The organism is Streptomyces sp. NPDC093600 (assembly GCF_044764755.1).
In the GTDB taxonomy this organism is placed as follows: Bacteria; Actinomycetota; Actinomycetes; order Streptomycetales; family Streptomycetaceae; genus Streptomyces.
The window spans coordinates 1-57671 of the sequence record NZ_JBIWIU010000019.1; the positions used below are offsets into that span (position 1 = coordinate 1).

The following is a 57671-nucleotide window of genomic DNA, read 5'->3' on the forward strand; positions in this document are numbered from 1 at the left end:
GACCCCGGTCAGGCCCTCGTCGGTGTGGACCTGGACGTAGGTCAGGTTCCGCCAGGGTGTTCCGACGACGTGTGTGGTGATTCCCGTGATCCGCACGGCGGTTGCTCCCGGTGTCGCTCGTATCGATCGGTTCGTGGAGGGTTGTTCGGAGTTGCGGGCGTTCGATATTTCGTCATGCGTTCGAAATGTTGGCGTGACCGTAATCAGCCACCCGGTGGGTGTCAATGGTCCGAGCGGGAGCATTGCCCGGCGAACGAGGTGACGGCTAGCCTGTGTTCGTCATACCGGCCAGTGGCCGGAATATCGAACAGTGAGGGTGGGTGGACGGCCATGGGGCGCCTCGTACCGGCGGTGACCAGAGCATTCGACATTCTGGAGCTCTTCCTCCACGGCGACGGAACGCTCTCCGCCCCCGAGATCACCCGCAAGCTCCAACTGCCCCGGACCACCACCCACGAGCTGCTCACCACCCTGACGGCCCGCGCCTACCTGGCGACGGTCCCGGACCAGCCCGGCCGCTACCGCCTCGGTGTCCGCACGTACCAGCTCGGCAGCCGCTACGCCGAACAGCTCGACCTCGCCGCCGAGGGGCAGGCGGTGGCCCGCGAGGTCGCCGAGACCTGCGACGAGACCGTCCATGTCGCGATCCTGGAGGACATGGACGTCATCTACATCGCCAAGGTCGACTCCACCCACGCCGTGCGCATGGTCTCGGCCGCCGGCCGCCGCCTCCCCGCGCACTGCACCTCCGTCGGCAAGATGCTGCTCGCCGCTCTCCCCGAGGCCGAGCTCGACGCCCGCCTCGCCGGCCGCGAGCTGGTCTCCATGACGCCCAACAGCATCACCGATCCCGACGCCCTGCGCACCGCCCTCGCGGAGATCCGGGCCCGGGGCACCGCCACCGAGCACCGCGAGTCCAACCCGGACGTCAGCTGTGTCGCCGCGCCCGTACGGGACACCTCCGGCCGGGTCGTGGCGGCCCTGTCCGTCTCGGTCCCGGTGATCCGCTGGAGCGAGGAGCGCGAAGCCGAACTGGCCGAACTCGCCGCCAAGGGCGCCGCCGACCTCTCCCTCCGCCTCGGCCACCGCGGCGCGCGATGAGTTCCGGCGAGAGCGCGTCCGCGTCCGGGCCGGACCGGGGGCCCGCGATCGAGGTGGCGGTGCGCGAGTACGCCGAACTCGGCGAAGGGCCCACCTGGGACCCGGCCGGCGCCCGGCTGATCTGGGTCGACATCCTCGGCGCGCGCCTGCACACGTACGAGCCGGACAGTGGTCGCCGCTCCGTCACCGCCGTCGGCGAGCACATCGGCGCCGCCAAGCCCCGGGCCGGCGGCGGACTCGTGGCCAACCTCCGGGACGGCATCGGTCTCTACGACGCCGACGGCGCCTTCTCCTGGCTGCACCACGACCCCGTCCCCGACCGGCGCGGCAACGACGCGGCCGTCGCACCCGACGGAAGCCTGTGGGCCGGCACCATGCGCTACGACGAGGCCCCCGGCGGCGGCCACCTGATCCGGATCGGGCCCGACGGCACCGTCACCCCGCTGATCGACGAGGTGGCCGTCAGCAACGGCATCGGCTGGAGCCCGGACGGCGAGGTCGCGTACTACATCGACAGCCTCACCCGGCGGGTGGACATCCTCCGCGTCGAGGACGGACACCTCGTCGAACGCCGGGAGTTCGTCACCGTCGAACCGGACGCGGGCTTCCCCGACGGGCTGACCGTGGACGCGGAGGGCTGCGTCTGGGTCGCGCTGTGGGACGGCGGACAGCTCCGCCGCTACACCCCGCGAGGCGCACTCGACCGGACCGTCAGCCTCCCCGTGCGCCGGCCGACCGCCTGCGCCTTCGGCGGCCCGCGACTGCGCGACCTGTACGTCACCACCGCCCGCACCGGTCTCGCGGACCCCGATCCGCTCGCCGGCGCCCTGCTCGTCCTGCCGGACATCGGCCAGGGCCTGCCCGGCACCGCCTTCGCGGGCTGAACCGCCCGCGGCGCCTCCCGGCGTCGCGGGCCGGCCGACCGCCTGGACAGCTCACTGAGCCGCCGCTTAGGGTCGGGCCCCAAGGAACGGGCATCCGCCCGGGAGCCGGGACCTGCCGCGGAGAACTGAGTGGTCACCCTCGCCGATGTCGCCCGTCACGCCGGAGTGTCGGCCAGCACGGTCAGCTACGTCCTGAGCGGCAAGCGGTCCATCTCCGCCTCCACCCGCGAACGGGTCCAGCGCAGCATCGACGAACTCGGCTACCGCCCGCACGCCGGCGCCCGGGCCCTCGCCAGCAGCCGGACCGGCATCCTGGCGCTGATGATGCCCCTGCGCACCGACCTCTATCTCCCGGTGATGCTGGAGATCGCCATGGCCGTCACCACCACGGCCCGCGCCCACGGCCACGACGTCCTCCTCCTCACCGGGGAGGAGGGCCCCGAAGCCGTACGCCGTGTCGAGGGCAGCGCCATCGCGGACGCGATGATCGTCATGGACGTCGGCCTCGACGATCCGAGGCTGCCCCAGCTGAAGCGGGCCGAGCGGCCGGCCGTGCTCATCGGGATGCCGGGCGACACCACCGGACTCGACTGTGTCGACCTGGACTTCGAAGCCGCCGGCGCACGGTGCGTCGACCACCTCGCGGACCTCGGCCACACCCAGATCGCGGTGCTCGGCGAGCCGCCCGCCGTCTACGCACGGGGCACCGGCTTCGCCGAGCGCACCCTCGCCGGACTGCGCGCCGCCGCGACCGAGCGGGACACGGGCCTGCTGCACCGCCCCGTCGAGGGCACCTACGCCGCCGTCTCCGCCACCCTCGGCCGGATCTTCGAGGAACGCCCCGCCACCAGCGCCCTCGTCGTCCAGAACGAGGCCGCCGTCGAACCCCTGCTCGCCGTACTGCGCCAGCAGGGACGCGCCGTGCCCGAGGACGTCTCCGTCGTCGCCGTCTGCCCCGACCAGGTGGCCCGCCACGCCTCCGTCCCGCTCACCGCCGTCGGCGTCCCCGCCCAGGACATGGGGCGACTCGCGGTCGAACGGATCGTCGCCCGCCTCGGCGGACAGGCGCCCTCCGGGCCGCTGCTGATCGCCCCCGAACTGACCGTCCGTGAGAGCTCGGGGAGCAGGCGTGGCCACGGCCGCCGATGATCCCGCGACCGAGTTCCAGGCCTTCTTCGAGCGCCACTACGCCGAACTCGCCCGCCTCGCCCATCTGCTGACCGGCGAGCGCGAGGGCGCCGACGACCTTGCCGCGGACGCCATGGTCGCCCTCTGGCACCGCTGGGACCGGGTCCGCGACGCCGACCACCCGGCCGCCTACGCCCGCGGCGTCGTCGCCAACCTCGTCCGCAGCCGGATCCGCGGCACCGTACGGGAACGCCGCCGCGTCGCCCTCTTCTGGGACCGGCGTTCCGAGTGGACGCGCGAGCCCGACGTCACCGTCGTCGTCGACGTCCAGTCCGCCCTGCGGGCGCTGCCGTTCCGCAAACGCGCCTGCGTGGTCCTGCGCCACGCCTTCGACCTCTCCGAGCGCGACACCGCCCTCGCCCTGGGCATCTCGGTCGGCACGGTCAAGAGCCAGACCTCCAAGGGCATGGCGGAGCTCCAACGTCTGCTCGGCACCGGCGCCGCCACCGAACTCGTCGGAGGAAAGAGCTGATGGACGAAGCTCAGGTGCGCCGACGGCTGCGAGAAGCGGCCGACTCCCACCAGCCCGACCACGCCCGCATCCTCGCCCGCGTGGAGCGCGGCCTCACGACGCCGCCCCCGCGACGGACGGTACGCGGACCACGGCGCCCGCGGACCCTGTGGATGTCGGCGGTCGCCGTCGCGGCGGCCGTCGCCGGCGTCGTCTCCCTCGGCGGCCTGGCCGCGACCACCCTGCACCCGGACCCCGCCCGGGTCGCCACGGCGCCCGCCCCGCACCCGCCCCTGCGAGCCGAAGGTTCGATCGACCCCGGCAGCAACCGCTGGTGGGCGCAGAACAACGTCACCCTGACCACGCACACCCCGCTGACCGCGCTCACCGTCGAGCTGCGGATCGCCCGCACCCCCGGCGTCGCGAGCACCGGCCACTGGCGCACCCGGCCCGCCGAGGACTTCACCGTCACCGTCCAGGAGGAGGCGGCGCACCTCGTGTACCGATGGGTGCTCAAGCCGGGCCGCACCGTCCCGCCGGGCCGCCATGTCTTCGCCGGCCAGTACAACCACGCGGAAGGCGCCCGCGACACCGGAACCGACGCCTACACCCTCACCACTGTCGACACCTTCGGCGAACAGCGGATTGCACGGGGCGACTTCAGGCCGGTCTTGACCGACGGGACCGGGGCAACGTAATTTCGAACGCACCGACTCGTGAACTGCTGGAAGGAGGCGAAGTCGGATGTCCACCTTCTCCGATCTGCATCGCCTCGCCCACCAGGCCGCCTGGGTTCCGGGTCGTGTAGCACACGGCTGCTGAGCAGCCCCCTTTTTCCGGCGTGCCCTTTTTCTGCGGCCCCGGCCTCTTTTGATTTCCGTCACCGTCTGCGGCACGTCCTCGCGTGCTGGTTCACGCAGTCGGTTTCTCGAGCTGCGCCAACGAAAACAGAAGGCTTCTGACATGGCGATGAAGGCAATCAGATCGACCACGCACCGGCATGGGGATGTGTCATGGTAGCGGCGCGGATCACGGTCAACGGAGAAGAGACACCGATCTCACCGGCCGCGCCCCACACCACGGCGCTGGATTTCCTGCGCGAGCGCGGCCTCACTGGCACCAAGGAGGGCTGCGCCGAAGGTGAATGCGGCGCCTGTTCCGTCCTGGTGGCACGCCCCGGCACGGACAAGCCCACCGACTGGGTGGCGGTCAACGCCTGCCTGGTCCCCGTCGCGGCGCTCGACGGTCAGGAGATCGTCACCTCCGAGGGACTCGCCACCGCCGGCGCACCCGGCACACCGCCCACCCTGCACCCGGTGCAGGAGGAGATGGCCGTCCGCGGCGGCTCCCAATGCGGGTACTGCACACCGGGGTTCGTGTGCAGCATGGCCGCCGAGTACTACCGGCCCGACCGCTGCGCCCACGCGGGGGAGGCCGACGGTGCCGACCCCGAGCACGGACCCAACGGTTTCGATCTGCACGCGCTGAGCGGAAACCTCTGCCGCTGCACCGGCTACCGCCCCATCCGCGACGCCGCGTTCGCCGTCGGGGCGCCCGCGGAGGACGACCCCCTGGCGCGGCGTCGCGAGCAGGCCCCGCCCGAACCGGTCGCGACCGCCTACACCCAGGGCGACAGCGCGTTCCTGCGGCCCGGCACCCTGGCCGAAGCGCTGCGGCTGCTGCGCGAGCGACCCGACGCGGTGGTGGTCGCCGGCAGCACCGACTGGGGCGTGGAGGTCAACATCCACTCCCGACGGGCGGGTTGCGTGGTCGCCGTCGACCGGCTGCCCGAACTGAGGGGGCTGCGTGTCGCATCCGACCACATCGAGATCGGCGCGGCGCTGACGCTCACCGAGATCGAACGCCGCCTCGACGGCGGCGTCCCGCTCCTCGCCGAACTGTTCCCGCAGTTCGCCTCCCGGCTCATCCGCAACAGCGCCACCCTCGGCGGCAACCTGGGGACCGGATCCCCCATCGGCGACAGTGCGCCGGTACTGCTCGCCCTTGAGGCGTCGGTGGTGCTCGCCGACGCCGACGGCGAGCGCGAGGTCCCGCTGGCGGACTACTTCACCGGCTACCGGCGGAGCGTGCGCCGTCCCGGCGAGCTGATCCGCTCCGTGCGCGTCCCGCTGCCGCTGTCACCGGTCGCGGCCTTCCACAAGATCGCCAAGCGGCGCTTCGACGACATCTCCAGCGTCGCGGTCGCCTTCGCGCTCGACATCGAGGACGGGATCGTCCGCAAGGCCCGCATCGGCCTGGGCGGCGTGGCCGCCACCCCCCTCCGCGCCCTCGCCGTCGAGGCGGCCCTGGAGGGCGGGCCGTGGACGGCGGAGACCGTCGAGGCCGCGGCCCGGCTGCTGCGAGCCCAGGGCACACCGATGAACGACCACCGCGCCAGCGCCGGCTATCGCTCCGCGATGCTCGGCCAGAGCCTGCGGAAGCTGTACGCGCGAACCACCGAGGCGGTGCCGTCATGAGCCAGTTGTCCGAACGTCCCGAGAAGCCCGTCGTCGGCCTCTCCATGCCGCACGAGAGCGCCCACCTGCACGTCACAGGCGCCGCGCTCTACACCGACGACCTGGTCCAGCGCACCAAGGACGTCCTGCACGCCTACCCGGTCCAGGTCATGAAGGCCCACGGAAGGATCACCGCGCTGCGCACCGAGCCCGCGCTCGCCGTGCCCGGTGTGGTCCGCGTGCTGACCGGTGCCGACGTGCCCGGCGTCAACGACGCCGGTATGAAGCACGACGAACCGCTCTTCCCCGACGAGGTCATGTTCCACGGCCACGCGGTGGCCTGGGTCCTCGGCGAGACCCTGGAGGCGGCCCGGCTCGGCGCGGCCGCCGTCGAGGTCGAACTCGACGAACTGCCCTCCGTCATCACGCTGCGCGACGCGATCGCCGCCGGAAGCTTCCACGGCGCCCGGCCCATGCTGCTGACCGGCGACGTCGACGCCGGCTTCGCCGACTCCGCGCACGTGTTCACCGGCGAGTTCCACTTCTCGGACCAGGAACACTTCTACCTCGAGACGCACGCGGCGCTCGCCCATGTCGACGAGGCCGAGCAGGTGTTCGTCCAGAGCAGCACCCAGCACCCTTCGGAGACCCAGGAGATCGTCGCGCACGTCCTCGGCCTGCACAGCCACGAGGTGACCGTGCAGTGCCTGAGGATGGGCGGCGGCTTCGGCGGCAAGGAGATGCAGCCGCACGGCTTCGCGGCCGTCGCCGCCCTCGGCGCCAAGCTGACCGGCCGGCCGGTGCGGCTGCGCCTCAACCGGACCCAGGATCTGACGATGTCCGGCAAGCGGCACGGGTTCCACGCCGCCTGGAAGATCGGCTTCGACACCGACGGCCGCATCCAGGTGCTGGACGCCACCCTGACCGCGGACGGCGGCTGGAGCCTGGACCTGTCCGAGCCGGTGGTCGCACGCGCCCTGTGTCACATCGACAACACCTACTGGATCCCCAACGCCCGCGTCGCCGGTCGCATCGCCAAGACCAACAAGGTCTCCAACACCGCCTTCCGCGGCTTCGGAGGACCTCAGGGCATGCTGGTGATCGAGGACATCATGGGCCGGTGCGCGCCGCTGCTCGGCCTCGACCCGATGGAGCTGCGGGAGCGCAACTTCTACCGGCGGGGCCAGTCGACGCCGTACGGCCAGCCGGTCCGCCAGCCCGAACGGATCTCCGCCGTCTGGCAGCGGGTGAAGGAGAACGCCGGCCTCGCCGACCGCCGGCGCGAGATCGCGGCCTTCAACGCCGCGCACCCGCACAGCAAGCGGGCGCTCGCGCTCACCGGCGTCAAGTTCGGCATCTCGTTCAACCTCACCGCCTTCAACCAGGGCGGCGCGCTGGTGTTGATCTACAAGGACGGTTCGGTCCTGATCAACCACGGCGGCACCGAGATGGGCCAGGGCCTGCACACCAAGATGCTCCAGGTGGCCGCGACCACGCTCGGCATCCCGCCGCACAAGGTACGCCTCGCCCCGACCCGTACCGACAAAGTGCCCAACACCTCGGCCACCGCCGCCAGCGCCGGGGCGGATCTCAACGGCGCGGCGGTGAAGAACGCCTGCGAGCAGCTGCGCGAGCGCCTCCTCCAGGTGGCGGCCACACAGCTGGGCGCGAACGCCGCGGACGTACGCATCGTCGAGGGCGTCGCGCGCGTGCTCGGCGCCGACGGGGAGCTGGCCTGGGACGACCTGGTGCGCACCGCGTACTTCCAGCGGGTGCAGCTGTCGGCGGCCGGTTTCTACCGCACCGAGGGGCTGCACTGGGACGCCAAGGCGTTCCGGGGCTCGCCGTTCAAGTACTTCTCCCACGGCGCCGCCGCGGCCGAGGTGGAGGTGGACGGCTTCACCGGCGCCTACCGCATCCGGCGGGTGGACATCGTGCACGACGTGGGCGACAGCCTCTCCCCGATGATCGACATCGGTCAGGTCGAGGGCGGTTTCGTGCAGGGCGCGGGCTGGCTGACGCTGGAGGACATGCGCTGGGACAGTAGTGACGGCCCGAACCGCGGCCGGCTGCTGACCCAGGCGGCCAGCACCTACAAGCTGCCGAGCTTCTCGGAGATGCCCGAGGAGTTCCACGTCACCCTGCTGGAGAACGCCACCGAAGAGGGCGCGGTCTACGGATCGAAGGCGGTGGGCGAGCCTCCGCTGATGCTGGCGTTCTCGGTACGGGAGGCGCTGCGGCAGGCCGCCGCCGCGTTCGGACCCGCCGGGGTCAGCGTCGAACTCGCCTCCCCCGCGACACCCGAGGCGGTGTACTGGGCGATCGAAGCGGCCCGCGGCGGCGACGGCGGCGCGGTCCCCACCCCCGCGAGCGCGCTGAGCCATGCCTGACATGACCTGGGTGGCCGCGGTCGCGCGGTTGCGGGCCCGCCGGGAGACCGGCGTGCTCGTGACCGTCGCGACCGTGCGCGGCCACGCACCCCGCAAGGCCGGCGCCAAACTCGTCGTCGGGCGGACCGGGACCTGGGGCTCCATCGGCGGCGGCAACATCGAGGCCGTCGCGATCGACCGGGCCCGTGAGCTGATCGGCACAGCGGAGCCGGAGCCGGAGCTCATGGAGTTCGCCCTCAACGACAAGGTCGCCGGCCGGCACGGCGTGCAGTGCTGCGGCGGAGCCGTCACCGTCCTGCTCGAACCGCTGCCCGTGGTCCCGGCGGTGGCGGTCTTCGGCGTCGGGCACGTCGGGCTGGAGCTGGCACGGATCCTGGCCCGCCACGACCTCGATCTGCACTTGGTCGACTCCCGCCCCGACATGCTCACCGACGAACGGCTCGCCGTGCTCGCGGACGCGGTGGCGCGGATCCACGTGCACCACACACCGCTGCTTCCGGAGGAGGTGCTCGCGCAGCTGGCGCCAGGCACCCACGTCCTGATCATGACTCATGACCACGCCGAGGACGCCGCGCTGTGCGACGCGGCCCTGCGCACCCCGGGTCTCGGCTCCATCGGACTGATCGGCTCGGCCGCGAAATGGACGCGCTTCCGCAAGCGCCTCGCCACCGAGGGCGGCCACGACGACGCCACGATCGACCGGATCAAGACCCCGATCGGCACCACCGGGATCAGCGGCAAGGAACCCGCCGTGATCGCGGTGAGCGTCGCGGCGGACCTCCTGAGGACCTTCCAGGAGGACCGCCCCTGAGCAGCAGCGAAGGCGGGCACCCCGGTCCCGTTACACGCCCGTTCAGCGGCGCGGGCTCCAGTCGCCGAGGTAGGTGGCCCTCGTCACCGTCCTCGCCTCGGCGGCGGTCAGCTGCGGCCGGTTCGCCGGGACGGTGATCTCCGCTCCGGGACCGGTGTTGCGGTACTCCGCGAAGCGCTGGGCCTGCCACGGGTGGGCGTCGCGCATGTTCGCGTACGGTGCCACGGCGTCGATCCCGGGGCCGAGCACACTGTCCCGTACCACCAGGGACGGCCACGCCGTCGTGTCCGAGCTGGGCACCCAGGGCCTGGCCAGCTTGTAGTAGCCGTCCGGCGCCTCGCTCGTCACCCGGCAGCGCGACGCCAGGAAACCGTACGGCTGCGCGCCCGCGGTCGACGGGGCGAAGACGAAGCCGTGCGGCGCGGACGCGAGGTCGGTGCGCAGCAGCGTACGGAAGTGGCAGTGCTCGAAGACCGCGCGCGCACGGCCGAAGACGAAGTCGACGTCACCCTCGACGTGGCAGTGCGCGAAGTACTGGCGGGCGACGGAGCCGAGGGACCGGGAGTCGGCGTACAGCGTGTCCTGGTGGCCGAGGAACCGGCAGTGGAGGAAGGCGGACCGGTCGCCCTGGACCTTGAGCGCGACGGCCTGGGTGTCCTTGATCCCCGGGTGTTCGGCTCGCAGGAAGTCATTGGCGAAGGTGATCCATCGCGCCGTGAAACCGTCCGCCTGGACGGTGGTGGTCGCCGAACCGCTGGTGCCGTACGTGCCGCCGCCGGGCCTGGGCGTGCCGCTGGCGTTGTCGTACACGACGACGACGTCACGCGGGTTCTCACTCGCCCCGATCCAGGTCATGCCGGTCCGCGCCACGCTGACGGCGACGGTCTCGCGGTACGTCCCGGGGGCGATGACCAGCGTCCCGCCGGGGCCGCTCGCGGCGGTCACCGCGGCCTGGACGGTGGTGTGGTCGCCGAGGCCGCCGGGGTGGACGTACAGGGTGCGGTCGGTGAGCCGTGCGGCGGGCGAACCGAACCTGCCGAACGGGCCGCGCGACCCGGAGGCGGCCGCGGGGAAGGCGAGCGGGCCGACGGCGAGCGCCGCACCGGCGCCCGCGCCGGCGGTGAGCAGGCCACGGCGACTGAGCGGGGTCATGTCACAGCTCCTTCGTTGGGGGGAGTGGGGCAGGCGGCCGGGGGCGGTGGGCCGCCCCCGGCCGCCGGGTACGGGGAGGGTCAGCGCAGCCGGCCCGCCCCCGCCCCGCGGCCGACCAGAGCCGGCACGGCCTGCGGGACGTCGACCCGGTCGCGGAGCACCGGCGTCCAGCCGGCGCCGCCGCGCAGGACCTCGCCGGGGAACTCCGCGTTGTGGACCGCGAGCAGGTCGACCGGCCTGCCGTTGACGTGGTTGCCCGCCGTGGTGACCGGGGCGTCCTTCCACTTCTTCAGGATCTTCCCGGCGCCGACGCCCGCCGGAAGCGCGAACGTGTTCTTCTCGGCGACGAGCTGGGACTCCAGCCCGATGCCGAAGCTGTACGCGTAGCCGGAAGCCGGCACCACGAAATGGTTGTTGTACGCGTCGACCTTGCCGAAGCGCACCCGCGGCGCGCGCTCCACCACGTTCTTGAAGAGGTTGTGGTGCAGGGTGACCCGCAGCCTGCCGCGGTCGGTCGCCCCCGCGCTGTCGCTGTTGCCGATCATCAGGGTCTTGTCGTGGTCGGCGAAGACGTTCCAGGACGCGGTCACCAGGTCCGCGCCGCGCACGATGTCCAGTTCGCCGTCGTGCTGCTGGTAGAGCTCGCCGTAGTACCTCGGCAGCGAACTGTCCGGGTGCCTGCCGTCCGTGAACGTGTTGTGGTCGATCCAGACATGTGTGGAGCCGTACACGACCATGCTGTCGTACTCGGAGTTCCAGGCGCCGGTCGCACCGTCCGTCGGGTCCCACTGCGGGAAGCAGTCGAGCGGGCTCTCCAGGGTCAGGTTGCGGACCACGACGTTGTCGACGCCCTTGATCTGCAGACTGCCGCCGGTGATCCCGGCGTTCCCGCCGACGCCGATGATCGTCGTGTTGGCGGGCACGTACGCCTTGATGGCCTTGCCCTGCGCCGACGCGGAGGCCGCCCGCAGCTCCTCCTGAGGGCCGCTCACCTCCCTGTCGAGCCCCCAGACGGCGGGGTCGTAGTCCGCGAGGTACCGCTCGAAGTCGTAACCGGCGGCCTCGAAGGCCGAGCAGCCCGCGGCGGTCGCGTTCAGCGTCCCCTTGACCTTGACGATCCGCGGCCCGGCGCCCGGGACGGCGAGCGCCGCCCGGAACTCCTCCCAGGTGGTGACGGTGAAGACCCGGGAGGGGACCGCCGCCGCGCCGCCCGTCGTCCCGGTGCCCTCCGACGCCCAGCCGTCCCCGGCGGGCAGCGTCCGGCGTGCGGGATCGGGCGCGGCCCCGGCCGTGGCGGCCGGACCGATGACGGTCAGGACCAGGGCGGTGGCGGTGGTGGCGCCCACCGCCCACAGGTGGGTGTGTCGCATGGGTCAGTTCTCCTCGGAGTCGGGCCAGGTGATCCACTCGGCGGGGACCTCCGCGTCCAGGCGGCGGGTGTCGCCCGGTGTGAGGACGCGCGTGTGGAGGAGCTCGCCGACGACCAGCCGGGCCACGGCGATCGCGCCGGGCGGGTTGAAGTGGGTGTTGTCCTGCTCGGCCGGCGTCCAGTTGAAGTACGTCTTCGTCGTCTCCGGGCCGAGCTTCTGCCACAGCGCCAGCGACAGCTCCTGGACGTCGAGCAGCGGGACGTCGTCCTCCAGGGCCACCTCGCGCATCGCCGCCGGGTAGTCGCCCAGCGTCCGCAGCGCCGTGCCGGCCGCGTCGAACCTGCGCCGCTCGACGGAGGTGGCGAGCACCGGAAGCGCGCCGCGCTCCCGCGCACCCCGGACGTAACGGCGCAGATTGTCCTGGTAGGAGCCCCAGGGCTCGGTGTACCGGCTGGGATCGGTGACCTTCTGGTCGTTGTGGCCGAACTGGACGAGCAGCACGTCGCCGGGCCGGATCGCCGCCAGGATCGTGGTCAGCCGGCCCTCGTCGATGAAGCTCTTCGTGCTGCGGCCGTTGATCGCGTGGTTGGCGACCGCGACCTCCTTGTGGAGGAAGAAGGGGAGGGCCATGCCCCATCCCGTCTCGGGCGCCGCGTCCGCGTACTTCTGGGCGGCGGTGGAGTCCCCGGCGATGTACAGGGTGCGCATACGGTGGTGTCCTCGGGAAAGGGCCGCGGCGGGCGCCGCGGCCAGGGCGAGCGCGAGGCCCGCCCCGGCCGCGACCACCTGGCGGCGGCTCGCTGCGGCCGTCACTTGTTCTGCGACTTCCACTCGGCCTGCGCCGTGTTCAGCTGCTCGGCCAGGTCGTCCAGGAACTGCTTGGCCGTCGCCTTGCCGAGCAGGACCTTCTGGAAGGCGGGCTCGTTGTCGGCCTTGGAGATGGTGTTCCAGTCCGGCAGGTAGTACGGCAGCTGCACGATGGCCGTCCTGCCGCTGAAGAGGACCTCGGCGGCCAGCTTCGTCGGCTCGGCCCGCTGGATCCAGGCGTCCTTGGCGGCTTCGGTGTTGGCGGGGATCGCACCCGCCGACTCGTTCCACTTGCTGTTGGAGGCGTGCGAGGCGGCGAACTCGATGAACTTCCAGGCCGCGGCCTTGTTCTTGCTCGACGAGAACAGCCCGAGGCCGTCGACGGGGTTGGAGACCTGGACCCGGGTCCCGTCGTCCGTCGTCGGGTTCGGGATGCCCCGGAACTTCTCGGTGCCCAGGGCCTTCACATGGTCCTTGTACGACCCGAGGTTGTGGTTGAGCATGCCGATCTCGCCGCTGTCCCACTGGGCGACCATCTTGGTGAAGTCGTTGTTGACGTCGGCCGCCGGGGTGTTCTTCTTGAAGAGACCCACGTACTTCTCCAGCGCGGCCACGTTCTTCGGGTCGTTGACCGTGGTCCTGTCGCCGTTCCAGAAGCTCGTGATGCCGCTCTGGCCGTACATGGCGTCCAGCGCCTGGGCGATGGAGCCCGAGCCGCCGCGGATGGTGTAGCCGAACCTGTTCTTTCCCTTGTCCGTCAGCCTGTCGGCCGCCGTGTAGAACTTCGACCAGGTGGTGGGCTCCTCCAGGCCGGCCGCCGCGAAGAGGTCGGTGCGGTAGTAGAGGACACCGTTGCTGGCGGAGGTCGGGACGGTGAACAGCTTGCCCTGGCCGCCCGCGGACTTCACGCTCTCGACCATTCCGGTGTTCAGTTTGCCCTTGAGCGAGCTGCTCTCCAGCCGGGTGTCGAGCGGCTCCAGGGCGTTCTGGGCGGCGATCCCGGCGAGCATCGCCGCTCCCACACCCCCGACGTCCGGCAGACCGCCGCCCTGGATGGCGGTGTCGTACTTGGACTGCACCTCGGTGGAGGCGATCCCGACGTAGTTGACCTTGATGTCGGGGTGCTGCTTCTCGAAGTCCTTGATGATCTCCTTCCAGACGTCGGTGCGGACACCGCCGTTGTTGTCCCAGAAGGTGATCTCTCCCTTGCCCGAGCCCTCGTCGCCCTTGTCGCCGGCCGCGCCGGAGCCGTCGTCTCCGCAGGCGGTGGCGGTCAGGGCGAGCACGGTGGTCAGCGCGAGGGCACAGACGGCTCTGCGCCGCCCGCCACGGAAGATGGTCATCGTCGGCTCTCTTCTCTCGGGGTCCTACCGGGTCGTACGGGTCGTACGGGTGGGTCCTGCGGGGTGGTTCGGGGTCTTCCACAGGGTGTTCGTGGGGGGAGTTCAGGAGGTGACGCGGAACGAGGTGAACACGGCCGTCCCGGCCGGCCCCGTTCCCGTCGGAGCGGCGGCGAACAGGCCGAGCAGCGCTCCGACCCACCGCCAGGGCGTGGCGGCGAAGACCTCGCCGACCGGCGTGAAGCCGTCACCCGTGTCGTACGAGAACCGGCAGCGCGCGTCCCGCGTGAGCGCGATCCGCAGCCGGGCCCGGCCCTCGGGCGCGGGCCGGGAGTGTGCGGCGTCCCGCTCCCGGTCGGCGCTGACGGGGGCGAACCGGTGCACCAGCCGGACCGCGCCGTCCGCGCCGCGCAGCAGCCCGATCCAGCTGTACGCGTCACCGAGCACCACGAGTCCCGCCCGGGCGCCCGGCACCTCGCTGTCGAGCCGCAGCTCGACCTCGACCGTGCCGGCCCGGCCCGGCAGCCGCTGGGTGAGCAGCTGGGGCAGCGCCCGCAGATCGTCGATCCGTTCCGTGCGCCCGCAGTTCAGCCACAGCCCGTCGCCGGAGTGCTGGGTGGTCCAGCCCTCGCCGGGGTTGGCGGTCCACTGCCACTGGCGGCCGAAGCGCCCCCCGGGGAACGCGTCGTCGGCGGCCGGAGCGGACGGCGGCTGCTCGGGCAGCTTCGGCTTGGCGTGCACGGTGACGGGGGTGCCCTCGTCACCCAGCACCGGCCATCCGTCGTCGCCCCAGCCCATCGGCTGGAGATGGACAAGCCGCCCGTGCGCGCCGCGCTGCTGGAAGTGGAGGAACCAGTCCTCGCCGTTCTGGGTGCGGACCCAGCCGCCCTGATGCGGGCCGTTGACGTCCGTGTCGCCCTGCTGCAGGACGACCCGCTCCTCGTACGGACCGAAGAAGGACCGGGACCGGAAGGCGCCCTGCCAGCCCGTGGCGACGCCGCCGGCCGGGGCGAGGATCCAGAACCAGCCGTCGTGGCGGTACAGCTTCGGCCCCTCCAGGGTGAACCACCCGGGGATGCGGTCGGCGTCGACGATCGTGGTGCCCTCGTCGAGGACCTTGCCGCCGTCGGGGCTCATCCGGTGGCCGGTGAGCCGGTTGTTGACGCCCGCGCGAGACTTGGCCCAGGCGTGCACGAGATACGCCTCGCCCGTCTCCTCGTCCCACAGCGGACACGGGTCGATGAGCCCGCGGCCCGCCTTCACCAGGTGCGGGGTGCTCCACGGCCCGCGCGCCGACGGGGAGTTGACCTGCCAAATGCCATGGTCCGGGTCGCCCCAGAAGATCCAGAACCGGCCGTCGTGATGGCGCAGCGAGGGCGCCCAGACGCCGCCGTCGTGCCGCGGTGAGGCGTAGGCCGCCTCGGGCAGCAGCCGGTCCACCGCGTGGCCGACGATCGTCCAGTTCACCAGGTCGCGGGAGTGCAGCAGCGGAAGCCCCGGCGCCCGCCCGAAGCTGGAGGCGGTGAGGTAGTAGTCCTCGCCGACCCGCAGCACGTCCGGGTCGGACCAGTCGGCGGCAAGGACGGGATTGCGGTACGTCCCGTTCCCCAGGTCACCGGTGGGCTCGCCCGGGTCCCCGGGTATCGCGCGGCGGCTCATGAGGCGACCGCCTTGCGCACCAGCGCCGCGGCCTCGGCCCGGTCCGGGCGGCCGTCGGCGACGACGGTGACCACCCGTCGTACGACGGTCCCTCCGGCCTCGACCGGCAGCCGGCGGTCATGGGCGAGGGAGGAGCCGACCCCCGGATACTCGGCGGCGCGGACGAACCACGGGTCGCGCCGGGTCGGATCGGTGGCACCGGCGAACACCAGCGTCCAGCCCTCGCCGGCCAGCGCCACCCAGTCGGCCCGGCCGCCGTGCACCCCCTCCTCGCCGTCCGCGTCCGCGCTGAAGACGGCCGGAGCGGTCCGCTCCTTGGGTGCCCGCCAGAAGAATCCGCCGTAGGCCGCGCCCGGACGCCCGTTGGTGGCCGGACTTCCGATGGACAGGTCCTCCCCCGAGACGTTGGTGAGCGAGAAGGTGAAGTCCAGCGCCCAGGCCGCGTCCGTCAGCGCCGCCACCGCCACGGTCCGGTGCTCCCGCAGCAGCACCCGGTCCGCCGCCGTCCAGCTCAGCTCCTCGACGAAGCCGTCCGGGTCGCGCAGTTTGAAGCCGTCGTGCCGCTGCTCGCCGTGGTTGTCGAGATCGGTCGGCCCCTGGTCGCGGACGAAGGTGCGCCCGCCCCAGAAGTTGTGGCCCGCCACGTCGGGCACGGCCACGCCCACCCCGAGGTGGTGCGGATGGTCCTCGGGCAGCAGCTCGGTGACCCGCACTCCGGCCAGCGTGGTGACGGGGTGGAGGTACGGCCGGGGTGAGTGGTCGCGCGCCAGCTCCGGCCGCGTGAGGTACCGGGCCACCGGGCGGCCGGCGCAGCGCAGGGCGATCGCGGGGTTCATCGGATCTCCGCCTTGGTCGGGAGCGCCCAGGGGGCGTCGAGTTCGGAGTAGAGGCTGAGGGTGTCGGCGCTGCGGTCGACGAGCCCGTCGATACCGGCGACGACCCGGCGCGGCGCGCTCTCGCCGGCCTCGGTGCGCCAGTACGTCTCCGCCAGCGGCACCGGGTCGGGCGCCAGCCGGACCGCCTCCACGACCCGCATGAAGGCGCCGGTCTCCTCGGGCGGCACGCACAGGGGCACGCCGCCGGTCACATGCGCGACCAGGTTCTCCAGGAGATCGGTACGGCCGTGGACGGTCTCCTCCGGGCCGTGGCCGCCGCGCTGGAGCAGCACCCGGTCCTGCTTGTACCAGAGGGTGATGCGGCCCCGGGTGCCGTGGACGACCACGTACGGCTCCGCCGAGGTCTCGGCGCACAGCGTGGCCGCCACGGTCACCTGGGTGCCCCGGGCCGTCACCACCCGGACGCAGGAGGTGTCGTCGGACTCGATCGCGTGGGCGCGCAGCAGCTCCGTCTCGATGTACTCGACGTCCTCCGCCCGGACGCTCCCGGCCAGCGCGAGCGCCGTGGCGACGGCGTGCGCCAGCGGGTTGGTGAGCGCCCCGTCGACGACGTCGACACCGTCGAGCCGCCGGCGCCCCGACCACGGCGCCCGCCGGAAGTACGCCTCGTCGCGGACCCACGCCCCGGCCGCGCCGACACCAAGGAGCTCGCCGATCGCGCCCTCCTCGACCAGTCGGCGGATCGCGGGCACGGCGTGCGAACCGAGCGACTGGAAGCCGATCTGGCAGGCCACGCCCGACGCCGCCACCCCGTCCGCCATCCGGCGGAACTCCGCGTACGACGGGGCCGGCGGCTTCTCCAGCAGGATGTGCGCCCCGTGGCGGGCGGCGGCCAAAGCCAAGTCCGTGTGGGTCTGGATCGGCGTGCAGATCACCGCGATCCGCGCCCCCGTGGAGGCCAGGAGCGCCTCGAAGTCCGAGGACTGCTCCGGCGTACCGATCCCTTCCAGCTCCGCCGCGTCGAGCGGTCGCAGCTCGCAGACTCCGGCCAGTCGGACCAGGCCGAGGCGTTCGAGCCGGCGGATGTTGAGCAGATGCCAGCGGCCGTGGCCGCGTGCGCCCGCCAGGACCACGGGCAGCGGGGTGTGGAGGGCGCTCATCCCTTCACCGCCCCGGAGCTGAACCCGGTGACCAGCCACTTCTGGATGAAGGCGAAGACGACCACCACGGGCACGGCCGCGATGACACCGCCCGCGGCGAGTGCGCCGAGGTCGACGCTGTCCGCGCCCATCAGCGTGTTGAGGCCGACCGGGATCGTCTGCTTCTCCTGGCTGCTGAGGAACATCAGGGCGAAGAGGAAGTGGTTCCAGGAGTGGACGAAGGCGAAGGAGCCGACGGCGACGAGACCGGGGCGCAGCAGCGGCAGCACGACGATCCGGAACGCGGCGAACCGGCTGCAGCCGTCGACCCAGGCGGCCTCCTCCAGGGAGTAGGGCACGTTCCGGATGAAGCCGCTGATGAGGATCATCGAGAGCGGGAGCTGGAAGACCGTCTCCGCGATGATGACGCTGCCCAGCGAGTTGATCATGCTGAGGCCGGCGAAGATCTGGAACAGCGGTACCAGCAGCAGCGCGCCCGGCACGAACTGGGAGCACAGGAGGGCCAGCATGAAGCCCTTCTTGAACCGGAAGTCGAAGCGGGCCAGGGCGTAGCCGCCGGCCAGGGCGACCACGGTGGTCATCACCAGCGTGGCCAGGCCGATGAGCAGGCTGTTCTGGAAGAAGGTGGCGAAGCTGCGCTCGGTCCACACCTTCTCGAAGTGCTCGGTCGTCATCGGCCAGGGCAGCAGCGAGGTCGAGCCGGCCGGGCGCACGGCGAAGAGCAGGATCCAGTAGAAGGGGATCAGGGTGAACAGGAGGTAGATGCCGAGCGGGAGGTAGATCTGCCAGCGCGGGGCCTCGTCCCAGGCGCGGCGCCGCCGGCGGGCGGCGGGCACGGGCGGCGGGGGCGGCGGCGGGCCGCCGGACGCGGCACCGGCGGAGGGCGCGGACGGTGCGGTCAGGGTGTGTTCCTGGGCTATCACTTGCTCTCGCCTCCGAACTTGCTCAGGCGCAGATAGACCATCGAGCAGAAGAGAAGGATCACGAACGCCACCGTGGTGAGCGCGGAGGCGTAACCGAAGTTGTGGGCGTCGACGCTGGTGTTGGCGATGTACAGCGGAAGGGTGGTCGTCTCGCCCGCAGGCCCGCCGCCGGTCAGCGTGTACAGCAGGTCCACGTTGTTGAACTCCCACACCGCGCGCAGCAGCGTGGAGAGGATGATCGCGTCCCTGAGGTGCGGCAGGGTGATGTGGAGGAACTGCCGCACCCGGCCGGCTCCGTCCACCTCGGCCGCCTCGTAGAGGTCCTTCGGGATCGACTGGAGATCGGCCAGGATGAGGATCGCGAAGAACGGCACTCCGCGCCACAGGTCGGCGATGACGACCGCGGGGAAGACCGTGGCCGTGTCGGACAGCCAGGACGTGCCGTACTCGCCCATACCCATGTCCGCGAGGTAACGGGTGATGCCCGTCTGGGAGTTGTAGAGCAGCACCCAGATGGCGGAGGTCAGGACGCCGGAGACGGCCCACGGCGAGAAGACCAGGGCGCGGCCCAGCGCGCGGCCGACGAACGTCTGGTTGACGATCAGCGCCAGCGCGAGGCCGAACAGCAGCTGCAGCGTCACCTCGACGGCGACCCACTTCAGGCTGAAGCTCAGCGTGCCCCAGAAGTGCGGGTCGTCCGTGAAGATGCGCGTGAAGTTGTCGAAACCGGCGAAGCCGTTACGCCACGGCTTGGTCGGGTTGTAGTGCTGAAGGCTGTAGTAGAAGACGCTGATGACCGGATAGGCGATGAAGCCCAGCAGCAGCAGTCCGGCGGGGGCGATGAGCAGGTACGGCAGTCGGCGGGGCGCCGCGCCGGTGCGGCGGCGGCTGGGTGCCTTGGGTGCCTTGGGCGGCTGGGTCACGGCTGTGGCCATGACGGCGGCTCCGTTCTCGGGCGCGAAGCGCTTCGCGGACGGTGTTCGACATCACGAACAAGAGGAACTGGGGGACGGGCGGCGCGGAAGGGGGCGATCCGCGTGTGGTGCTCGGGCGTTGACCGGTGACCCGATCAGCCCGCGTACGGGTCCGGCGTCGTACCCGGCCTCGCCAGGAACTCGAAGTCGCAACCCGTGTCCGCCTGGGTGATCTGCTCGCTGTACAGCGCTCCGTAGCCCCGTTCGTAGCGGACCGGCGGCGGTGTCCACTCCTCCCTCCGGCGCGCCAGCTCCTCCTCGGACACATGCAGATGGAGGGAGCGGGCCTCGACGTCGAGAGTGATCGTGTCCCCGGTGCGCACCAGGGCCAGCGGTCCGCCGACGTACGACTCGGGAGCGACGTGCAGGACGCAGGTGCCGTAACTCGTGCCGCTCATCCGCGCGTCGGAGATCCGGACCATGTCCCGCACACCCCGCTCCAGCAGATACCGGGGGATCGGCAGCATCCCGTACTCCGGCATCCCCGGCCCTCCCTTGGGGCCCGCGTTCCGCAACACCAGCACATGGTCCGCCGTGATCCCGAGCGCGGGATCGTCGATGGTCCGCTGCATGGTGCGGTAGTCGTCGAAGACCACCGCGGGACCGGTGTGCTTCAACAGGTGCGGCTCGGCGGCGATGTGCTTGATCACCGCGCCGTCGGGACAGAGGTTGCCCCGCAGCACCGCCACGCCGCCCTCGGCCGCGAGCGGCCGTTCGCGCGGCCGGATGACCCGGTCGTCGTGGACCAGCGCCCCGGCCAGCTGCTCGCGCAGCGTGGCGTGGGAGACCGTCGGCCGGTCGAGATGCAGCAGATCGGTGAGGCGCGAGAGGAAACCGGGAAGACCGCCCGCGAAGTGGAAGTCCTCCATCAGGTACCGCCCGCCGGGGCGGAGGTCGGCGAGCACGGGAACGGTCCGGGCGATGCGGTCGAAGTCGTCCAGGGTCAGCCGCACCCCCGAACGGCCGGCCATGGCGATCAGATGGATCACCGCGTTGGTCGAGCCGCCGAGCGCGAGGACGGCGGCGACCGCGTCCTCGTACGCCTCACGGGTCAGGATCCGTGACAGCCGCAGATCCTGCCGCACCAGCTCGACGATCCGCATCCCGGAGGCCGCGGCCATCCGGTCGTGGCCCGAGTCGACCGCCGGGATCGACGACGCGCCCGGCACCGTCACCCCCAGCGTCTCGGCGGCCGCGGTGAGCGTGGAGGCCGTCCCCATCGTCATGCAGTGGCCGGGGGACCGGGCGAGACCGTTCTCCAGCTCGGCCATCTCGCAGTCACCGATCAGACCGGCCCGCTTGTCGTCCCAGTACTTCCACATGTCCGTACCCGAACCGAGGGTCTCGCCCCGCCAGTGCCCCGGCAGCATCGGGCCGGCCGGCACGAAGACCGTCGGCAGATCCACCGAGGCGGCGCCCATCAGCAGCGCCGGGGTCGACTTGTCGCAGCCGCCGAGCAGCACCGCCCCGTCGACCGGGTAGGAGCGCAGCAGCTCCTCGGTCTCCATCGCGAGCAGGTTGCGGTAGAGCATCGGCGTCGGCTTCTGGAACGTCTCCGAGAGGGTGGAGACCGGGAACTCCAGCGGGAAGCCGCCCGCCTGCCACACACCGCGCTTCACGGCCTGCGCGCGGTCGCGCAGGTGGACATGGCAGGGGTTGATGTCGGACCAGGTGTTGAGGATCGCGACGACCGGCTTGCCGAGGTGCTCCTCGGGAAGGTAGCCGAGCTGGCGCGTACGGGCGCGGTGGCTGAAGGAGCGCAGACCGTCCGTGCCGTACCACTGGTGGCTGCGCAGCTCCTCGGGGCGCCGGCTCATACCGGCCACCCGGCGGCTATCGCGGCGACCTCGGCGCGGGCGGACTCGGGCAGCTCACGGCTCGGCGGCCGGATGTCGCGGCGGCACAGCCCGAGCGAGGCGAGGGCCTCCTTGACGACCGTGACGTTGTCGGCGCTGCCGTTGGCGGCCCGCAGCTCCTCGAACCGGCGGATCTGCTCCCACACCTTCATGGCGGCCGGGTAGTCACCCGCCCGCAGCGCGTCGCGCATCTCCAGCGAGACGGTGGGGGAGACGTTGACGAGACCGGAGGTGAAGCCCGTGGCGCCGCTCGCGAAGTAGGAGGGGGCGTACGGCTCGGCGAGCCCCGCCACCCAGACGAAGCGGTCGAGCCCCCCGTCCCGCGCGAAACCGGCGAACCGGGCCGCGTCGGGGACGGCGTACTTCACACCGATGACGTTGGGGCAGGCGTCGGCCAGCTCCGCGAGCCTGTCACCGCCCAGCAGCGGGTTGCGGATATAGGGGACGACGCCGAGCCCGGGCACCGCCTCGGCGATCGCCCGGTGGTAGTCGACCCACCCGGCCTCGGAGACGTAGGGATGAACCGGCTGATGCACCATCAGCATCTGTGCGCCCGCGTCGCGGGCGTGCCGGGCCGCCTCGACCGCGGTGGGCACGTCGTGGCCGACGCCGACCAGGACCGTGGCACGGTCGCCGGCCTCCTCGATGGTCAACTCGGTGACCAGGCGGCGCTCGTGCGGGGTCAGGGCGTAGAACTCGCCGGTGTTGCCGTTCGGGGTCAGAGTGCGCACGCCCCCGTCGAGCAGCCGGCGCAGCAGCGCGCGGTGCGCGGCGGTGTCGAGAGCGCCCTGCGCGGTGAAGGGGGTGACGGGGATGGCCACGACATCGGCGAGCGCCGCCTTCAGCGGCTCGAACGTCAGGGTGTCGAACGTCATGGTCACTGGCTGTCCTGGGGGAAGGCGCGCTCGACGAACGAGGCGATGTGGTCGTGTACGGCCCGGCCCGCACCGGCGACGTCACCGGCGGCGGCCAGACGCAGGATCTCCTCGTGCTCGGCGGCCTCCCGTTCCCAGGAGGGCACGGCGGCCCAGGCGACGGTGGAGACCAGGGCGGCCTGGTCGCGGACCTCGTCGAGCATCCGCCCGAGCAGCGGATTGCCGCAGGGCAGGTAGAGCGCGCGGTGGAAGTCCCGGTTGGCCAGGGAGCGTTCGGCCGGATCCTGGGCGGTGGCGGCCCGGTGCAGCGCGTCCTGGGCCGCGTCGAGCGGAGCCCGCGCGGCGACCGTACGGCGCACCGCCTCCGGCTCCAGGAGCAGCCGTACGTCGTAGACCTCGCGGGCCATGTCGGCGTCGACCATCCGGACGGTGGCGCCCTTGTACTGGCTCATCACCACGAGGCCGCTGCCGGCGAGCGTCTTGAGCGCCTCGCGCACCGGGGTCTTCGACACCCCGAAACGGGCGGCGAGTTCGGTCTCCACCAGGGCCTGGCCGGGTCTGAGTCCGCCGGTCAGGATGTCGTGTTTGACCGCCTCCAGGACGAACTGGGTGCGGGACGGGATCGGGCTCGGGGCGAAGGCCATGACGCACTCTCAGATCTCATGTATCGCGTCTCATATATGACGTACGAAGTGCAATGCGATGAAGCTAGGGGGGCGTTCATGTTTCGTCAATGCTTCGCGCATGACTTTTAGAAAGCGCTTGCTGCGGCGGTCGTCACGAGCGAGCCGGGGTGCCTGACGCGCCGAGGTGCCGCGCGCGCCGAAATGTCACCGCCAGGGCTGGTCACGGGATTTGTTTTCTGTCATAACTAATAGCGCATCGCGCGCGACCCGCCCCAGACCTCAAGGACCACGATGAAGTTCACCGACGGCTTCTGGCTGATGCGCGAGGGTGTCCACGCCTCGTACGCGACCGAAGTCCGCGATCTGCACCTGAGCGCCGACCACTTCACGGCCTACGCCTCCGTCAAACGGGTCCGCTCCCGGGGCGACACCCTGAACTCGGCCCTCATCACCGTCGAGTGCTTCTCGCCCGCCGAGGGAGTGATCGGCGTCCGGGTCACCCACCACGCCGGCAAGGCCCACCACGGCCCCGACTTCGCGCTGCCGGGCGACGGCCCGGGCGCGGCGACCGTACACAGCGACGGCCCCGTCGTCGAGCTGACCACGGGCCCGCTGCGGCTGCGCCTGGACCGCTCGCGGCCCTGGGCCCTGGAGTTCACCGACACCGAAGGCCGCCCGCTCACCTCGTCCGGCGGCAAGGGCACGGCCTTCGTCACCACCGACGACGGGGCCCATCACATGGCCGTCCAGCTCGCGCTCGGCGTCGGCGAGAACGTCTACGGCCTGGGCGAGCGGTTCACCCCGTTCGTCAAGAACGGCCAGAGCGTGGACATCTGGCAGGCGGACGGCGGCACCAGCAGCGAGCAGGCGTACAAGAACATCCCGTTCTACCTCTCCTCGCGCGGCTACGGCGTCTTCGTCAACCACCCCGGCAAGGTCTCCTTCGAGGTCGGCTCGGAGTCGGTCGGCCAGGTGCAGTTCAGCGTCGAGGACCAGAGCCTGGAGTACTACGTCGTCGCCGGGCCCACGCCGAAGGACGTCCTCACCCGCTACACCGCGCTGACCGGCCGCCCCGCCCTGCCGCCCGCCTGGTCGTTCGGCCTCTGGCTGACCACCTCCTTCACCACCGACTACGACGAGGCGACCGTCACCTCCTTCGTCGACGGCATGGCCGAACGGGACATCCCGCTCTCCGTCTTCCACTTCGACTGCTTCTGGATGCGCGCCTACCAGTGGTCGGACTTCCAGTGGGACCCCGACACCTTCCCCGACCCCGCCGGCATGCTCGCCCGCCTCAAGGAACGCGGGCTGCGGATCGGCATGTGGATCAACCCGTACATCGCCCAGAAGTCCACCCTCTTCGCCGAGGGCATGGCCGGTGACTACCTGGTCAGACGCCCGAACGGCGACATCTGGCAGTGGGACCTGTGGCAGCCGGGCATGGCGCTGGTCGACTTCACCAACCCCGCCGCCCGCACCTGGTTCCAGGACCGGCTCGGGCCGCTGCTCGACCAGGGCGTCGACTGCTTCAAGACCGACTTCGGGGAGCGCGTGCCGACCGATGTCGTCTGGCACGACGGCTCCGACCCTGAGCGCATGCACAACTACTACGCCCAGCTGTACAACCAGACCGTCTTCGAACTTCTGGAGAAGGAGCGCGGGCCCGGCGAGGCCGTCCTGTTCGCCCGCTCGGCGACCGTCGGCGGACAGCGGTTCCCCGTCCACTGGGGCGGTGACTGCTGGGCGTCGTTCGAGGCCATGGCCGAGTCGCTGCGCGGCGGACTCTCCCTGTCCCTGAGCGGCTTCGGCTTCTGGAGCCACGACATCGGCGGATTCGAGGGGACGCCCGCACCGGACGTCTTCACCCGCTGGCTCGCCTTCGGACTGCTCTCCTCGCACAGCAGGCTGCACGGCAGCGATTCCTACCGCGTGCCGTGGGAGTTCGGCGAGGAGGCCGTCGAGGTGGCCCGGCGGTTCACCCGGCTCAAGCACCGGCTCATGCCGTACCTCTACGGAGCGGCGGTCGAGGCCAGGACCACGGGCGTGCCCGTGATGCGGCCGATGCTGCTCGAGTTCCCGGACGATCCGGCCTGCCGGACCCTGGACCGGCAGTACATGCTCGGCCCCGACCTGCTGGTCGCCCCTGTCTTCTCCACCGAGGGCGAGGTCGAGGTGTACCTGCCGGCGGGGGAGTGGACCCACCTCCTCACCGGCGAGACCGCGACCGGACCCGGCTGGCGCCGGGAGACCCACGGCTACGACAGCCTCCCGCTGTACGTCCGGCCCGGCACCGTCCTGCCGATGAGCGCCGAGGAGGAACGGCCCGACGGGGACTGGCTCGACGGACTCACCCTCCTGGTGACCCCCGGCCCGGTGGACCGCACGGTCACCGTCCCCGACCACCGGGGTGAGCCGGCGGCCGCGTTCCACGTGACTCGCTCCGGTGACGTGGTACGCGCGACGGCGACCGGCACCGACCGGCCCTACGGCGTACGGGTGGTGGGCGGCGGAGCGGCCGGCGGCGCCGGGGAGGTCACCGTCCGCCCGTGACGGCCCGCCCGTCGACGACGGAGGCCCGGCACCGGAAAGGCATCGGTGCCGGGCCCGCTCGTGGCGCGTGGCTCTCCGCCCATGGGCCAGACTTGTGGTGCGTGTTCTCAGGCCGTGAACCGGGGCGCGGGGCCGGAGCTGTCACGGACCGTCAGTACGGGCGTGAGGAGCTCGACCCCGTCGTCACCGGCGCCGTCCAACTGGGCGACCAGGCGTTCCACGGCCCGCCGTCCCAGCTCTTGGGCGGGGATCGCCACGGAGGTGAGTCGGACGGACGCCTGGGCCGCGAGCTGTTCGGGGCAGACCGCGATCACCGACACGTCCTCGGGCACGGCCCGGCCGGTCCGGCGCAGCAGCGTGAGCAGCGGTTCGACGGCGGACTCGTTCTGGACCACGAAGCCGGTGGTGCCGGGGCGTTCGTCGAAGATGCGGGCGAGGGTGCCGGAGAGGGTGTCGTAGCCCCCTTCGCAGGGCCGGTGGAGCAGGTCGAGTCCGCGGGCGGCGGCGCCGGCGCGCAGCCCGTGCAGGGTCCGCTCGGCGAAGCCGGTGTGCCGGGCGTAGACGCCGGGGGACTCGCCGATGACGGCCACCTCGCGATGTCCCAGGTCCGCCAGATGGTCCACACAGAGCGCACCGGCCGCCGCGAAGTCGAGGTCGACGCAGCTCAGCCCGGAGGGGTCGGCCGGCAGCCCGAGCAGCACGCCGGGCCGGCCGCCCGACCGCAGCAGGGGGAGGCGCTCGTCGTCGAGCTGGACGTCCATCAGGATCGTCGCCTCGGCGAGCCCGCTGCCCATCACCCGGCGCATGGCGGACGGGCCCTCCTCACCGGTCAGCAGGAGCACGTCGTACCCGTGTGTCCGCGCGGTGGTGGCGACGGCGACCGCGATCTCCATCATCACGGGGACGTACATGTCGGTCCGCAGCGGCACCATGAGGGCGATGACGCGGGACCGGCTGCTGGCGAGCGCGCGGGCACCGGCGTGGGGCTGGTAGCCGAGCCGCTCGATGCTGTCCCGGACCCGCTGCCGGGTGGCGGCCGAGATGGACCGCTTGCCGCTCAGGACATAGCTCACCGTGCTGGCGGACACTCCGGCGTGCCGGGCGACCTCGGCAAGGGTGACCATCCGTACTCCCGGCAGCCTGTGAAGGTGGTGAATCGCTTCGACTCCAGCTGCGGTGACCCTTGCACCGCAGACCAGGGAGACGGTAACCCGGCAGGTACGGAGTGTCCAGGGGTTCGAGAGCCGCAGTCGAAGCGCTTCGATGGCGGGGGTTGGGGGAGCGGTTCGAGGTTGTGGGTCGGCGCCGGGCGGTCAGCGGGTCCGGTGCGGAGCCCAGCCGTCGGAGCCGGCCAGATAGGCGGAGACGGTGTGCGCGGCGGCCTCCGGCGCGCTCAGCTGCGGCCGGTCGGGGGTGACCACGGCTCCCGGCCCGGTGTTGCGGTACTCGGCGAAGCGGGCGTCCCTCCAGGAGAAGCCGCTCATGTCCGTCCACGGTGACGCCTTGATCGCGGCGGGCAGTTCCGTGTCACGGATGAGCACCTGCCCGACGGCGTTCGGCTCGCCTCCCGGGTGCCAGGGGCGGCCGAGGTGGAAGGAGCCGGCGGGCGCGTCGCTGACGATCTTCGAGTCGGTGATGAGAAACCCGTACGGGTTGCCGTTCCAGGTCGAAGCGGCGGTGATGTAGCCGTTGTTGGTGGCCGAACCACGGCTCAGCGCCTTGATCACAGAGCGCTCCACGACGGCGGTGGCGCGTCCGTAGAGGAAGTCGACATCGCCTTCGAGGAAGGAGTCCCTGATGTAGACGCGGCTGCGCTCGGTGAGCCGGGGGGTGTCGACCATGAGCGTGTCCTGGTTCCCCAGGAACGCGGTGTTCTCGAAGATCAGCCTGTCGCCGGTGGTCTTCACCGCGAGAGCCTGCTCGCCGTTGATCTCGACGGCGGCCTCGTCGAAGTCGTTGGCGAAGGTCAGGTCACGGGCGCTGAAGTCGTCGCCCTCGATCACGACGGTGGCGCTGCCCCACGAGCCCTGGGTGCCGCCGCCCGGCTTCGGTTCGCCCGCCGGGGTGTCGAAGACGACGACCGTGTCCGCGCGCGTCCGGCCGGTGCCGACGAAGGACACCTGGTGACGGTCGCGGCCCACCCGGACCTTCTCGCGGTACGTCCCCGGCGCGAGGCGCACGGTGATCCGTCCGTCGTTGCCCGCCGGCACCGCGTCGACCGCCGCCTGGACCGTCGGGTACGTTCCGGGCACGTCGAGCACGGTGTTCACGCCGAGGTTCTTCTGCGGTCCGGAGAACTTCCGTACCAGCGCTGGCACGGCGGCCGCCGGGTCGAGACGGTAGGGGTAGAGGTCCCGGGGCTCGAAGGCGGCACCCCAGGCGTCGTGGCGGCCCCGGGTGTTCTTCAGGATGGACCCGCGCTGGACGAGTTCGGCGGTGGCGTCGGCCTGGTAGGGGTGCTGGACGTTCTCGTAGTAGCTGTTCTCGATGACCATCCGGGTCCTGCCGCGGGCGTAGTTCCCGTACGACCAGACGGGGTCGCCGTCGTCCACCAGCGCCGACAGGTAGTTGTTGTAGAGGTGGGCGTAGGCGCAGTTGTCGGCGGACGGGTTGCGCTGCTTGGTACCGGAGAACCAGTTGTGATCGATGGTGACCTGCGTCGTGAGGTTGCCGGTCCAGCCGATGCCGAACGCCTTGTTGTGGTTCTCGAAGCGGTTGTACGAGACGGTGATGTACTGGCTGTCCTTGCGCAGATCGATCAGGCCGTCGCCCATGTGGGTGAGGCGGTTGTGGTCGATCCAGACGTGGTCGACGCTGTCCATCTGGATGGCGTCGAAGTCGTTCGTCTTGCCGTCCCAGTCGCCCTCCACGTAGGAGTCGCGGATGGTGAGGTTGCGGATGATGACGTTGCTGGTGCCGGCGGCGAGATGCAGTTCGCCGTGGACGATCTCACCGGTCGTGCCGACCCCGATGATCGTCTTGTTCGAGGTCACGTCGATGTCCGAGCCGAACGGATCGACGGGTACGGCTCCCTTGACCCGGATGACGTACGGCTCGGGGGCGCTCGCGTACCGCTTGAGCGACGCCTGGTCGGTGACGGTGACGACCTTCCCTCCGGCGCCGCCCGTCGTCCCTCCGGCGAGGGACGCGAAGCCGTGGGCGGTATCGGCCCACGGCGTGCCGGCGGCGGGGCCCGCTTCCTCGGCGGCGGCCGTGGCTCCGGCGGTGGCCGGGCCGGCTTCCTCGGCGGTGGCCGGAGTCGCGGCCGTGAGACCGCCGATCAGGAGGCCGGCGGCCACCAGGGCCCGGGCGCCGCGGCGGCGGCCGCTTCTGACGTACAGCATCACAGTGCTCTCCACAGGTCCGCAGGTCGATGTTCTGTCTGATGGGTGCCCTGCTCAGAGGGCCTTTCCGGCGCCCGCACCGCGTGCCACGGCACGGTCGGCCTCGCGGGCGCTGTCGACCGGTCCGTGCAGCGCCGGGACCCAGCCGACGTCCGGCGTGAGGTCGCGTTCGCTGCCGGAGTTGTAGCTGTTGTTGAGGGCGAGCAGGTCGACGGGGAAACCGTTGAAGAGGGTGCCCGTCGCGTGCAGCGCGGTGCCGTTCCAGCTCTTGACCAGGTCGGCGGCCTCTACATGCCCCGGCGTCGTGAACGCGTTGTTCTCCGCGTACAGGGCGGACTCGGTGGAGACGCCGAGGGAGTAGCGGTAGTCGTGCGCGTCGGGCGGCACGACGTAGCGGTTGTTGTAGAGGTGGACCTGCCCGAAGCGGACGCGCGGGGCACGCTTCACGATCGAGCGGAACTCGTTGTGGTGGAGCGTGACCCGCAGCTTCCCGCGGTCCGAGACGGCCGTGTCGCCGTTGCCGATGAGCATCGCCTTGTCGTGGTCGGCGAACCGGCTCCAGGACACGGTGACGAGGTCGGACCCGTTGGTGATGTCCAGGAGCCCGTCGTGGCGCAGGTGGTTCCGGCCGAAGTACGTCGGCTCGTCCGCGTCCGGATGGCCGGCGTCGGACGCGGTGACATGGTCGATCCACACATGGCGCGCCCCACGCAGCCATATGTTGTCGTACGCGGCCTTCCAGTCGCCCAGCCCTCCGGTGTTGGGCTGCCAGACCGGGAAGCAGTCGTAGGCGTCGCGCAGTTCGAGATTGCGGATGATGACGTTCTCGGCCTGGTCCACCTTCAGGGCGGCGCCCTGCAGCACCGCCCGCGCGCCGACTCCGACGAGCGTGGTGTTCGACCCCACCGACAGCACGACGCGCTCGGCCTGCCGCCGTGCCGACGCCTGACGGGCCGTCTCCTGCGGACCGGAGGGCTTGGCGGCGCCCCAGGTGCGGGGGTCGTAGGCGGACAGGTACGTCTTCAGGTCGTAGCCGCCGGTGGCGTAGTCGTCGCAGTCCAGGCGGCGGCCCTCGTCGTCGGTGTTGGCGTCGATCGTGCCGACGACCCGGATGATCTTCGGGGTGTCGCTGCCGCCGTCCAGCGCACGGACGAGCCCGGCGCGGTCGCGGACGGTGAAGACATGGGCGTCGTCCGCGGCGGCTCCTCCCGTGGTACCGCCGTCGGCGGCCGCCCAGCCGTCGTCGGCCGGAAGGGTGTCACGGCCGATGTCCCGGCCGATGCCCCCGTCCGGGTCCCCGCCCGGGTGCCGGGCGGGACCATGCCCCTCGGCGGTGGCGGGCACGCTCAAGGCCGCGAGCAGGCCGAGCGTGACGGTGAGGCGCGAGGCGCGGCGTATCTGGCTCATGCGTCCCTCTCAGTCCACCGGACAGACTCTGTTCAACGCGCTGAACGTACGAGCGGCAGAGCTGATTAGTCAACGCCTCTTACAAAACCGACTGTTGGTGGATCATCCAGCTGGGACGGTGTCAGGTGTGCGATACGCCCCGTCTGTTGCGTGAACACCAAACACATACATGTACGGCCGGGGGATGGTCGGGCCTGCGATGGTCGGCCGCGTGCGACAACCGCCGTCCGGCCGAACGGTCAGACGAGGCGCGCCGCTCTGATCCTCCGTACCGCCTCCGTCAGGCGGTCGGTGTCCGCGCACACCGTGAGACGTACGTATCCCTCCCCGCCCGGCCCGAAGGCGGTGCCGGGAACGGACGACACCCCCGCCTTGTGGCGGAGCTCCTCGGAGAACCGCTCGCTCGTCGTGCCCGCGGGGGTGCGGACGAGGGTGTGGAAGGTCGCGCGCGGGCGCAGCACCTCCAGGCCCGCCTCCTCCAGACCGTCGCAGAGCAGCTTGACGCGTGCGCGAAAGACGGCCCGGAGCCGGTCCGGGTATCCCGTGGTGTCGGTGAACGCCGTCATCGCGGCGTGCTGGATCGCGCCGAACGTACCGGGGTCCGTATGGGTCTTGACCGCTCGCAGAGCGCCGACCACCCGCGGATCGCCGGCCGCGAAACCGACCCCCGGCCCCGGCACGGTGTACGCCTTGGAGAGCGAGTGGAACTCGATCCCGCACGCCATCGCCCCGGGGGATTCCAGAAAGGACGGCGGAGGCTCGGTGTCGTAGTAGATCTCGCTGTAGGCCGCGTCGGACGCGACCAGGATGTCGTGGCACAGCGCGAAGCGGACCAGCTCGTCGTAGAACGCGCGCGTCGCCACCGCGCCGGTGGGGTCGTGGGGGTAGCAGATCCAGAACAGCTTGGCCCGGCGGGCCACGTCGGCCGGGATGGAGTCCAGATCGGGAAGGAAGCCGTTCTCCTCGCGCAACGGGACCCGCACGACCTCCGCCCCGCAGAACCTCGCCCAGGCCGCGTACGACGGAGGGGCCGGATCCGGTACGAGCACCACGTCGTCCCAGTCCAGACGGGCGAGCGCCAGATGGGCCATGGCCTCCTGGCCGCCCGGCGTCACCAGCACCTCGGTCTCCGGGTCGGCCGCCACCCCGAAGCGGCGGGCCAGGAACCCGCTCGCCGCCTCCCGCAGGAGGGAGGCGCCCTGGTGGCCCGGATGGCGCGGATGGCGGTGCAGGGCGGGCTCCCTCGCGGCCCTGCGCATCGCCTCCACGATGTGTGGGGGAGTCGGCAGATCGCAGTCGTCGGCATCGAGCGGGACCGGCGGATGCCCGGCCCACTCGGCCGGGTCCCGCTCACGGTCGATGAACGAGAACGCGGGGTGGTCCGTGGACACCGGACAACGGGCGGGCTCGGGCGGCACGTCCACACTCCTCAAGATCGGGAACGCCGGGGCTCGAACGTACCCAGTTCACCGGAGCGGGACGGCGACTCCCGGGATGCGATGGCGAGTTCTCGCCATCAGCGTGACGGCGCCGGAGGGACGACCGCCACCGGGCAGTGCGCGTGGTGCAGAACGGCGTGCGCGACGGAACCCATCAGGAGGGACTCCATCCGGTGCCTGCGGTGACGCCCCACGACGACGAGACCCGCGCTCCGCGACCCTTCGACGAGCCGCCCCGCAGCGTCCGCCGGGACGACGGAGGGCATGACCTCGACCTCCGGAAACCTTGAGGTGAACGGCCGCAGCCGCTCCTCCTGCCGGCGGGCCGTCTCGCGTACGAGCTCGGGGACCTCGTCCACGGGCAGCGGGGGCGGCACCTGCAGGGCGGGGGCCGGCGGGCCGATCAGCAGCACGGGCGACGGGGGCAACCGGTAGGCGGTCACCACTTCGAGTGCCACACCGCGCTGCCGGGCCGCCTCGAAGGCGAAGTCCAGCACCTCGTCGGGGGTCTCGTCGGGATGCAGCCCCACCAGGACCCGCCCCGCCTCCGCGCCGCTCTCCAGGGAGACGGTGCGGGCCTCGTGCGGGACGACCACGACCGGGCAGGGCGCCGCCGAGGCCAGCGCGCGGCCGGTGGAACCGAGCAGCAGGCTCGCGAAGCCGCCGCGCCCGCGCGAGCCGACCACGAGGAGCCGGCCGGACCGGGCCAGGTCGAGGAGCGCGTCGGTCACGGCGCCGTCCAGGGACTCGTACCGTACGGAAACGCCCCCGTCCCCGCCTTCGTCCCCACCCTCGCCCGGCCCCTCCGGCCGCTCCCCGATCCGCTCCCCGATCCAGGAACGGATGCCGTCGAGGACGGAGTCGGAGAGGTCGAGCGCCTCCCCGATGGACTCGATGCGGGCGGCCCCGAGCTGGAGCGCCTCGGAGCGCACATGGGCGACCACCAGCGGGGCGCCGAGCCTCCGGGCGGCGCTCAGGGCCCATGCCAGCGCCCTCAGACTGTGCTCGGAACCGTCCACGCCGACGACGACAGACTTCTCGCTCATATCGGGATCATTTCCCCGCCGCGAGTACCGTGCCCCACCGCCACGCCGACAGGACCGCGGATCTTCGGCTCAAGCCCTCTCCGCCCGCTCGGCGTTGAGCGCGTCCACCGCGGACCGGGCGTCACCGATGGTCACATAGTCGACGGCCACGAAGGTGACCGGTCTGCCGCGCGCGCGTTCACAGGCGCGCGCCCGCTCGACGATGCCGGCGCGTGCGTTCACCCGCGCCGCGTCCAGCCGGCTACCCCCGTCGATGGTGATGAAGTGGTTGAGCAGGAACAGCCGTTTGTCCCCGCCACCGCGGTGCGGCAGGCAGGACATCTCCGCGGGGCTGCGGAAGGCGTAGGGCGTCTCCATGGCGTACGCGTAGAAATTGCGGTACCACGGCGCGGGCCCGTCGGCCCTCTCGGCGAAGACGACGAGACGGCGCCCGGACTCCGTCATCTCGCCGAGCGTGGGCCAGGGTCGGGACGGGTCCCGGTGCGGTGTGTGCAGCAGGTCCTCGAGCCCCGCCGCGCGGAAGGCCGCCTCGGTGTCCGCGCCGCCGACGGCGTCCTGGACGATGAGGGTGACGACCTCGGTGGGATGCGCGCGCAGCCAGTCCCCGATCTGCCGCAGCGTCGGCACCAGCTCCACCGCTCCCGCCCGGCAGACGGAGTGGCACAGCCACAGGCCGGGTCGCGGCGGATTGAACCGGGCGACGGCGTCGGTGATCCGCCGCCGCGTCTCCGGAGGGAAGTCGGACTCCCGCAGCCGGGCGGTCACCTCCTCCGGCCTCTCCCAGCGGTACGTGTCGATCTGCAGCGCCCGTACGCCCGCGTTGAGCTGACCGACGATGTCCGGGTCCTGGAGCGGGCCGATGAACCGGTCCGCGGTCGTCGACATGGCGTTGTGCGAGGTGAGCTGGGCGACCTCGTCGTACCGCATGTCGCACAGCCGTTCGCTGCCCTGGCAGACCCGCGCACCGCCTCCGGCGAACACGAGCGGGACGAGGGCCACACCGCTGAGCGCCACGCCGGTCACCCCGGCCGCCGACCAGACCGACGCGCGGCGCGCCACTTCGAGGACCGGGCGCCGCTGAGCGGCCACACCCAGCGCGAGGGCGACCGCACCGGCCGCCAGCGCGACCAGCGCCGCGGTCAGCGCCCCGCCGAGGACACGGTCCAGGGCGGTGCTCTGCACGTCGTCGACCAGGCGGACGAGCGAGTCCGGCCAGGACGCCGGGGGAGTGACGACCCGGCCGCCGGTGACCAGGCCCGCGACCGCCACGCACAGCGCGGTCAGGACACCGCCCGCCGCCAGGGTCCAGCCCAGCCGGCGCAGCCGGCGCGGCAGAGACTCCGGCCCGGTGAACCACAGCGCGGCGAGTGCCGCGGCGCCCAGCACCCCGGCCAGGGGCTCGACCACACCGAGGGTGAGGTGCGTCGCGCCGCGGATCCGGTGCACCGTGTCGAGAGAGCCGTCACCGCGTTCGAGATCGGCCGTGATGTTCCAGCTGCCCCCGTCTGCGGCCGCACGCACCCGCTCGACGGCCTCCCGGGTCCGGTCGGAGAAGACCGCGGGCCCCACGGCCGCGAGGGCCGTGGCCACGTCACCCTCCCGCAGGGCGACGTCGACCTCCGGGCGCAGCGCGGCCCGCTGTCCTTCGGGGACCAGCCGCAGCAGGGCGTCGGCGGCCATGGCCGCCTGATCGGGGGTCAGGGAGAGTTTCGGCAGCCCATGCGGCGGTTCGCCGGCGGCCACCCGTTGGAGCGATACGTCGAGTTCGCGGAGGAAGGCCGGGAAGTCCGGAGAGGGCCGCTCCTGGAGGGAGGCGACCAGATCACCGAAGTACGTCTGGGTGAGACTTTCCAGGTTCTCCACGACGGGCCGCAGGTCCGCCGAGAGCGTCAGGGCGTCGCGGTCCCCGCGCAGATACGCGATCAGATGCCTGATCTGCTCGTCGGTGAGCGCGCGCAGGGTCTCGGGCGGCAGCACCGTCTTGAGGTTGGACGTCAGCAGCGCCTCGTCGACGGGGAGCCGCCCCAGCAGGTCACGGGTGACGGGGGTGAGCTCGGGGTCGACGAGCACCTCGTCGTACAGCCGCTCGTACGCCCGCTCCCTGGCGAGGACGTCCCGGTGGAAACCGGCGTTCAGTACGGTGCCCCGGGCCGTCGCCGTGGCGGCGACGACCACCACGCACAGCACGGCGCAGACATAGGCCACGCCGCGTAGGACCGGCATCCACGGAGGCGCACGCATCCCCACATCCTGACCCATTCGGGTCACGGACGCGAACTCTCCCGGGCGGGCAGGGGGATTTCAGTAGCGCAGCACGCTCGCGATCCGCCCCTCCGCGGCGAGGGTGCCGTCCGGCACGAACCGCACCCGGGCACCGGAGCTCAGGGCCCGCTCCACGATCTCGTCCACGATGTCCTCGCGCGCGTCCGCGTCGCCCGCCGCGGCCGGCTCCAGATGGTCGCCCCGGTCGCGTACGGCCGGCTGGAAGGTGTCCTCCACCGCCAGCAGCGCCACGCGGCCCTCCGACACGCCGCGCCACACCTCGTCGAGGCCACCCGCGAACGTCTTCTGGCTGCGCGCCCGGTCCAGCTGTCCCAGGAGCGCTTCCACCTCGTGCCGCGCCTGCTCCTCGACGGCCGGCGCGACGGCCTCGCGCACGGCTGCGGCCGGCCCCGCGGCGAGCCCGCCGTGGGTGACGGTGGTCAGCGCGTGCTTCGCGACCGTCCCCACGTCGGCGAGGAGCGAGAGGGCGGGGGAGTCCCCGACGACGTAGAGCGGCCGCGGGTCGGCGTCGAGGGCGAGTACCGTCGCCGCGTCCGCGTCACGGAGGAACTGCCGTGTCCGCTCGTCCTGGTACGTGCTCGGAAGGTCGCCCACGCGCTCCTCGCGTTCCACGTCCGGCTCCGCCAGGCCGCGCGTCACCGGGAAGGTGTCGTCGCGCCGCTCAGTCAGCCGCTCGCCGGCGCCGCTCCACAGGGAGACCCGGTCGGCCGCCACGACCAGCACCCAGTAGGGCCGGTCGAGCGTTCTCGCCGCGACGAGACCGCGGGTCAGGAACGTGTCCGAGACGACGACGCGCTCCGGTACGGCGCGGCCGAGGGACCATACGTGGTGCTCGCCGGGCGCGGCGTAGAGGACCAGGCCGTCCCCGGCGTGGGCCGGATCGACCTCGGCGAGGGCCGCGTCAAGCTGCCCGATGACGTCGAGGCGGCGTTCCCGGGTGACGGCCGGGTCCGCCTGGAGGCGCTCCCTGGCCTCGGCGACGAGGTTGCGCAGGCGTACGGCGTCCTGGGCTCTGTCCGGTTCGCGACGGTGCGTGGGCATGACGAGCGACAATGCCGGGTACGGACGTGGCTCGCGCAGCTGTGCGAGGACGGCGGTACTGATCTCGGGATGCATCGGGTCCCTTCCGACGTGAGGTGGTCGGCCGCCACGCGGTGCTCACTGGGGCGGCGGCACGTCAACGAAAAGCACCCTATGTCCGATTCTGTCGTGAGGCAGAACTTCCCGGCGCCCGCGGGGGGCCGGTGCCGCAGCGAACCGTGTGGGGTCGGACGCCATACTGGGCGTCGGCGGGAGCGGAGAGGCGGAAGGTTCATGCGTCAGTACACGTACGACGTCCTCGTGGTCGGCGGCAGCGGTGTGGACACGATCGTCCGCGTCGACTCCCTGCCGGTCCCGCTCGCCGACTCGGTCCACGTCGGCCCGATCGAGGAGTGGGCCGGCCACACCGGTGGCAACGTCGCCCTCGGGGCGCGGGCCCTCGGCTTGCGCGTGGCCCTGCTGGACTGGATCGGCGACGACTGGATCGGCACGCTGGTGCGGGAGCGACTGGCCGAGGGCGATGTGGAGTTCGTCCCGATGATCTCGCCCGCGGGGACACGTCGCGCGGTCAACCTGGTCGACGCGACAGGCCGCCGGATGTCCTTCTACGACTCCCGCGACCCGGCCGACCTGCGGATGCCGAGGGAGTTCTACCTTCCCCGGCTGGGCCGCACCCGCCATGTCCATCTGTCCATCATGAACTTCACGCGGTTCCTCTTCGACGACATCGAGGACCTCGGCGTCCCCGTCTCCACCGACCTGCACGACTGGGACGGACTGGCCGACCACCATCGCGAATTCGCCCTCCGCTCCGACCTCGTGTTCCTCAGCGCGGCGGGCGCCGGGGACGGCGTCGAGGCGCTGATGCGGGAGATCCTGCGCGAGGGCCGCGCCCGGACGGTGGTCGCCACGGCCGGCGCCGACGGCTCCTACGTCCTCACCCGGGACGGCGGCTCCACACCACGCCACATCCCGGCGACCGTCCCGCCCGCCCCGGTGGTGGACTCCAACGGCGCGGGCGACGCGTTCGTCTCCGGCTTCCTGTACGGCCGGCTCGCCGGCCGGGACGTGTTCGACTGCGCCCGCCTGGGCGCGGTCGCGGGTGCCCACGCCTGCATCGCCCCCGGGTCGACCGCCCTCATCGGCGAGGACGCCCTGCTGGCGGCGGAGCGGGCGGCGGGCGTCGCTTCGTAGCCGCGCCCCCTCAGCGCGCGACCGTCGACCGGCCGTGCGCCCGGTCGGGGGCGATCAGCCCGTCGACCAGGGGGAGGGCGCCCGGAGCCCGCGGCGCGAGGCGCTGCGCCGACGCGGCGGGCGCGGCGGAGCGGTCCAGGGCACCGTCCACGTACCGGTACAGGGCGTCGGAGACCGGGTCGGGCAGGGGACGGCCCTGCTCGTCGAAGCGCTGGTACTTCATCAGGTTGTAGCCGATGGCGACCTGCCGGCTTCCGTCCTCCGTGGACAGCGCCCACGTCCCGGCGCCGAAGACACCTCCGTCATGGCCCCAGTACCAGCCGCCGTTCGGCATCCGCAGGGTGTAGATGCCGAGGCCGTAACGCATCACCGCCTCCTGGCCCGGCTCCGGCTCGTGGGTGGGCACCGTCGTCTTCATGGCGCGCAGTTCGGCGGCGCCGAGCAGCTTGCCGCCGAGCAGCTTGCGGTAGAAGTCGTTGAGGTCGCTCATCGTCGAGACCATGGCCCCGGCGGTGCCGCCCCATGACATGTCGTACACGCTGTAGTCGCGCGGCGGATCGATGAGGCCGAACATCGACTCGTACATCTTGGCGTGCGGCCCCCGGATGTACGCCGAGCGGGGGAAGTAGGTGTGGCGCAGGCCGGCCTTGCGGATGACGTTGCGGGTGATGTACGCCTCGGGCTCCTGGCCCGTGACCCGCTTCAGGAGCAGTCCGGCCAGGATGTAGTTGGTGTTCGAGTAGGCGTAGGTGCCGCGTTCCACGACGGGCGGGGCCGCGAGTCCCAGCCGGACCAGCTCCTCCGGGGCCAGTTGCCGGTGCCGGTTCTCGTCGAGGACCTTGCCCGGGTTCTCCAGGATGCCCGGGAAGGCGGGCAGGACGTAGTCCGCGATCCCGCTGGTGTGGTTCAGCAGCATCCGCACGGTGACCCGCTGTCCGCGTTCGCCGGGAACGAGGTCGGGCAGGTAGCGGCCGATGGGAGCGTCCAGGTCGACGCGCCCGGCGCCGACCTGCTGGAGGACGGCGACGGAGGTGAAGGTCTTGGTGATGCTGCCGATCCGGTGCTCGAAGCCCGGGCGCGTCGGCCGCTCGGTGGTGACGTCGGCGAACCCGGTGGCGCCGTTCCACCGGGCGGACCCGTCGCGGACCGCCGAATAGGCGCCGTACATCCCGGCCTTGTGGAAGGCGTCCAGCGACGCGCGCAGGGCCTCGCGGTCCAGGGCCGGAGCAGTGGACGAGACGACCGCCGACGTGGGGCCGGCGGTGGCACGGGTGTCCACCGGGGCGGCCTGAGCGGGCAACGCCGACAAGGAGAGGGCCAGGACGGCGACCGGGGCGACGGCGGTCCAGCGGGCGCGTGAACGAGGAGGTAAGGGGCGGGACTTGGGGTGGACCGAGGGCATGAACGCTTCCCGTCTCGTCGGTGGGCGCACGGGGTGTGCGCCGACCACCATCCTCACGTCCGCCGCCGGCGCCCGGCCTCCTCCCTCGGCACGATCTCGTGCAGGGGAAGTCGATGACATTTGTCAGGCGGTTCGGGCGTGGGGCTTGTCAGTACCATTTCACATTACTATTTTACTGACCGTCCCGCGTGGCTCGCGCTCGTCAACTCCCTTGATTAGAAGGCGAGTTGATGTGCTGTGCCGCCACGCGGGTCGTCCTCTGATAGGCACCGCTCCCCACCTCCCCACAGGAGTCGCAGGTGTTGAAGCTCAGAACCATGCGCACATCACTGCTGTCCGCCGCCCTCGCCGCGATGACGCTCGGCTCCGTCGCCCCGAGCGCCCTCGCACAGGAGCCGGCCGCACGGGCGCCCCTCGCCGTGGCGGCGACGGCAGGACAGCCGAGCCCGCACGACGAGGTCGAACGGCTCGCCCGGGCACCGCGCCCGGTCCCCCGACCCACCATCGGACCCGGAGAGTCGACGGAGCCCCGCGTCCCCGGCGTGCGAACCCCGCGGCGCGCCGCGGCGGAGCGCGGCCGGCTCCGAGGCGCCGTCCCCTGCGACCTGGGCCGGGTCAGCACCCTCGGCCCCGAGCAGTTCGCCGACTTCCTCGCCGACCCGGCCGTCACCGCCGACGGCTGTCTGCGCGAGCTCATCTGGACCTGGGACGCCCGGCTCACCCCGGTCATGTCCGACGCCCACGTCCAGGCCGTCGGCCGCCGCATATCCGCGGGCGCCGCCGCCCACGACGGCCGCAACGGCAGCCACCTCCTGGAGATGTTCACCTACCTCCACGCCGTCGCGTACCACGACTTCTCCCGCGACGAGATCGACATCACGGACGCCCCGACCGTCGAGGTGCTGCGCCGTGCCATCGCCGACTTCGGCGCGGCCCCCCGGACCTTCGACGTCACCGGCTCCAACGCCGACACCCTCCGCGAGGCGCTCTACACCGGCAGCGCCCCCGGCCTGCGCTCGCACCAACTCGGGCTCATCGGACGGGTCCTGGCCACCATGGACGCGTCCCACCCGGCCCAGCACCGCGACCCCGCCTGGGGCAACGCCGCCCTCGCCGCGCTCTCCGTGAACTACCTGGGCGTGTACCCCGGCAACCGTGACGTCGCCTTCCACCGTGCGGCGGCACAGGACTCCGCGTACCGCGAGGCCTTCAAGCGGTTCGCCGGCCACGTCCACCTCAAGGACACCCCGAACGCGTGGGTGGTCCGTGACGCCCTCGCCGAGTACGGCCGCTTCGGCCAGATCGAGGGGCTCAGAAACGTCATCGTCCCCGACCTCGGGGCGCTCCTCGACCCCGTCGCACGCGACTTCGGCCGGGGCAGCGCGCCCTGGGCCGGACTGGTCGGCTGGCTCAACTTCTACGAGGCGTGCCGGCCGTACGGCGTGTGCAAGGCCGACATCGAGCGGCAGATCTTCCCGCACACGTACAGCTACGACAACGGAGCCATCAAGGTGCGCACCGGCCTGGACCGGGCCACCGTCGACCAGCTCTACTACGCCTCCAAGCAGGTCAAGGCGCAGTTCCACCGGGTCCTGGGCACCGAGGTGCCGCTGAGCGGCGACCCCAACAGCAGCCTGAACATCCTGCTGTACGCCTCCCGCGCCGACTACGAGAACTACCACCCCATCCTCACCGGCATGGACACCGACAACGGCGGCATCTACATCGAGCGCGGCGCCACGTTCTACACCTACCAGCGGCGCGTCCCGCAGGACTCCCGCCTCACGCTGGAGGAGCTCTTCCGGCACGAGTACGTGCACTACCTCAACGGCCGCTTCGCCGTGCCCGGCTTCTTCGGAGAAGGCAGCTGGTACGAGGACGACCGCACCACCGCGATGGACGAGGGCACCGCCGAGTTCTTCGACGGAGCCACCCGCGACGACGGAATCGCCGTCCGCAAGTCCCTGGTCCAGAGCGTCATCGCCGACACGGCGCGGGGCGGCCCCCGGATGACGGTCGACCAGCTCCTGCACGCCACCTACGCCGGGGACGGATTCCGCTTCTACGCGTACGCCGGCACGTTCTTCGAGTTCCTCTGGATCCAACGGCCCGCGACCCTGCGGGAGATGTACGGGCACCTGCGCGCCGACGACCCGGCGGCGTTCGACGCCTGGCGTCAGCGGCTCGGGCGCGACGCCGCGCTCCAGCGCTCCTACGACGCGTTCCTCGACGCGCAGATCGCCAAGGTCGACGAGCTGTTCGTACCGAACACCACCTACACGCCCAACGAGCGGCTGCGCGACACCACCGCCGCCGCGGTGCGCACCTCGTTCGCCGAGGCCACGTACAGCACGCCGCGGTGTGTGGAGAACGGCGATCCGGCCATGCGGCGCTTCATCTGCACGGGAATGATCACCGCCAACCTCAGCGACGCCGCGAGCCCGGACCAGGTCTTCCGGGACATGTCCGAGACGGTCGACTACTTCCTGCTCGACCGGGCCGCTACCGGCTCCACCAACCTCGCCGACATGAACTGCTCCTTCGGCGCCGTCGAGATCTGGCGGAGCGGCCGGGCCGGCACCTCTCCGTACACCTGCGAAGGACCGCTCCGCAGCTGAACCGACCGCGGGCGGAAGGGCCCACACCCCGGAGGGAGGCGGACTCGTCCGCCTCCCTCCGTCGCCTCCCGGGCCGCCACCGTTCGATGGCACACTGGCTGCCGATCGTCCCGAGGAGAGTCCACCGTGCCGCTCATCCGCAACATCCGGCGCACCGTCCGACGTGCCTACCGGCGGACCGTCGACCTCAGCCACCCCGCGCGCTCGCCGCTGGGCAGCTCGGTGGTCAACTGCGTCCTGTACGAGGACGGCGCGCGGCAGCAGGGTGCCTGCCCGGCGCCCGAGGCGGTGCGGCGGGTCCGCAAGTCGGGTGACGGGTTCGTCTGGATCGGGCTGCACGAGCCGTCCGTCGAGGAGTTCGCCGAGCTCGCGGAGTTGTTCGGTCTGCACCCCCTGGCCGTCGAGGACGCGGTCCACGCCCATCAGCGGCCCAAGCTCGAACGGTACGACGAGACGCTGTTCGCCGTGTTCAAGACGGTCCGCTACGTCGAGCACGAGGAGCTCACGGCCACCAGCGAGGTCGTGGACACCGGTGAGCTGATGGTCTTCACCGGCGCCGACTTCGTCATCACGGTCCGGCACGGCCGCCATGGCTCGCTCGGCCCCCTGAGGGAGGCCCTGGAGTCCGACCCCGAGCAGCTCGCCAAGGGGCCCGCTGCGGTCCTGCACGCCATAGCCGACCATGTGGTGGACGACTACCTGGCCGTGGCCGACGCCGTGCAGAACGACATCGACGCCGTCGAGACCGCCGTCTTCAGCGAGCAGGCCTCACGCGGCGACGCCGGCCGCGTCTACCAGCTCAAGCGGGAACTCCTCGAACTGAAGCGGGCCGTGACCCCGCTGGACCGCCCGCTGCAGACGCTGGCCGCCCGGCCGCTGCCCCTGATCGGCCCGGACATCCAGCCGTACTTCCGTGACGTCGGCGACCACCTGTCGCGGGTCACCGAGCAGATCACGTCGTTCGACACCCTCCTGGACTCCATCCTCCAGGCCCACCTCGCGCAGGTGACGGTCGCCCAGAACGAGGACATGCGCAAGATCACGGCCTGGGCGGCGATCATCGCCGTACCCACGATGGTGTGCGGTGTGTACGGCATGAACTTCGAGCACATGCCGGAACTGCGCTGGACCTACGGCTACCCGCTCGTCGTGGGGGTGACGGTCGTGGCCTGTCTCCTGCTCCACCGCAGCTTCCGGCGCAACGGCTGGCTCTGAGCGACGCGGGTCACGCCCGCCCACCGGAGGGGTGCGGTGAAATGGCGGCCCCCCGGGTGGGATGGCAGAGTCGAGGGGATCATCCGAGACGAGGTGTCCATGCCGCGATCCCAGGCGCCGCTTTTCGTCATGGACGGTCGTGGGCTGGTGCTGCGCTGGAGCGCGAGCGCCGCCGGACTGTTCGGGTACCCGGCACAGGACGCCGTGGGCAGACCCGCGATGGAGGTGCTGTCCGGCGCCTCGTCCCTCGGCGGCTGGCGCGTCGGTCCCCTGTCGCCCGGGTCCGACGGGCCCGACTGGGGCGTGTGGGCCACCGGGCCGGACGAGGACTCCGGCGGGCTCGACCAGGCCGTCCTCGACGCCGTCTTCACCCAGTCCTCCGTGGGACTGCACGTACTCGACCCGGACCTCCGGGTCCTGCGCGTGAACACCGTGGCCGTCGGCATGCGCGGGCTGCCCGAGGACCGAATCCTGGGCCGCCCCGTCACCGAGGCGTACGAACGGTACAGCCCCGACATCACCGAGAGCGTCCTGCGCGAGGTCCTGGCCACGGGGCGCCCGCGCCGCGGCGTCCTCGTACGCGGCCGTCCCCCCACCGACCCGCACCGCGAGCACGTCTTCTCGACCTCCGCCTACCGGATCCAGGACCGGTCCGGCCGGCCCCTCGGCGTGGTGGCGACCGCCGTGGACGTCACCGAGCGGGAAGGCGCACAGTCCCGGCTGCGCCTGCTGCACGCCGCCCACGAGAGGATCGGCCGCAGCCTGGACGTGCTGCGTACGGCGCGGGAGCTGGTCGACGTGACGGTCCCGGCGTTCGCCGGCTCCGTGCTCGTCGCCCTGACGGACGCCGTCCTGCGCGGCGAGGACCCCGAACTCCTGCCGAAGGAGGGCCTGCCCCTGCTGCGCTGCGCGGCGTCGGCGGGACAGTACGCCGGCGGGACACCCAAGGTCGGCTCGGTCCTGCTCCCCGGCCTCTTCGGCGACACCCTGCCCGAACGACCGGCCCTGCTGCCCCCGGAGCCCGACCACCCCGACCACTCCACGCTGGTGGCTCCGCTCACCGTACGCGGCCAGATCTTCGGCGTCGTCGCCTTTCAGCGGCCCTCCGCCACGGAGCCGTTCGACCACGACGACCTGGCACTCGCCGACGGAATCGCCGCCCATACGGCGACCTGCCTGGAGAACGCCCTCCGCTTCACCCGCGAACACATCGTCATGACCGCTCTGCAGGGCTGGCCCCTGCGACCGGCGAAGGCGACCCGGAGCGCCCTCGAGGTCGCACAGCGGCACCGGCCCGGCGGCACCGGCGCCGGTTCGTGGTTCGACGTGATCCCGCTGCCCGGCGCCCGGGTGGCGCTCGTCGTGGGACAGGTCGAACAGCCGGGCATCAGCGCCGTGGCGACCATGAGCCAGCTCAGAACGGCCGTGCACAGCCTGACCACGCTCGACCTCGATCCCCACGAACTGCTCGCCAGGCTCCACACCACGACCCTCCGGCTCGCCCAGGAGCAGGGCAAGGTGCCCGGCATCGAGGAGCCCACGGCCCGCTGCACCTTCGTGGTCCACGACCCGGTCACCGGGCGGATCGACGTCGCCCGGGCGGGGTCGTCGCTCCTCGGCGTCGTCCGCCCGGACGGGACGATCGACCCCGCACCGGTGACCGCCGGGCCCCTGCTGGGCGCCGGCGGCCCCCCTTTCGCCTGTGCCGAGCTCACACTCCCGCCGGGCAGCACGCTGTGCCTGGCCTCCGACGACGCGGCACCGGGGACCAGCCGCTCGACCGAAGTCCTCGCGGAGGCGCTCGCCCACCCGGAGCGGAGCCCCGAACGCATGGCCGACGACGTCGAGAGACTCCTGCCTCCGGACGCGGTGCTCCTCGTCGCCCGGACGCGGCGCCTCCCCGAGTCGGAGCTGGCGCAGTGGGACGTCCCCGCCGACGCCTCGGCCGTCGGCCGCGCCCGCCACGACGTCGACCGGCGCCTGAAGGAGTGGCGCTCACCGGTCGATCCGTTCGTCGTGGAACTCGTCGTCAGCGAACTCCTCACCAACGCCGTCCGCTACGGTTCCGCGCCCATCACCCTGCGCCTGATCAGGGGCGAGCACACGCTCACCTGCGAGGTGACCGACAGTGCCCTGACCGCCCCGAACCTGCGCCATGCCAAGGCGAGCGACGAGGGCGGACGCGGACTCCACATCTGCGCGAGCCTGACCGAGAGCTGGGGCGTGCGGTACTCGGCCGGAGACAAGACGGTCTGGGCGGAGATCGCCGAGCGCGCGACGCTGTAGCCGGTTGCCCGGTTCTCCCACGTCCCGGCGCCGGACACCTCGCAGCGGCTACGGTGGTCGGAAGATCGTTCGGAAGGAAGCAACCGGATCATGGGACTCTTCGACGCCCCCCGCTCTATGGAGCGTTCACGATGACGGCGACCGACGAGCCGCACGTGCTGCTGCGTACCGAAGGGCGTGCCGGCTTCATCACCCTGAACCGGCCGCGGGCCATCAACGCGCTCACCCACCCCATGGTGTTGCGCATCGACGAGGCGCTGACCGCGTGGGAACGCGACCCCGCCGTCGAGACCGTCGTCATCGACGGCGCGGGGGAACGGGGACTGTGCGCGGGCGGCGACATCCGGGCCATCCACGACGACGCCCGCGCCGGCGGCTCCGCCTCGCCCGGCTTCTGGCGCGACGAGTACCGCCTGAACGCCCGGATCGCCCGCTTCCGCAAGCCGTACGTCGCGTTCATGGACGGGATCGTGATGGGCGGCGGAGTCGGCGTCTCGGCCCACGGATCCGTCCGGATCGTCACCGAGCGCTCCCGGGTGGCCATGCCGGAGACGGGCATCGGCTTCGTGCCCGACGTCGGCGGAACGTATCTGCTGAGCCGGACGCCGGGGGAACTCGGCACCCACCTCGCCCTCACCGGCACCCCCGTCGGCGCGGCGGACGCGCTGCTGACCGGCCTGGCGGACCACGTCGTACGGTCGGAGGACCTGCCCCGGCTGGCGGCGGAACTCACCCGCGCGCCCGCGCACGAGGTGGTGCCGGGCTTCGCCCGGACCCCGGAGGCCTACGCCGGCGAGCTGGCCGCTCAGCGGGAGTGGATCGACGCCTGCTACGCGGCGGACACGGTCGAGACCGTGATCGACCGGCTCCTCGACTTCGGAGCACCGGAGGCGAAGGAGGCCGCCACGACGCTCCTCGGCAGGTCGCCGACCGCGCTCAAGGCCACCCTCGCCGCTCTCCGCCGCGCCCGGCGGCTCGACTCCCTGGAGTCCGTCCTCGACATGGAGTTCCGGCTCTCCTGCGCCGCCCTCTCCTCCCACGACCTCGTCGAGGGCATCCGCGCGCAGGTGGTGGACAAGGACCGCGACCCCCGCTGGTTCCCGTCCGAGCTCTCCGCGGTGACCGACGAGGCCGTGGCCCGCTGGTTCGCCCCGCCGCGCACCGGAGACCTGGGCCTGGCGGCGGGCACACCGGCCTCCTAGTGCCGCATCAGGCGACGTCCGCCCTGTCGACGACCGCGCGCAGGCGCCGGTCGTCGACAGGGCGGTTTCGCCAGATGATGTAGCGGCGGATCACGCTGCCCTGCTCCTTGTGGCGGGCGTGGTCGGTGCCGTCGAGGGTGAACACAAGGTGGCGCTAGCCGGAATTCAGAACCTCGTCGTCCGCGTGCGTGCCGAACTCGGCGACGCGCACCTCCGCGATGTGCTCGTACCGGCTGATCCGTTCGGTCCACTCCGCGTCGACGCCGAACGCCACCCGCGCGAAGCCCACCCGCCTGACGGCCTCGGCCAGGCCCGGATCGCCAGGCGCCAGCAGCCGCACCGGCGCGTCGAGCGCCACGGTGTGCGGCGGCACGAAGTACTCGTCCGGCAGAACGGTGCGCGCATGGACGAGCGCGCCGACAGCGACAACCGAGCCGGCCCCCAACCGTGCGCACTGCAGGACCGTCGCCGCGGTCGCCACATAGGCGCACCTGCCGACCTCGCAGCCCAGCAGCGTGGCATGCGGCCCCACGAAGACGTGGTCGCCGACAAGCACCGGCTGATCGCCGGCGACCGCAGACCCGCGCAGCACCGCGTTCTCGCAGATCACCGCCGCCTCCCCGACCTCGATCCGGGACCCCTCGGCATCGAGCACCGCACCGTACATCACCCGCGCCCTCGGCCCCACACGGACATCACCGACGAGCGTGGCCGTCGGGGCGACGTAGGCGGTGGGATGGACCTGCGGTTCACACCCGCGGTGCCGGATGCGGATTCCCTGCGTGTCAGCGATCATGAGCGGATTCTCGCCCGACCGACCGCGAGCATGCTGGCGGATTTCCGACATCGCGTTCGCCGGGCCATCCTCGGCTGATACGGCCCTAGTCCGGGGGTTCCGGTACCGGCTTGTCACCGGGGCCGGGGCCGGGGTCGGGGCCCGGGTCGGATTCCGGGGTCGTGGTCGGGGGCGTCTCCGACGGCTCGGCGGGCCGCGGGTCGCGGGGGACCGGATCGGGCTCGGACGGCGTGGGGCCGGGGTTCTCGGGTTCCTGGTCGCTGGTCCGGTCGGTCATGGCGTCGCCTCGTTTCATCCTGGTACTCCGTCCTGGTACTCGTCGTCGTGCGTCTCCAGCGGCCGGGTCGCCGGCCCCTGGAGCACGCTCCCGTCGGCCGCGAAGCGTGAGCCGTGGCAGGGGCACTCCCAGGTCTGCTCCGCGTCGTTGAAACCGAGCTCGCACCCCATGTGCGTACACCGCAGGTGGGAGCGGCCCGCGACATAGTGCCGGGCCACCGTGGCCTGGGCCCTGGCGACGGCGGGCACGTCCCTCAGCGGAAGGTGGCGGCGTGGGTCGAAGAGATCGGTCCAGGCGGGCCGGGGTCCGCCGCGGATGTGCGCGGCCAGCAGGCGGCCCGCCATCACGCCGTTGCTCATGCCCCAGCCGCCGAAGCCGGTGGCCACGTAGACATGCTGGGTGTCCGGGTGTTCGTGCCCCACGTACGGGAGGTGGTCACCGGACCGCACGTCCTGCGCCGCCCACCGGTATCCGGTCTCCGCGTCGGCGAACCCGGGCAGGTGCTCACAGGCCCAGGAAACGAGCCGGCCGTACCGCTCCTCGACGTGGCCGGCGCCCGGCTCGAACGCCTCGCCGGTGACGATGAGCAACCGGCGCCCCTCGCCGTAGGGGGCGGTGCGCACCGAACGCGTACGGTCCTCGGGGGTGAGGTACATGCCCGACGGCGCCTTGGCCGCGTCGACCGGCGCTGCCACCACCAGCTCCCGCAGCACGGAGAGCCTGGCCATGACCGACGCGTGGAGGGTCACCGGATAGTTCGTGGCGACGACCACGTCGCGGGCGTGGACCGTGGCACCCGTGTCGGTGGTGAGCCGGCAGTCGGCCAGCTCCCGCACGCGCGTCACCCGGGTGTGCTCGTGGATCGCACCGCCCCGCGCGAGGATGTCCTCGGCGATCCCCAGGAGGAACTTGCGGGGGTGGAAGAGGAATTGGTCCTCCACACGGACGGCGGCGGCGACGGGGAAGGGGAGATCCGTCTCGGTGACGTACGAGGCTTCGAGGCCCGCCTCCCGCGCGGCGGTCGCCTCCGCCCTGACCTCCTCCGCCCGCCGAGCGTCGGTGACGTAGGTGAACGCGGGGGCGCGTTCGAGCTCGCCGTCGATGCCCAGCTCGGCGCAGAGGTCAGCCACCTGACGGAGCGCCTCCTGCTGGGAGAGCGCGTACAGTTCGGCGGCGTCCTTGCCGTGGGTGTCGCGGAGCCGGGCGTAGGTGAGGCCGTGCAGCGCGGTGAGCTTGCCCGTGGTGCTGCCCGTGACCCCCTGGGCGATGCGATCGGCTTCGAGGAGTACGACGGTGCGGCCGGCGAGGACGAGTTCATGGGCGGTGCACAGGCCGACGATGCCGCCGCCGATGACGACCACGTCGGTCGTGAGGTCGTCCTGGAGTGCGGGACGGCCCTCGGCGGGGGCGCTGAGGGTCCAGTAGGACCGGTCGGTCATCGTGCTCGGCATGGTGGGAAGCCCCTGTCGCGCGGTGAGTCCTTCGACGTCGGCCGTGGCGTGACATGTCCGTCGCTCGGTGTCTCGCCTCCGGCGCCTTCCCGCGCCGCCCGGGACTATGCGCGAGCGGCCGAGGCGCCCCTCACCGGGCGCACACCGCCGTGCACAGCGTGGTCCTTCCGCGATCCGCCGGGAACCCGACCGGGGCGGGGATACGCTCCGGGGTTCGGGGCATCCGCGTTCCGTGGAGACACGACCCGACGCCGGCTCCCCGGCCGCACCCGACCTGGACGCCTTCACGGCGCTGCTCGACTACCCGATGTACGTGGTGACGGCGGCGGGGGAGGAGGACGGCGAGCTCGACGGCTGCCTCGTCGGCTTCGCCTCGCAGTGCTCGATCGGCCCGGCGCGGTTCGTGGTCTGGCTGTCGCGGGAGAACCGTACGTACCGGGCCGCCTGCCGCGCCTCCCACCTGGGCGTCCACGTGCTGAGCCGGGCGCGGAGCGACCTGGCGCGGTGGTTCGGGGAGCGGACGGGGGACGACACCGACAAGTTCGCCGAGGTCGACTGGCGGCCCGGGCCGGGCGGCGCGCCCGTGCTGCGTGGCGCCCGGGCGTGGTTCGTCGGCAGGGTGCTGGACCGGTTCGAGGGCGGGGACCACGTCGGTTTCCTGCTCGCACCGGTCACCGAAGGCTCCGCCGATGCCGATGACTCCGCTGACCCGGACGATGTCGCCGATGCCGCACGCCCCGGGCTCCTCCGCCTGAGCGACGTCGAGCACTTCTCACCCGGGCACCCGGCCTGAGACCGGCCCGTACCGTCACCGCCCGCGCACGGGGTGCCGACCGCACCCCCTTCCTCAGTGGTTCGTCAGCTCCCCGCTGAGCCTGCCGTGCAGCTGCGCGCTGCGGTCGTCCAGGCCGGTGATCTCGACCGTCTTGCCGTACCGGCCGTACTTCGTCTCGATGGCATCGAGCGCCGCGACGGAAGAGGCGTCCCAGACCCGGGCGGCGCTCAGGTCGATGACGACCTTGTCGGGGTCGTTCACGTAGTCGAACTGTCCGACCAGGTCGTTGGAGGAGGCGAAGAACAGCTGTCCGGTGACCCGGTAGACCGCGGTGGTCCCGTCCGGATCGGTCACGGAGGCGACCTCGGCGAGATGGGCGACCCGCTTGGCGAAGATGACCATGGCGGTGACCGAGCCGACGACGACGCCGATGGCGAGGTTGTGGGTGGTGACCACGACCGCGACCGTGGCGAGCATGACGACGATCTCGCCCGCCGGCATCCGCTTCAGCGTCTTCGGGGCGATGGAGTGCCAGTCGAAGGTGGCGAACGACACCATGATCATCACGGCGACGAGCGCGGCCATGGGGATGTCGGAGACGATCGGGCCGAAGACGATGCACAGGACCATCAGGAACGCGCCGGCGAGGAAGGTGGAGAGCCGGGTGCGGGCACCGGAGACCTTCACATTGATCATGGTCTGGCCGATCATCGCGCAGCCGCCCATACCGCCGAAGAAGCCGGTCACGATATTGGCGACGCCCTGCCCGACGGACTCCCGGGTCTTGCTGGAGTGGGAGTCGGTGATCTCGTCGACCAGCTTCGCCGTCATCAGCGACTCCATCAGGCCGACCAGCGCCATCGCGAAGGCGTACGGCGCGATCGTCGTCAGCGTGTCCAGGGTGAACGGCACGTCCGGCAGCCCCGGCACCGGCAGGGACGACGGCAGGGCGCCCTTGTCGCCGACCGTCGGCACCGCGATTCCGGCCGCGAGGGTGATCACGGTCAGGATGACGATGGAGACCAGCGGAGCCGGTACCACAGTAGTGATCTTCGGGAAGAACACCATCAGGGCCAGCCCGCCGATGATCAGCGGATACACCGCCCAGGGGACGTCCCGCATCTCGGGGATCTGCGCCATGAAGACCAGGATCGCGAGGGAGTTGACGAAGCCGACCATCACGGAGCGGGGGATGAACCGCATCAGCTTCGCCACGCCGAGCGCGCCCAGGACGATCTGGAAGACACCGGCGAGGATGACGGCGGCGATCAGGTGACCGAGGCCGTGCTCGCGGTTCAGCGGTGCGATGACGAGGGCGACGGCACCGGTGGCGGCGGAGATCATCGCCCGCCGGCCGCCGACGACGGAGATCACGACGGCCATGGTGAAGGAGGCGAAGAGTCCGATCGCCGGGTCGACACCGGCGATGATCGAGAACGAGATCGCCTCGGGGATCAGCGCGAGGGCGACCACCAGGCCGGCCAGTACCTCGGTACGCCAGACCTTCGGATCGTTCAGCCACGCGGGGCGCAGGCCGCGCAGGCGGCCGACGGGAGAGGCGGGGGCAGCGGAGGATGACAAAGGAGCGAAGGACCTGTCGTGCTCGGGCGCGCCCCGCTCCGGGCAGGCCGGGGCGCACGGGAAGACGCGGAAGGCCGGGCCGGCACCCCGCGAACGGCCCGCTACGACGGGCCGGAGGTCAGAGGAGACGGAGCGGGGCGGCGGCGTGGGCCGGCGCCGGGCTCATGTCCGGGGGCGCGAGGTCACGGCGGACAGGCGGCGGCGCGGGGCCGCGTCGGCTCGCGCACGCTCTCTCCCGGGAAGAATCGGATCCTGACCGGGGACGTCTTCGGACCCGGCGATCGACTGAGGCGGGGCGGCGGTGAGCCGCCCCAGGCCCTCACCACTGTACCCGCCGACCGCCCCTCACTCGCCGGTGGGGGCCGCCGTGGCAGTCGGAGGAACCCGGGGATTCGGGCGGTGAGCGAGGGGCATGCGTCCCGTATCAGCTGATAAGCCCCTCTCGGGAAGGTGTGGCGATGGAGCACCGTGACGCAGAACCGAATCCGGCCGAGCGCTACCCGCGGCCGGAATTCCCCGCCCAGGACCAGGACTATCCCGGATGGACCGGGCCGATGGACCCGCCGCCCGACCACGGCGAGACGAGTTACCACGGCCACGCCCTGCTCTATGACCGCAAGGCGCTCATCACCGGCGCCGATTCCGGCATCGGCCGGGCCGTGGCCCTCGCCTTCGCGCGCGAAGGCGCCGACATCGTCTTCACCCATCTCCCGGAGGAGCGGTCCGAGGCGGAGGAGACACAGCGGCTCGTCGAGGACGCGGGCCGCAAGGCGGTGGCCGTGCAATGCGACATCCGCGAGGAGGGCCAGTGCGCGGAGCTCGTCACGCGCGCCGTCGAGGAACTGGGCCGCATCGACATCCTCGTCAACAACGCGGCCTATCAGATGTCCCAGCCCGACGGCATCCAGGCCATCACGACCGAACAGTTCGACCGCGTCCTGCGGACCAATCTCTACGGCATGTTCTGGCTGACGAAGATGTCCCTGCCCCACATGCCCAAGGGCGGCGTCGTCATCAACTCCACCTCGGTCCAGGCCTACCAGCCCAGCCCGCATCTGCTCGACTACGCGATGACCAAGGGCGCCATCGTGACGTTCACCCAGGGACTCGCCCAGATGCTCGCCCCCGACGGCATCCGGGTCAACGCCGTGGCCCCCGGACCCGTGTGGACCCCCCTGATCCCGGCGACCCTCCCCGACACCGTCGAATTCGGCAAGCAGTCGCCCCTCGGCCGGCCGGCCCAGCCCGTGGAGATGGCTCCCGCCTACGTCTTCCTCGCCTCCCCGCAGGCGAGCTACATCACCGGCGAGATCGTCAACGCGACCGGTGGCACCCCGCTGCCCTGACGGGAAACGCCCGGGTGTGAAGTGCCGATAAGGGGGAAGGCGAGCCACGTCCCCCCACGGGATGGCCCTCGGTCGTGTCCGGAAAGTCTCGCCTGGTCTGCGACTCCCTGAGGCCCCCCGGGAGCGGCCCCACCGATCCCCTTCCGGTGGGGCCGCCCCCTGGGACGTCACACGAGCGTGTCCCCGTCACACGAGCGTGTTCCCGCGCGCCAGGAGCAGCGCCAGATCCGCCGCGGCCACGCACACCGCCCCCGCGAACGCCGCCTTGCGCCAGTACCGGCCCAGGAGCGGTCCGGCGAAACCGACGAGGGCCACGCCCACGAGGACCGTCATCCGAGGACCGTCGAACGCCGCGCCCCCGGGGCCCAGGAGCAGCACCGCGGACGCCGCCGTCAGCGGGACCGGCAGCGCCAGCCGGGTGCCGGCGACCCCCAGCCGGTGCGGCAGTCCACGGACACCGGTCACCTCGTCGTCGGCGATGTCCGGGAGCGCGTCCGCCAGATGGGCCGCGACGCCCAGCAGGGCCCCGGCGGTCATGGCCCACCAGGCGGGCCACGGGTGGCCGGGCAGGCTCAGGGTGACGACCGCAGGCAGACCACCGAAGCCGATCACGTACGGCAGCCAGGACAGCGCGGTCGCTTTCAGCCGTACGTTGTACAGCCAGGCGGCGGCGACCGCGGCCAGGTGCACCGTACCGGCGAGAGCGCCGCACGCCAGGGACAGCGGCACACACAGGACGAGCGCGGTGAACGCGGCGCCCCACACCTCGCGGGGGGACACCGCACCGCCGGCCGCCGGCTTGCCCCGGCGGCCGACCTGGGCGTCGCGCCGGGCGTCGACGGCGTCGTTGCACCAGCCGACCGAGAGCTGCCCGGTCAGCACCGCGCACCCGACGAGGAAGCAGCGCGCGGGACTCAGCCCCGCGCCGACGCAGAGCGCGACGGTCATCGCGGAGACCGCCGCCACCGGCCCGGGGTGGCACGACAGCACCAGAGCCGCCACCCGGCCGAGCGGCCGCGACGCCGAAACGCCGCGCCTCCTCGGTCGCTCCACGGTGTCCATCGGCCGATCGTAGGGGGCCGGACCCGGAGGAACTTCGACAAACACGGCTGAACACGGCGGACGCGCGAGCGATATGCGCCCTTCATCCCGCTGCCGGGGGCAGGATGGCGCCCATGACGCCTCCCTCCCAGGAGTCGGGATGACCCGGATCGCAGCCGTGCACGGCGTCGTCCCGCCCCACCGCCACCCGCAGCGCGACGTGACCGAGATGGTGGCGCGCACCTGTCTTCCCCCGGGCGCCGACCGGCGGGTCCTGGACCGGCTCCACCGCAACGCGCGCGTGGACACCCGGCACACGGTGCTCCCCCTGGAGCGCTACGGCGCACTCGACGGCTTCGGAGCGGCCAACGACGTGTTCATCGACGCGGCCGTCGACCTCGGGGCGCGGGCGCTGCGCGGCGGGCTGCGGGACGCGGGGCTGCGGCCCGCCGACGTCGACCTGCTGATGTTCACCTCCGTCACCGGAGTGGCCGCGCCCTCCGTCGACGCCCGGCTCGTCGGCCGCCTCGGCCTGCGCCCCGACGTCAAACGCATCCCCGTCTTCGGCCTGGGCTGTGTCGCGGGCGCCGCCGGCGTGGCCCGGCTGCACGACTACCTCCGCGGCTGGCCCGACCACGTGGCCGTCCTCCTCTCGGTCGAACTTTGCTCCCTCACCTTCCAGGGCGAGGACGCCTCGCCCGCCAACCTGGTGGCGACCGCACTCTTCGGCGACGGCGCCGCGGCCGTCGTCGCCACCGGCGGCCACCGCGCCGTGCCCAGCCCGCCGACCGGACCGGAGATCGTGGCCACCCGCAGCCGGATGTATCCGGACAGCGAGGGCGTGATGGGCTGGGAGATCCGTGACTCGGGCTTCAAGGTCGTCCTCGATCCCCGCGTGCCCGATGTCGTCCGCCGCTATCTCGCCGACGATGTCGGGGAGTTCCTGGGGGAGCACGGCCTCAAACCGAAGGACATCGCGCACTGGGTCTGCCACCCGGGCGGCCCCAAGGTCCTGGACACCGTCACCGAGGTGCTCGAACTGCCCGAAGGCGCCCTCGACATCACCTGGCGCTCGCTCGCCGAGGTGGGGAACCTCTCCTCCTCGTCGGTGCTGCACGTCCTCAGGGACACGCTGGAACAGCGGCGGCCCGAGCCGGGAACCCCCGGACTCCTCATGGCCATGGGCCCGGGGTTCTGCTGCGAACTGGTGCTGCTGCGCTGGTAGGACGGAGGACACATGATCTGGTACACCGGCCTGGTACTGGCCGTCGCGGTGGAACGCCTCGCCGAACTCGCCGTCGCACGGCGCAACACCCGCTGGAGCATGGCCAGGGGCGGCACGGAGTGCGGCCGCGGCCACTACCCGGCGATGGTCGCCCTGCACACCGGCCTGCTGGCGGGCTGTCTCGCCGAAGTCGCCCTGGGCGACCGCCCGTTCACCCCGTGGCTCGGGTGGACCATGGTGGCCGTCGTCCTCGCGGCGCAGGCGCTGCGCTGGTGGTGCGTTCGTACGCTCGGACACCGCTGGAACACCCGTGTCATCGTCGTTCCGGGGCTGCCCCTCGTCACCGGCGGGCCGTACCGGTGGTCGCGCCACCCCAACTACGTCGCCGTCGCCGCCGAAGGACTGGCGCTGCCGCTGGTCCACGGCGCATGGGCCACGGCGACGGCCTTCACCCTGCTCAACACCGTCCTCATGGCCGTCCGCATCCGCTGCGAGGACCGAGCGCTGGCCAGCGTCGGGCACCCCGACGGCGCCGCCCGCCCGACAGGCGCGACCGGCACGATCGACGGAGCGGACGTACGGGCGTGATCGACGTCCTCGTGGCGGGCGGCGGCCCCGCCGGCCTGGCGGCCGCGATCCAGGCCGCCCGGGCGGGCATGGAGGCGGTCGTCGTCGAACCACGGGCCTACCCCGTCGACAAGGCCTGCGGTGAGGGGATCATGCCCAGCGGCGTGGCGGCGCTAGACGAGCTGGGCGTGACCCGCCCGCCCGGCCACGAGCTGCGCGGAATCCGGTACACCGACGGCACGCACACCGCGCAGGCCGCCTTCCGCGACGGCCACGGGCTCGGGGTACGGAGGCTCGCGCTCCACACGGCCCTGCACCGACGGGCCGTGGAGCTCGGAGTCCGCCTCCTGCCCGGAAAGGTGGGCGGGATCCACCAGGACCACGACACGGTCAGCGCCGCCGGAATGACGGCGCGCTGGCTGATCGCCGCCGACGGCCTGCACTCACCCGTGCGGCGGTACCTCGGCCTCGATCTCGCCGGAAGCGCGCCCCGGCGCTACGGCATGCGCCGCCACTACCGGATCGCGCCGTGGACGGACTTCGTGGAGGTGCACTGGTCCCGCCACGCCGAGGCGTACGTGACACCGGTCGGTGACGGCCTGGTGGGAGTCGCCGTGCTCAGCCGGGACCGCCGCCCGTACGACGAGCACCTGGCGGCCTTTCCCGCCCTCGCCGCCGCACTGCGAGGACGGGAGGCGGGTCCCGTTCGCGGAGCGGGACCGCTGCGTGCGCGGGCACGGAGCCGGCGGGCCGGACGCGTCCTGCTGATCGGTGACGCGGCCGGCTATGTCGACGCGCTGACCGGAGAGGGCATCGCCCTGGCGACCGCCACGGCCACCGCGGCCGTCGCCTGCCTCGCCGTGGGACGGCCCGAGGACTACCCCGCCCACTGGGCACGCCTGACGCGCCGCCACCGGCTGCTCACCGAGGCGCTCCTGCGTGCGACCCGGCACGCCGCCGGCTCGCGCCTGATCGTCCCCACGGCCCGCCGCGTACCGGTGCTGTTCCGGGCGGCGGTGCACGCCCTGCAGTAGCCGGCGCCGGCCTCGGCGATCGAGGAGGACGAACCCTCGGCCGGGCCGGAAGGCTCCGAATGACCGGTTTATCGGGCGGGTGTCGCAAAGTCTCCTGGCACGTGCGCGCTTCGGTGTCCCGGATCGGTATAAAGGGGCGCATGGGAAGCGTCGAACGCTACGAGCTGACATTTCCGGTCTCGGGCGACTCCATCGTGGTCACCCGCACCGACCGGACGGGCGCGGGTGGGCACCCCGTGTACGCCGACGAGACCGGCATCGTCCAGGCCGAGATCAACGACGAGGGCCAGGTCCGGATGGTGGCCAGCGGCGGCCACCAGCGCCACGACGTCCCCTCACGCGCGACCCCCTTGCCCTGAGCACCGGATCGTCCGCCCGCCCCGCCCGGGCGTCTTGACGCGCCCGTCAGGCGGCCGGGACGACCGGCTCGCCCAGACGTTCGGCGGCGGTCCGCCAGGCCGCCGTCACCGCCGCGTGGGCGTGCGCGGTCCGATCGGTGCCGTCGCCCGTCAGCACGACCGGAGCCCCGATGTGGACATGGAGACCGGGGCGGCGCAGCGGGGCGGTCACGAGACCCGCGACCTGCTTCGTCCGGCTGCCGGAGGTGATGCGGCGGGCACCTGCCTGGCCGAGGGGGACGAGCGGTGCTCCGGTGTGCTGAACGAGCCGCGCGAGCCCGCTGCGGAAGGGCTCGGGGGCGGCTTCTCCCGCGTCCCGGCGCCGCGGGAGCCCGCCCTCGCCGTAGATGAGGACGATCCGGCCCCGGGAGAGGGCCTCGGCCGCGCCGGACAGGGAGTCGGCGGCCCGACGGTCCCCGCGGTGGACGGGAATGTGCCCCTCCCGGGCCAGCGCCCGCCCGAACAGCGGGATCCGCCACAGGCCGGCGGTCGCCAGGACGACCGGTTCGACGCCGAGGCGGCGCAGCGCCGCCAGGACGACGGCCGGATCGGCGAGCGAGGTGTGGTTGGCGGCGATGACGCTGCCGGGAGCGAACGCGGCACCGGCGTCGGCGGTGACGGTCAGACGGCCCACGGCGGGCACCAGGACGTCGGCGATGCGGCTGAGCATGGGCGGTTCTCCTGGACTCGGCGGTGGTGGGCACCATCGTCGGTCCGGGACGGCCGGCGGGCGTGAGTACCGGTACTCAACCGGCCCGCCCGACGTACCCAGCGGGCCGTCGGGCGGGGAGCGGGAGCGGCGGGGCGCCTACTCGAAGGGCGTGGTGTCGCCCGCTCCTCTGCGTACGATCTCCACCCCGTCACCGGAGAAGTCGATGACGGTGGTCGGCTCGGTCCCGCAGTCACCGGAGTCGAGGACGGCGTCGACGACGTGGTCGAGCCGTTCCTTGATCTCCCAGCCCTGGGTCAGCGGGTCGGTCTCGTCGGGCAGCAGCAGCGTGCTGGAGAGCAGGGGCTCGCCGAGTTCGGCGAGGAGCGACTGGGCGACGACGTGGTCGGGGATCCGGACGCCGACGGTCTTCTTCTTCGGATGCAGCAGCTGGCGCGGCACCTCCTTCGTCGCGGGCAGGATGAAGGTGTAACTGCCGGGCGTGGCCGCCTTGATCGCGCGGAAGACGTTGTTGTCGATGTGCACGTACTGGCCCAGCTGCGCGAAGCTCTCGCAGACCAGGGTGAAGTGGTGACGGTCGTCGAGGTTCCGGATGGACCTGATGCGGCTGATGCCGTCGCGACT

Annotated in this window: 47 protein-coding genes and 1 pseudogene (1 of these 48 running past the window's edge); 20 read left to right on the top strand and 28 right to left on the bottom strand. The window is 72.1% G+C overall.

Annotation, left to right across the window (positions count from 1 at the left end; all coding sequences use genetic code 11):
* Nucleotides 1-330 precede the first annotated feature (330 nt).
* The 8 genes from ACIRB4_RS30300 (at nt 331) to xdhC (ending at nt 9281) form a co-directional block, all read left to right on the top strand.
* Entirely contained in the window at nt 331-1101 is a 771-nt protein-coding gene (locus tag ACIRB4_RS30300; RefSeq protein WP_403295660.1) for an IclR family transcriptional regulator, read from the top strand.
* The gene (locus tag ACIRB4_RS30305; protein ID WP_403295662.1) at nt 1098-1985 is read left to right on the top strand and encodes an SMP-30/gluconolactonase/LRE family protein; all 888 of its coding nucleotides are present in this window, start codon (nt 1098-1100) and stop codon (nt 1983-1985) included. Before ACIRB4_RS30300 ends, ACIRB4_RS30305 begins: the two co-directional genes overlap by 4 nt.
* 129 nt (nt 1986-2114) lie before the next feature.
* Nucleotides 2115-3134, top strand: a complete 1020-nt coding sequence (locus tag ACIRB4_RS30310) for a LacI family DNA-binding transcriptional regulator (RefSeq protein ID WP_403295664.1) — start codon at nt 2115-2117, stop codon at nt 3132-3134.
* Nucleotides 3115-3645: a SigE family RNA polymerase sigma factor gene (locus ACIRB4_RS30315; protein ID WP_403295665.1), complete on the top strand. Its 531-nt coding sequence runs from the start codon at nt 3115-3117 to the stop codon at nt 3643-3645. The genes ACIRB4_RS30310 and ACIRB4_RS30315 overlap by 20 nt, the downstream gene beginning before the upstream one ends.
* Nucleotides 3645-4322, top strand: a complete 678-nt coding sequence (locus ACIRB4_RS30320; protein ID WP_403295666.1) for a hypothetical protein — start codon at nt 3645-3647, stop codon at nt 4320-4322. Before ACIRB4_RS30315 ends, ACIRB4_RS30320 begins: the two co-directional genes overlap by 1 nt.
* Nucleotides 4323-4637: 315 nt before the next feature.
* Nucleotides 4638-6101, top strand: a complete 1464-nt coding sequence (locus ACIRB4_RS30325) for a xanthine dehydrogenase small subunit (RefSeq protein ID WP_403295667.1) — start codon at nt 4638-4640, stop codon at nt 6099-6101.
* The gene (xdhB, locus tag ACIRB4_RS30330; RefSeq protein ID WP_403295669.1) at nt 6098-8470 is read left to right on the top strand and encodes a xanthine dehydrogenase molybdopterin binding subunit; all 2373 of its coding nucleotides are present in this window, start codon (nt 6098-6100) and stop codon (nt 8468-8470) included. Before ACIRB4_RS30325 ends, xdhB begins: the two co-directional genes overlap by 4 nt.
* A gap of 1 nt (nt 8471) precedes the next feature.
* Nucleotides 8472-9281, top strand: coding sequence for a xanthine dehydrogenase accessory protein XdhC (gene xdhC, locus ACIRB4_RS30335; protein WP_403295747.1), 810 nt, complete (start codon nt 8472-8474; stop codon nt 9279-9281).
* Between the two features lie 42 nt (nt 9282-9323).
* On the opposite strand, the gene ACIRB4_RS30340 is transcribed toward xdhC, so the two are convergent.
* The 12 genes from ACIRB4_RS30340 to ACIRB4_RS30395 form a co-directional block, all read right to left on the bottom strand.
* A complete protein-coding gene (locus ACIRB4_RS30340; protein WP_403295671.1) occupies nt 9324-10433 on the bottom strand; it encodes a pectinesterase family protein in 1110 nt (369 codons plus the stop codon).
* A gap of 80 nt (nt 10434-10513) precedes the next feature.
* On the bottom strand, nt 10514-11803 hold the full coding sequence (locus ACIRB4_RS30345) for a polysaccharide lyase family 1 protein (RefSeq protein WP_403295672.1): 1290 nt from the start codon (nt 11801-11803) through the stop codon (nt 10514-10516).
* A 3-nt stretch (nt 11804-11806) separates the two neighbouring features.
* A complete protein-coding gene (locus tag ACIRB4_RS30350) occupies nt 11807-12511 on the bottom strand; it encodes a rhamnogalacturonan acetylesterase (protein ID WP_403295674.1) in 705 nt (234 codons plus the stop codon).
* Between the two features lie 101 nt (nt 12512-12612).
* A complete protein-coding gene (locus ACIRB4_RS30355; protein ID WP_403295676.1) occupies nt 12613-13953 on the bottom strand; it encodes an ABC transporter substrate-binding protein in 1341 nt (446 codons plus the stop codon).
* Nucleotides 13954-14055: 102 nt separating this feature from the next.
* A complete protein-coding gene (locus ACIRB4_RS30360; protein WP_403295678.1) occupies nt 14056-15609 on the bottom strand; it encodes a family 43 glycosylhydrolase in 1554 nt (517 codons plus the stop codon).
* Nucleotides 15606-16445: a PmoA family protein gene (locus ACIRB4_RS30365; protein ID WP_403295680.1), complete on the bottom strand. Its 840-nt coding sequence runs from the start codon at nt 16443-16445 to the stop codon at nt 15606-15608. The genes ACIRB4_RS30360 and ACIRB4_RS30365 overlap by 4 nt, the downstream gene beginning before the upstream one ends.
* Nucleotides 16442-17605: a Gfo/Idh/MocA family protein gene (locus ACIRB4_RS30370; RefSeq protein ID WP_403295681.1), complete on the bottom strand. Its 1164-nt coding sequence runs from the start codon at nt 17603-17605 to the stop codon at nt 16442-16444. Before ACIRB4_RS30370 ends, ACIRB4_RS30365 begins: the two co-directional genes overlap by 4 nt.
* Entirely contained in the window at nt 17602-18507 is a 906-nt protein-coding gene (locus ACIRB4_RS30375) for a carbohydrate ABC transporter permease (RefSeq protein ID WP_403295749.1), read from the bottom strand. The genes ACIRB4_RS30370 and ACIRB4_RS30375 overlap by 4 nt, the downstream gene beginning before the upstream one ends.
* A gap of 17 nt (nt 18508-18524) precedes the next feature.
* On the bottom strand, nt 18525-19463 hold the full coding sequence (locus ACIRB4_RS30380; RefSeq protein ID WP_403295682.1) for a carbohydrate ABC transporter permease: 939 nt from the start codon (nt 19461-19463) through the stop codon (nt 18525-18527).
* A 134-nt stretch (nt 19464-19597) separates the two neighbouring features.
* On the bottom strand, nt 19598-21319 hold the full coding sequence (gene araD / locus ACIRB4_RS30385) for an L-arabinonate dehydratase (protein WP_403295684.1): 1722 nt from the start codon (nt 21317-21319) through the stop codon (nt 19598-19600).
* Nucleotides 21316-22233, bottom strand: a complete 918-nt coding sequence (locus ACIRB4_RS30390) for a dihydrodipicolinate synthase family protein (RefSeq protein ID WP_403295685.1) — start codon at nt 22231-22233, stop codon at nt 21316-21318. Before ACIRB4_RS30390 ends, araD begins: the two co-directional genes overlap by 4 nt.
* A gap of 2 nt (nt 22234-22235) precedes the next feature.
* Nucleotides 22236-22877: a GntR family transcriptional regulator gene (locus ACIRB4_RS30395; protein WP_403295687.1), complete on the bottom strand. Its 642-nt coding sequence runs from the start codon at nt 22875-22877 to the stop codon at nt 22236-22238.
* Between the two features lie 273 nt (nt 22878-23150).
* Here ACIRB4_RS30395 and yicI point away from each other — a divergent pair, with 273 nt between their 5' ends.
* Nucleotides 23151-25409, top strand: coding sequence for an alpha-xylosidase (gene yicI / locus ACIRB4_RS30400; RefSeq protein WP_403295689.1), 2259 nt, complete (start codon nt 23151-23153; stop codon nt 25407-25409).
* A 107-nt stretch (nt 25410-25516) separates the two neighbouring features.
* On the opposite strand, the gene ACIRB4_RS30405 is transcribed toward yicI, so the two are convergent.
* From ACIRB4_RS30405 to ACIRB4_RS30435, 7 genes are all read right to left on the bottom strand, one after another.
* Entirely contained in the window at nt 25517-26533 is a 1017-nt protein-coding gene (locus ACIRB4_RS30405; protein ID WP_403295691.1) for a LacI family DNA-binding transcriptional regulator, read from the bottom strand.
* Between the two features lie 189 nt (nt 26534-26722).
* Nucleotides 26723-28753 carry a pectinesterase family protein gene (locus ACIRB4_RS30410; RefSeq protein ID WP_403295692.1) on the bottom strand — a complete coding sequence of 677 codons (2031 nt, stop codon included), beginning with the start codon at nt 28751-28753 and terminating at the stop codon, nt 26723-26725.
* Between the two features lie 54 nt (nt 28754-28807).
* Complete coding sequence (locus ACIRB4_RS30415; RefSeq protein ID WP_403295693.1) at nt 28808-30160, bottom strand: polysaccharide lyase family 1 protein; 1353 nt, start codon at nt 30158-30160, stop codon at nt 28808-28810.
* A gap of 239 nt (nt 30161-30399) precedes the next feature.
* Complete coding sequence (locus ACIRB4_RS30420) at nt 30400-31578, bottom strand: aminotransferase class I/II-fold pyridoxal phosphate-dependent enzyme (RefSeq protein WP_403295694.1); 1179 nt, start codon at nt 31576-31578, stop codon at nt 30400-30402.
* Between the two features lie 98 nt (nt 31579-31676).
* Nucleotides 31677-32645 (bottom strand): universal stress protein, encoded by a 969-nt coding sequence (locus tag ACIRB4_RS30425; RefSeq protein ID WP_403295696.1) that lies wholly within the window; start codon nt 32643-32645, stop codon nt 31677-31679.
* Nucleotides 32646-32714: 69 nt separating this feature from the next.
* Nucleotides 32715-34886, bottom strand: coding sequence for a hypothetical protein (locus ACIRB4_RS30430; protein ID WP_403295697.1), 2172 nt, complete (start codon nt 34884-34886; stop codon nt 32715-32717).
* 60 nt (nt 34887-34946) lie between these two features.
* Nucleotides 34947-36044, bottom strand: coding sequence for a chemotaxis protein (locus tag ACIRB4_RS30435; RefSeq protein ID WP_403295698.1), 1098 nt, complete (start codon nt 36042-36044; stop codon nt 34947-34949).
* Between the two features lie 198 nt (nt 36045-36242).
* Here ACIRB4_RS30435 and ACIRB4_RS30440 point away from each other — a divergent pair, with 198 nt between their 5' ends.
* On the top strand, nt 36243-37163 hold the full coding sequence (locus ACIRB4_RS30440; protein WP_403295699.1) for a carbohydrate kinase family protein: 921 nt from the start codon (nt 36243-36245) through the stop codon (nt 37161-37163).
* A gap of 10 nt (nt 37164-37173) precedes the next feature.
* Here the strand turns inward: ACIRB4_RS30440 and ACIRB4_RS30445 are convergent, their stop codons facing one another.
* Nucleotides 37174-38565 carry a serine hydrolase domain-containing protein gene (locus ACIRB4_RS30445; protein WP_403295701.1) on the bottom strand — a complete coding sequence of 464 codons (1392 nt, stop codon included), beginning with the start codon at nt 38563-38565 and terminating at the stop codon, nt 37174-37176.
* Nucleotides 38566-38882: 317 nt separating this feature from the next.
* Here ACIRB4_RS30445 and ACIRB4_RS30450 point away from each other — a divergent pair, with 317 nt between their 5' ends.
* The 4 genes from ACIRB4_RS30450 (at nt 38883) to ACIRB4_RS30465 (ending at nt 45886) form a co-directional block, all read left to right on the top strand.
* Complete coding sequence (locus tag ACIRB4_RS30450; protein WP_403295702.1) at nt 38883-41183, top strand: collagenase; 2301 nt, start codon at nt 38883-38885, stop codon at nt 41181-41183.
* 126 nt (nt 41184-41309) lie between these two features.
* Nucleotides 41310-42398: a magnesium and cobalt transport protein CorA gene (locus ACIRB4_RS30455; protein ID WP_403295704.1), complete on the top strand. Its 1089-nt coding sequence runs from the start codon at nt 41310-41312 to the stop codon at nt 42396-42398.
* A gap of 99 nt (nt 42399-42497) precedes the next feature.
* Nucleotides 42498-44684: a SpoIIE family protein phosphatase gene (locus tag ACIRB4_RS30460; RefSeq protein ID WP_403295706.1), complete on the top strand. Its 2187-nt coding sequence runs from the start codon at nt 42498-42500 to the stop codon at nt 44682-44684.
* A 131-nt stretch (nt 44685-44815) separates the two neighbouring features.
* The gene (locus tag ACIRB4_RS30465) at nt 44816-45886 is read left to right on the top strand and encodes an enoyl-CoA hydratase/isomerase family protein (protein WP_403295708.1); all 1071 of its coding nucleotides are present in this window, start codon (nt 44816-44818) and stop codon (nt 45884-45886) included.
* A gap of 7 nt (nt 45887-45893) precedes the next feature.
* Here the strand turns inward: ACIRB4_RS30465 and ACIRB4_RS30470 are convergent.
* The 4 genes and pseudogenes from ACIRB4_RS30470 to ACIRB4_RS30485 form a co-directional block, all read right to left on the bottom strand.
* Nucleotides 45894-46028 (bottom strand): annotated as a pseudogene (locus ACIRB4_RS30470) (IS630 family transposase); the annotation flags it as partial.
* Between the two features lie 12 nt (nt 46029-46040).
* Entirely contained in the window at nt 46041-46682 is a 642-nt protein-coding gene (locus ACIRB4_RS30475; RefSeq protein ID WP_403295709.1) for a gamma carbonic anhydrase family protein, read from the bottom strand.
* A gap of 85 nt (nt 46683-46767) precedes the next feature.
* The gene (locus ACIRB4_RS30480; protein WP_403295710.1) at nt 46768-46977 is read right to left on the bottom strand and encodes a hypothetical protein; all 210 of its coding nucleotides are present in this window, start codon (nt 46975-46977) and stop codon (nt 46768-46770) included.
* The gene (locus ACIRB4_RS30485; RefSeq protein WP_403295712.1) at nt 46974-48410 is read right to left on the bottom strand and encodes an FAD-dependent oxidoreductase; all 1437 of its coding nucleotides are present in this window, start codon (nt 48408-48410) and stop codon (nt 46974-46976) included. The genes ACIRB4_RS30480 and ACIRB4_RS30485 overlap by 4 nt, the downstream gene beginning before the upstream one ends.
* Nucleotides 48411-48717: 307 nt before the next feature.
* On the opposite strand from ACIRB4_RS30485, the gene ACIRB4_RS30490 reads away from it, so the two are divergent.
* Nucleotides 48718-49203: a flavin reductase family protein gene (locus tag ACIRB4_RS30490; protein WP_403295750.1), complete on the top strand. Its 486-nt coding sequence runs from the start codon at nt 48718-48720 to the stop codon at nt 49201-49203.
* Between the two features lie 54 nt (nt 49204-49257).
* Here ACIRB4_RS30490 and ACIRB4_RS30495 read toward each other — a convergent pair whose 3' ends face one another.
* Nucleotides 49258-50766: a SulP family inorganic anion transporter gene (locus ACIRB4_RS30495; RefSeq protein WP_403295713.1), complete on the bottom strand. Its 1509-nt coding sequence runs from the start codon at nt 50764-50766 to the stop codon at nt 49258-49260.
* A gap of 458 nt (nt 50767-51224) precedes the next feature.
* Between ACIRB4_RS30495 and ACIRB4_RS30500 the strand changes: the two genes are divergently transcribed.
* Nucleotides 51225-52112 (top strand): SDR family oxidoreductase, encoded by an 888-nt coding sequence (locus tag ACIRB4_RS30500; RefSeq protein WP_403295715.1) that lies wholly within the window; start codon nt 51225-51227, stop codon nt 52110-52112.
* 186 nt (nt 52113-52298) lie between these two features.
* Here the strand turns inward: ACIRB4_RS30500 and ACIRB4_RS30505 are convergent, their stop codons facing one another.
* Nucleotides 52299-53174, bottom strand: coding sequence for a UbiA family prenyltransferase (locus tag ACIRB4_RS30505; RefSeq protein WP_403295717.1), 876 nt, complete (start codon nt 53172-53174; stop codon nt 52299-52301).
* 139 nt (nt 53175-53313) lie between these two features.
* Here ACIRB4_RS30505 and ACIRB4_RS30510 point away from each other — a divergent pair, with 139 nt between their 5' ends.
* The 4 genes from ACIRB4_RS30510 to ACIRB4_RS30525 all read left to right on the top strand — a co-directional run bounded on the left by ACIRB4_RS30510 (nt 53314) and on the right by ACIRB4_RS30525 (nt 56338).
* Nucleotides 53314-54378, top strand: a complete 1065-nt coding sequence (locus ACIRB4_RS30510) for a type III polyketide synthase (protein ID WP_403295718.1) — start codon at nt 53314-53316, stop codon at nt 54376-54378.
* Between the two features lie 12 nt (nt 54379-54390).
* The gene (locus tag ACIRB4_RS30515; protein ID WP_403295720.1) at nt 54391-54966 is read left to right on the top strand and encodes an isoprenylcysteine carboxyl methyltransferase family protein; all 576 of its coding nucleotides are present in this window, start codon (nt 54391-54393) and stop codon (nt 54964-54966) included.
* Entirely contained in the window at nt 54963-55979 is a 1017-nt protein-coding gene (locus ACIRB4_RS30520; protein WP_403295722.1) for an NAD(P)/FAD-dependent oxidoreductase, read from the top strand. The genes ACIRB4_RS30515 and ACIRB4_RS30520 overlap by 4 nt, the downstream gene beginning before the upstream one ends.
* Nucleotides 55980-56119: 140 nt before the next feature.
* A complete protein-coding gene (locus tag ACIRB4_RS30525) occupies nt 56120-56338 on the top strand; it encodes a DUF6296 family protein (protein ID WP_403295723.1) in 219 nt (72 codons plus the stop codon).
* 46 nt (nt 56339-56384) lie between these two features.
* Here the strand turns inward: ACIRB4_RS30525 and ACIRB4_RS30530 are convergent, their stop codons facing one another.
* The gene (locus tag ACIRB4_RS30530; protein WP_403295724.1) at nt 56385-57047 is read right to left on the bottom strand and encodes a lysophospholipid acyltransferase family protein; all 663 of its coding nucleotides are present in this window, start codon (nt 57045-57047) and stop codon (nt 56385-56387) included.
* A gap of 138 nt (nt 57048-57185) precedes the next feature.
* Nucleotides 57186-57671: the 3' portion of an L-threonylcarbamoyladenylate synthase gene (locus tag ACIRB4_RS30535; protein ID WP_403295726.1), read on the bottom strand. 135 nt of this gene lie beyond the right edge of the window; only the last 486 of its 621 coding nucleotides appear in the window; the start codon falls outside the window, past its right edge; its stop codon occupies nt 57186-57188.

Excerpts from the sequence above, each read along its gene's own strand:
- ACIRB4_RS30515 (WP_403295720.1), top strand. The coding sequence starts at position 54,391 with ATGATCTGGTACACCGGCCTGGTACTGGCCGTCGCGGTGGAACGCCTC.
- ACIRB4_RS30345 (WP_403295672.1), bottom strand. The coding sequence starts at position 11,803 with ATGCGACACACCCACCTGTGGGCGGTGGGCGCCACCACCGCCACCGCC.
- ACIRB4_RS30350 (WP_403295674.1), bottom strand. The coding sequence starts at position 12,511 with ATGCGCACCCTGTACATCGCCGGGGACTCCACCGCCGCCCAGAAGTAC.
- yicI (WP_403295689.1), top strand. The coding sequence starts at position 23,151 with ATGAAGTTCACCGACGGCTTCTGGCTGATGCGCGAGGGTGTCCACGCC.
- ACIRB4_RS30410 (WP_403295692.1), bottom strand. The coding sequence starts at position 28,753 with ATGCTGTACGTCAGAAGCGGCCGCCGCCGCGGCGCCCGGGCCCTGGTG.
- ACIRB4_RS30450 (WP_403295702.1), top strand. The coding sequence starts at position 38,883 with ATGCGCACATCACTGCTGTCCGCCGCCCTCGCCGCGATGACGCTCGGC.
- ACIRB4_RS30415 (WP_403295693.1), bottom strand. The coding sequence starts at position 30,160 with ATGAGCCAGATACGCCGCGCCTCGCGCCTCACCGTCACGCTCGGCCTG.
- ACIRB4_RS30505 (WP_403295717.1), bottom strand. The coding sequence starts at position 53,174 with ATGGACACCGTGGAGCGACCGAGGAGGCGCGGCGTTTCGGCGTCGCGG.
- xdhB (WP_403295669.1), top strand. The coding sequence starts at position 6,098 with ATGAGCCAGTTGTCCGAACGTCCCGAGAAGCCCGTCGTCGGCCTCTCC.
- ACIRB4_RS30390 (WP_403295685.1), bottom strand. The coding sequence starts at position 22,233 with ATGACGTTCGACACCCTGACGTTCGAGCCGCTGAAGGCGGCGCTCGCC.
- araD (WP_403295684.1), bottom strand. The coding sequence starts at position 21,319 with ATGAGCCGGCGCCCCGAGGAGCTGCGCAGCCACCAGTGGTACGGCACG.
- ACIRB4_RS30485 (WP_403295712.1), bottom strand. The coding sequence starts at position 48,410 with ATGCCGAGCACGATGACCGACCGGTCCTACTGGACCCTCAGCGCCCCC.
- ACIRB4_RS30525 (WP_403295723.1), top strand. The coding sequence starts at position 56,120 with ATGGGAAGCGTCGAACGCTACGAGCTGACATTTCCGGTCTCGGGCGAC.
- xdhC (WP_403295747.1), top strand. The coding sequence starts at position 8,472 with ATGACCTGGGTGGCCGCGGTCGCGCGGTTGCGGGCCCGCCGGGAGACC.
- ACIRB4_RS30325 (WP_403295667.1), top strand. The coding sequence starts at position 4,638 with ATGGTAGCGGCGCGGATCACGGTCAACGGAGAAGAGACACCGATCTCA.
- ACIRB4_RS30360 (WP_403295678.1), bottom strand. The coding sequence starts at position 15,609 with ATGAGCCGCCGCGCGATACCCGGGGACCCGGGCGAGCCCACCGGTGAC.
- ACIRB4_RS30500 (WP_403295715.1), top strand. The coding sequence starts at position 51,225 with ATGGAGCACCGTGACGCAGAACCGAATCCGGCCGAGCGCTACCCGCGG.
- ACIRB4_RS30430 (WP_403295697.1), bottom strand. The coding sequence starts at position 34,886 with ATGCGTGCGCCTCCGTGGATGCCGGTCCTACGCGGCGTGGCCTATGTC.
- ACIRB4_RS30480 (WP_403295710.1), bottom strand. The coding sequence starts at position 46,977 with ATGAAACGAGGCGACGCCATGACCGACCGGACCAGCGACCAGGAACCC.
- ACIRB4_RS30305 (WP_403295662.1), top strand. The coding sequence starts at position 1,098 with ATGAGTTCCGGCGAGAGCGCGTCCGCGTCCGGGCCGGACCGGGGGCCC.
- ACIRB4_RS30435 (WP_403295698.1), bottom strand. The coding sequence starts at position 36,044 with ATGCATCCCGAGATCAGTACCGCCGTCCTCGCACAGCTGCGCGAGCCA.
- ACIRB4_RS30395 (WP_403295687.1), bottom strand. The coding sequence starts at position 22,877 with ATGGCCTTCGCCCCGAGCCCGATCCCGTCCCGCACCCAGTTCGTCCTG.
- ACIRB4_RS30530 (WP_403295724.1), bottom strand. The coding sequence starts at position 57,047 with ATGCTCAGCCGCATCGCCGACGTCCTGGTGCCCGCCGTGGGCCGTCTG.
- ACIRB4_RS30300 (WP_403295660.1), top strand. The coding sequence starts at position 331 with ATGGGGCGCCTCGTACCGGCGGTGACCAGAGCATTCGACATTCTGGAG.
- ACIRB4_RS30440 (WP_403295699.1), top strand. The coding sequence starts at position 36,243 with ATGCGTCAGTACACGTACGACGTCCTCGTGGTCGGCGGCAGCGGTGTG.
- ACIRB4_RS30340 (WP_403295671.1), bottom strand. The coding sequence starts at position 10,433 with ATGACCCCGCTCAGTCGCCGTGGCCTGCTCACCGCCGGCGCGGGCGCC.
- ACIRB4_RS30370 (WP_403295681.1), bottom strand. The coding sequence starts at position 17,605 with ATGAGCGCCCTCCACACCCCGCTGCCCGTGGTCCTGGCGGGCGCACGC.
- ACIRB4_RS30510 (WP_403295718.1), top strand. The coding sequence starts at position 53,314 with ATGACCCGGATCGCAGCCGTGCACGGCGTCGTCCCGCCCCACCGCCAC.
- ACIRB4_RS30405 (WP_403295691.1), bottom strand. The coding sequence starts at position 26,533 with ATGGTCACCCTTGCCGAGGTCGCCCGGCACGCCGGAGTGTCCGCCAGC.
- ACIRB4_RS30320 (WP_403295666.1), top strand. The coding sequence starts at position 3,645 with ATGGACGAAGCTCAGGTGCGCCGACGGCTGCGAGAAGCGGCCGACTCC.
- ACIRB4_RS30445 (WP_403295701.1), bottom strand. The coding sequence starts at position 38,565 with ATGCCCTCGGTCCACCCCAAGTCCCGCCCCTTACCTCCTCGTTCACGC.
- ACIRB4_RS30460 (WP_403295706.1), top strand. The coding sequence starts at position 42,498 with ATGCCGCGATCCCAGGCGCCGCTTTTCGTCATGGACGGTCGTGGGCTG.
- ACIRB4_RS30380 (WP_403295682.1), bottom strand. The coding sequence starts at position 19,463 with ATGGCCACAGCCGTGACCCAGCCGCCCAAGGCACCCAAGGCACCCAGC.
- ACIRB4_RS30465 (WP_403295708.1), top strand. The coding sequence starts at position 44,816 with ATGACGGCGACCGACGAGCCGCACGTGCTGCTGCGTACCGAAGGGCGT.
- ACIRB4_RS30490 (WP_403295750.1), top strand. The coding sequence starts at position 48,718 with ATGTACGTGGTGACGGCGGCGGGGGAGGAGGACGGCGAGCTCGACGGC.
- ACIRB4_RS30425 (WP_403295696.1), bottom strand. The coding sequence starts at position 32,645 with ATGAGCGAGAAGTCTGTCGTCGTCGGCGTGGACGGTTCCGAGCACAGT.
- ACIRB4_RS30355 (WP_403295676.1), bottom strand. The coding sequence starts at position 13,953 with ATGACCATCTTCCGTGGCGGGCGGCGCAGAGCCGTCTGTGCCCTCGCG.
- ACIRB4_RS30475 (WP_403295709.1), bottom strand. The coding sequence starts at position 46,682 with ATGATCGCTGACACGCAGGGAATCCGCATCCGGCACCGCGGGTGTGAA.
- ACIRB4_RS30365 (WP_403295680.1), bottom strand. The coding sequence starts at position 16,445 with ATGAACCCCGCGATCGCCCTGCGCTGCGCCGGCCGCCCGGTGGCCCGG.